We start from the raw sequence: 46,804 nt of genomic DNA, 5'->3' as shown, positions 1-46,804 counted from the left end.
TTGGTTACAGTTAAAGAGCCACTCTCAATTTCCACACCCCGAGAATTCCCCTTAGCTCCCGATGCCACTGTACTAAAAATACCACTGCCGAATCCTTGACTATCTTCGCCATCCAATAAAATGCTATCATTTGCCAGAATTACTATTTTACCTGCATCTCCTTCTCCAAATGTAGTGGCATCAATTACAGCACCGTTGGTTACACTTAAAGAACCACTTTCAATTTCCACTCCTCCAGAATTACCCTTGGCTCCCGATGCCACTGTACTAAAAACACCACTGAGTAATCCTTGACTATTTTCCCCATCCAATAAGACGTTATCGGTTGCCCGAATCACTACCTTACCTGCATCTCCTTCTCCCAAGGTAGAGGCATCAAGTCGAGCGCCATTGGTTACAGTTAAAGAGCCACTCTCAATTTCCACGCCCCCAGAATTCCCGTTGGCTCCCGATGCCACTGTACTAAAAACACCACTAGAGAATCCTTGACTATCTTCTCCATCCAATAAGACACTATCGGTTGCCCGAATTACTACCTTACCTGCATCCCCTTTTCCCGAAGTAGTTGTATCAATTTGAGCACCATTCGTCAGAGAAAGCGAGAAAGCTGTAATCCTGACATTTCCTCCGCTTCCTGTGGCTCCAGCTTCAACATTATTACTAATTACCCCTTCGGCTACAACCACGGTTCCAGTCGCATCAATAGTGATATCTCCAGCTTGAGCATCGACTGCACCCAAACCTGAAAATATTCCCGCCAAGAGTTGACTATTGCTAATAAACAAATCTCTAGGATAAATAACAATATCACCTCCACCCGCCGCTGTTACATTAATAATGCTATCAAAAATTGCGATATCGGTTCGCGCCAAATCCGCTGGAAAATCCAACCCTAAACTCCCCTTATCAACCACTAATCCCAACTCTCCCGGTGCGCCGACTCCTGCTAATTCCACTCTGCCACCGAAGGCTTCTAAAGTACCACCATCAATTAATAGTTCCCCCGTTGAAGTCGCATCTGGTGCTATATTTCCCCCCACAAGTAACAAGCTTTCTCCCAACGGGACAGATAGAGAACCTCTCACCTCAATCGAACTCACTCCTTGAGCCGCTAATTGATTAAAGAAAAGCGCATCTGGGTTAACGGTGAGTAAAGGCGGAGCCTCTGGTTCAGTTGCACTAAAAACGCCTTGATTGCCAAAACCAATGGCATTAGCTGTAGAGGCGACAAAGGAACCGCCAATATCTAACTGGGCATTCTCGCCAAAAATAATCCCATTGGGATTAATTAAAAACAGATTTGCCGTGCCATTTGCCAGAATTAAGCCATCAATATCCGAGAGAGTAGAACCCGTTACCCGACCCAAAATGTTCTGAATATCTAAAGCATTATTAAAGAATGCGGCTCCTCCTGTCGGCACAGAAAACTCTTCAAAACTGTGGAACAGATTTCCTCCTCGCACCGTTCCCCCTTCTATCAGGCAAATTGGACACCCGGTTACCTGAGAATTGACCGGAAGTGTATTATCCGCCTCAATTTGGCTTTTAGCTGGACTGATTGCTGCCAGAACGCTAAGGGCGATACTGCTGACACGGCAAAGGTAACGGATGATTGGTTTCATTTTTCTCCTATCCTTTGAGTGGGAAGACTGGTTAATTAATATAGCAGTATAGTGTTTACACTTGAGATGTAAAATCGAGGTCGAGCGTAAAAGGGAACAGGGAACAGGGAACAGGGAACAGGGAACAGTAGCAAGGCACTTCTAGCATTTTTCTCTCCCTTAAAAAGCTAGCATTGAGTTTTAACATTCATTTATTTGAAAACGCTATGGACACATCGATTAGGACTTTCGGCACCATTGTAGAGACGTTGCATGCAACGTCTCTACATAAATCTGGTTAATGGGACAGGTACAAGTTCTGAGTTTAACGTGAATTAATCGGCATTAGTCCTGGTTCCGAGACTTGACAACCTTAGACAGTGATAAAGTCAGCCGATGTCAATAAACCACTAGAATCCACATAAGCAATGATTTCAGAGCCTAAACCAATTCGCGTTCCGTTATTCATGGAAATACCACTGACTGTACCCGTGTATGAACTCAAACGGTAATTTGATAGTGAGCCATGAATCTGAAGCTTGTCGAACTCAGTTTCACCGGAGAAACTATATCGGTCGAAATTGTCAATGACAGCGTAGTCGAGTCCCGCACCGTTATAATAGATTGAGCTACTGGTGCCGAGAATAATCAGATCGCTAGCATCATAGTAACCTGGGTTGATGATGTCGATTTCACCCGCACCGTCTAAGATACTGTTGGTTCCGCTCAACGTATCAGAACCGCTGCCCCCAACTAGGGTATCGTTACCCCCTGCACCGGTGAGCGTATCGTTTCCAGTACCCCCAGAAAGATTATCATCACCAAAATTGCTAGAGGAATCATCTCCTGTCAGGCGATCGTTTCCACTACCACCGAGTAAAGTATCATTACCGGCTTCTCCTTGGAGGGTATCATTGCCTGAACCCCCATCCAAGCGATCGCCAATCGTATCAACGCCGCCCAAAGTATCGGAATCAAGGTAATCATTACCGCTACCGCCAATTAGGGTATCCGCACCTCCTTGACCCAATAATCGGTCATTCCCTGTACTACCATCTAAGGAATCGCTCCCAGCACCGCCATCAAGGGTGTCATTCCCCGCATAGCCATAGAGGGTATCGTTTCCAGTACCCCCAGAAAGACTATCGTTGCCAAAATTGATTGAGGAATCATCTCCTGTCAGGCGATCATTTCCACTACCACCGAGTAAAGTATCATTACCGGCTTCTCCTTGGAGGATATCATTGCCTGAACCCCCATCCAAGCGATCGCCAATCGTATCAACAGCACCCAAAGTATCGGAGTCAAGGTAATCATTGCCGCTACCGCCAATTAGGGTATCTGCACCCCCTTGACCATAGAGGCGATCATTACCACGCATTCCCGAAAGACTATTATTAGAAGCGTTGCCAAATAACGAATCATTACCATCGCCAGTGAACACGTTCTCAATTCCGGAAATGGTGATGCCAACATCATCAATCGAGCCTGTCCCTGTAGTCAGGTTAACGGTACTGTTCGAGTCTACTGCAGCCGCATTAATTGTGTCTGTGCCGATTCCACCATTGATCGATGTCCTGTGTCCGAACAGTCCATCATAGTTGGAATATTCCTCAGTAAAGATAAAGGTATCATTATTCGAGGCTGCCTGACCGTAGAACGTGATATCAATGTCGTTGACTGTAATCGGTGATATCGTGTTACTGTCTGTGTCAAAGAACTGAACCGTCCAAGTTCCCAGGGTGTCTTCGCCACGAAACTGGTTGGAGAAGAACTCCCAGCGCCCAGAACCGAATCCACCAGTAGAACTGCCGTTGTTCTCACCGCTATTGTCAATCAGAATGCTCGAGGTTCCATCCGGTGAAAGGAGTCGAAGTTCTAAGTCGCCGAGGTCATGCCATTGGGTGAAGTTGACGTCAACTTCGACATGCTCAATCTCAATATTGCTGCTGATGAATTGGCTGAACGAGGTTCCGCCAATGCCACTGCTAATCGTTGTCGAAGTGTTCAGGAAATCCCTGAATACAGTAGTATCATTGGCACTGGTCTGGGAGTTACTTCCCCAAGTCTCGGCTAAACGCACCGCTGCCTTGGCATCAACTAGACCAAAGCCATAATCGTTGGAGAAGTGCAAACCACCACCATTCCAGTTGTTAGCCCCGTTAAACGACCAGGCATATTCCTCAGAACCCCTGGTGTCAGAACCGACATTGGAACCAACATGGCGTGCAGAATAGGCAAGAATCTCCTGCACATCGCGCCAGCCAAGATTCGGATTAGCCTCCAGCATCAGCGCCACCACACCAGACACCATCGGTGCTGCTGCTGAGGTACCATTAAAAGTCGATGTGTAGTCGCCAGATTTGTAGCCTGCACTGCCCACGCGATCTGTTGTCACAACCTCACCCGCTTTCCCTCCTGGCGAACCAAAGGCTGAGACGAGAACAGACGCACCATGGGTACTGTAAGATGAGACAAATCCGTTCTGATTGACAGCAGCGACGGAAATCGTATGGGGGTTCGCATTCCAGGATGAGGCGTTGGTGTCTTGGTTGACGCTACGCGAGTTGCCTGCTGACTTAACTAAGATTGTACCGAGTCCGTCACGTCCGGAAATGACAGCATTGTCGATTGCGGTGTTCAACGCAGTGTAATTTAAGCCTATGTCGAAGAAAAATTTAGACTTAGTGCCAATGCTTATATTGACGACATCAGCCTCACGATTGCCTCCTGCTGTCTGTAGTAACCCAGAAGCATTGTTGATCGCGTCGGTCATATTCTGATTTGAAATACCTCGGAAGCCGAAAATGGTAGCGTCATGAGCTACACCAACGCCGCCGATGCCGTTGCCTTCATTTGCACCAATGATGCCAGCCACCGCAGTACCGTGGCGATCACTACTAAGACCACTGGGATCAGTATCATTGTCCCGGAAATCCCAGTCTTTGGCGACTGAATAGTTGCCATCAAGATCAGGATGGGTGCGCTGAACCGCATCATCGATCACAGCGACTTGAACACCAGCGCCAGTATAGTCGTCCCAGACATCGACTACATTGAGATCGAGAAGACCAGGTGTTGTGTTTCGGAGGTGCCACTGGTTGGAAAACAGTGGATCTGAAGGTATAGTTGCCATTGTACTTTTCCTTTACGTAAATTACTTTGTGTGTCTGCCGTATCTCGGCGGACATTCTCTCCAAATCTGAATTAGAGGGGTGAAATAGAGATAAAATTCAAGTTTGTAGATTGTTGTGATGTGTGTTTTGGAAACATCTGAATATTTCCTAGCTATTGTGATGGAGGTTTCATGTTTAATTCCTCCTTGACTTCACTTCCAATTGCCATTGTGCTGGTAAAATCAACGGCAGAGTTGAGGAAAAATAGGTAGTATGAAAATTCAGGATAATTCAGGATAATTCAGGATAATTCAGGTTTCAGTCATATATATAGGGTTTACCGGTGTGGTGAGGTACATGATCAGGGCTGGGGATGAGGGCGCAATGATGGTGTCCCTACAGGGTGTACCTCACGCAATTGGGAACTGCGATAAACCTCCCACGGCTAGGTTGTGATAGCTTTTGATATCTTCTGATAGTAATAACCCGACTAAAGTTGATACCTAACGGGGGGTTCTGCACCAAGAATTCCCTTTTTAATAGACATAGATGAGACACGAAAAGGTAGGGGCACCATCCTTGCGCCCCCACAGCAGAAACCCTATAACCCCTAACCGTTAAGGATGCTCGACCATGAAATTTAACCGAGAACAGGCAGTACAAATAGCCAAGCAAGTTGTATCCGATCAAACCCACCGCAGCTTAACCGATGTTGAAGTAGTTGTTCTCAAAGGAGCTTGGGATAGACAAGACTACGATCAAATTGCGGCACAAAATCAATATTCGACCAGTTATCTTGGTCAAGATGTCGCCCCAAAACTATGGAAAACATTAAGTGAAGCCTTAGGTGAACGAGTCAAAAAAAGTAACTTTAAACAAGTTTTAGAGGAATATTGGCAACAGAAAATGGCGGCTACTGACTCAACCAATCCCCTCAGCCAAAATCATAATTCTCCTTCGCCTTTAGCCCCCCCAAAACAGCAGAGTACAGAGTTATGCCAAACCACTCCCGAACCAGCAGCCGCATTGACCCCTGATCGCTATGTGGAGCGCTCTCCCCTAGAAACCATCTGTGCGAAAACCCTATCCCAACCGGGGGCGCTAATACGGATTAAAGCACCTAGCCTCATGGGTAAAACATTTCTCGTGACTCGAGTATTGGCTCAACTCGCTACTCAAGGCTACCGCACCGCTAGTGTAAGCTTGAACCTAGCTGATAGCAGCAAACATTTCACCAATTTGGATAAATTCTTACGCTGGTTGTGTATTAATTTGACTCACGAACTCCATTTACCCAATGAGTTAGACGAATATTGGGATGAGGAAGATATGGGATCTAAGGTGAGCTGCACTACCTACTTTGAAGACTATCTCCTAGCCAACGCCGATACCCCCTTAGTTCTGTGTTTCGATGATGTTGATTTGCTCTTCCCCCATCCCGAAGTTTATGAAGACTTTTTTGGACTCCTGCGTTCCTGGTATGAAAAAGCCAGGAGTCGTCAGCGCTGGAAAAAATTACGATTAATTATTGTCCATTCAACGGATGTGTATATTCGCTTAAATATTAATCAATCTCCCTTTAATGTCGGCTTACCTATAGAACTATCCGATTTTACCCCAGAACAGGCACAAACCTTTGCCCAATATCATGAATTAGAACCAGATATGAGTCTAATCCAACCCCTAATGCAGATGGTGGGGGGACATCCCTATCTCTTGGAGCAAGCCTTTACTCACCTGAAAAGTAATCCAGAAATCACTCTAGAGCAGCTATTAGCAGAAGCCCCCACGGAATCCGGAATCTACAAGAGCCATTTGCGGGAAAACTGGTTACATCTGCGATCGCATCCTGAACTCGCTACAGCATTTAAACAGGTGGTAACAGCAATCACCCCGATCCAACTGGAACCTATATCAGCCTATCAACTCCAAAGCCTGGGATTGATCAAACTATCGGGGAATCAAATAGAGCCGCATTGTAATTTATATCGTTTGTATTTTCGTCAGTATTTAGGAGACATTGAATGAATACTGAACTTCAGCCAACGTACAGGTATCAAATTGGTGGCAGTTTACCCCCAGATTCTTCAACCTACGTAGTGCGACAGGCAGATTCAGACTTATTTAACGCCTTATTAGCCGGGGAATATTGCTATGTTCTCAATTCCCGACAAATGGGTAAATCCTCCCTGCGAATCCGTACCATGGACAAACTACAAGCCCAAGGAATTATCTGTGCCGAGATTGAACTGACTGGAATTGGGAGCCAACAAATTACGGCACAGCAATGGTATGGTGGGATTATTCAAGAACTGATCAGTGGTTTCGACTTGCCGATCAATCGACGCCATTGGTTACGCGATCGCGAGGATCTTTCCCCGGTACAACGGTTGAGTGAATTTATCGAAACTGTGTTGCTCACCCAAATACCCCAAAACATCGTCATTTTTATCGATGAAATTGATAGTATTCTCAGCTTAAACTTCCTCACCGATGAATTTTTTGCCCTAATCCGCAACTGCTATAATCAGCGAGCCTCTAAACCTGACTATAAACGCCTCACTTTTGCTCTATTAGGCGTCGCTACGCCATCGGATTTAATCCAAGATAAAAATGCTACTCCTTTTAACATTGGTCGCGCCATCGAACTCAGAGGCTTCCAATTCCATGAAAGTGGCGCTTTAGTCGCCGGATTGCTTGGTCGGTCTAATCATCCTCAAGCCCTGTTAAAAGAAATATTATATTGGACAGGAGGACAACCATTTCTGACCCAGAAACTCTGTTGGCTTATCGCTCAGTCTGGTTTCGTTCAAAGTCAGGAAGTTGACAGTATTCCCCCTGCTGAAGAATCCAAATGGGTAGAACAGTTTGTACAAAAGCAGATTGTCGAACATTGGGAAGCTCATGATGATCCAGAGCATCTAAAAACTATTCGCGATCGGATTTTACGGAATGCTCGTGACAGTGAACGATTGCTATTATTATACCAACAAATTCTCCAATATGGAAAAATTGCCGCCATAAATTCTGATGAACAGATGGAATTACGGCTATCGGGAATAGTCACTAAACAAGAGAGTTATTTACGAGTTTATAATCCAATCTACGAATTTGTCTTTAATTGCAATTGGGTGAGGACTAAGCTGATCAGGTTGAGAACATCGCCAATCCGGGTAGACAAGGCAACCGAAAAAAAGACAAAAATTCCCGAAGATATCAAGGAGATTCAACCGGAATCATGGAACAATCCTCCAGAAGCAATTCCAACGCGGAAAGAACCGTGGTGGTGGGTTGGGTTAAGGGTACTAATCGCCAGTGCGATCGCGACAAGTCTGGTTTTGGGAGTGCGATCGCGCGGTGGGTTGGAGTCTTGGGAACTTCAAGTCTTTGATCACCTGATGCGGTTACAACCCCAGGAAGAACCCGATGAACGACTTTTAATTGTGGAGATTACCGAAAAAGACGTTCAGGCTCAACCCGCTGAAGAACGAGTGGGTGCGTCTCTCTCAGATCGCGCCTTTGCTCAACTCCTTGCCAAATTAGAGTCGTATCAACCCCAAACCATTGGCTTAGACATTTATCGCGATCGCCCTGTAGACGCTAATTATCCCCAATTAGCCCAAGCCATGAAAACGAGCGATCGCTTGTTTACCATTTGCCATTACGGTAATCCTGGCGTTGTACCGCCACCGGAAGTGTCAGGCGAACGCCAAGGCTTTAATAATGTTGTCCTCGATACCGATGATATTCTGCGTCGTCATCTTCTCGCGGTTTCTGACGCCTCACCCTGCCAAAATCAATATGCTTTTAGTATACAGGTTGCTAGTCATTACCTAGCCGCCCAAGGAATTGAGCCGCACCTGAATTCCGACGGGTATCTTCAGCTTGGCTCAACTGTATTTAAAACCTTAGATACAAACCCTGGCGGCTATTCGACGATCAAGTCCAGTGGTCACCAAATCTTACTCAATTACCGCGCCACGAATCAGATTGCTGAGAAAATTACGCTCATAGACGTTCTCAATGGTCAACTCAATCCTGAACAGGTGAAAAATCGTATTGTTCTAATTGGTACCACGGCTCCCAGTTTTAACGATCATCGTTGGCTGACTCCCTACAGTAAAGGACAAGGAACCGTTCAAACCATGACGGGGATTGAAATTCAAGCCCAGATGGTCAGTCAAATTCTCAGTGCTGTTTTAGATCAGCAACCCCTAATCTGGTGGTGGTCAGAACCCATTGAGATCCTGTGGATTTGCGGCTGGTCTTTAATTGGCGGACTACTTGCCCAAACTTCTCGTTCACCACGAGGGTTTCTGGTTCGAGGCGGAGTCGCGATCGCTATTTTATACGGAAGCGGCTGGGTGCTTTTCCTGCAAGGGGGTTGGATACCCCTAGTTCCCGCCGCTTTAGCCTTGGTTATGACTGGAGGTATGCTGATTGTTTTATCTCGATTTAAGATTAATCCGTAGTGTGAGCATCTTGCTCACGTACACTGCAAGAACGTTGATTTAGTAACCCCAGTTAGCAGTCAAAATAATCCAAAATTCTGCCTAATCCTCCATTTTATGACTGATTACTTTTTTTGGATAGTGGGGAAGAACCCGCCGGACATTGAATAGTATTCTCCACCACTTCCGGTTGACTGGGAGGCGTTTGTGACGGTTGATTCGTTTGGCAGATTTGATCACTCGTCGATTCCCCAGTGACAAACACTGCTCCGGTATAACTCCTTAAATCCGGTTTTTTGGCTTGCGCCGTAACCAGCGCCTCCTGTTGATTCGCGGAGACGATCTGATACTCGTAAGATTCAGGTTGTGATTGCAAGGGAATTGCCAACTCCTCGAAGCTAGAGGCAAATTGTCCATGTTGTAAATAGAAAATTTGTTGGCTTTTATTCACCGAATTAATAAACGATTTTGCCTCTAATTCCCCCGCTAAATCAATCGGCGGCAATGGTGAGGGTGTCAGGACAGTGTGGGTGGGTAAGATTGGTTGAGGTTCATTGGGAGATAGAGTAGATTTTGCGGTGTTTTGATTCTCTGAGACAGTTGACTCGCTATCGTTGGCGGTGTCTGTGGATGGAGAAGAAACCTGATTAGAAAACGGACGCTGTTGCCAATACACATAGAAAGGAGTCACCGCTACTCCAACAATCAGCAAGCCAACGGCTGCTATCCATTTGGTTTTTTTCCCTTTCAGCAGATAGAGCCAATTCGACTGAATCGGTTTTTTGGCTGGAGAGAAGGATTTAGAGGGATTGGACTTGGACGCAACCGCTCTCTGGGGACTCGCCTCCGATTCATCCTTGATAATCTGCGTTGGTGCGTCCGGAGCATAATCCCATTGCGCCGTAGCATCTTGGTTATCAAGATTTGCCTCTGATGTGGGATTGTTGACGGCTGAGTTTCGAGGATGTTTGCGCGATGTCGCTGCCGAATTTTCTCCTGTTCCGGTCAATGATTGGGCAGAATTTCTCATGCCCGACTGACCCGTTGCTCCGCTAGTTTTCCTTAACATCCGAGTGGGCATATTGGTCAATTTTGACTCTTGGGTTTTTCCCCGTTGCCCAAGGGTTCCTTTGCCTGAAGGGAATGTAATGATACCCGAATTGTAATGACTTAAATTATTCAGATCAGCCAGAACTGCTGTGACGGAAGGGTAACGCTGACGGAAGTCATAGCGCACCATTTTATCAATGACATAACCAAGTCCTGGGCTAATATTGAGTTGATTGCGCCAGCTAAATTCACTGGTTTCGGGGTCTTGGGGCAAGTGTTTGGGATGTAGTCCAGTCAATGCTTGGAGACCAATCATCCCCACCGCATAGATATCACTGCTAAAGCGAGGTTTTCCGGCTAATTGTTCATTGGGCATATACCCGGCTGAACCAATGGCAATCGTCAGCGCCGTTGGTTCATGGGTTTCCACGGGTTGAGTACTGATTTGTTTAACCGCACCAAAATCAATTAAAACAATTTTATTATCAGATTGGCGTTTGATGATATTGGCGGGTTTGAGATCCCGGTGAATCACTTGATGCTGGTGAACAAATTCCAGAATCCTTAAAATCTCTTGTAATAGCCGAATAACAAGTGCTTCTTTTAGTGGCTTACCCTGGGGTAAAAGTTTAGATAGACTATCACCTTCGATAAATTCTTGGACTAAATAAAATTCTTGATTTTCTTCAAAGTGAGCAAACAGTCGTGGAATTTGCTCATGGTTTCCTAATTTGTACAGAACCTCGGCTTCGGTATTAAATAAACGTCTTGCTGTCTGCAACATCGCCGAATCAGTGGTTTTTGGCTTCAGTTGCTTGACAACACACCAAGGATGACCTGGTAATTGTTGATCTGCTGCGAGAAAGGTGGTTCCAAACCCACCCGCTCCAAGCTGACGAATAACGCGGTAGCGCCCACTAAGTATAATATCGGTCATGAGAGTTGTATCTAGGTTGTCAGCAAAAGCCATCTGATCAAACGAAACTGCAATTTGCACATTAGTCTAACTTCATTGTCGCTGCTAATCCGGCAAGGTAACAATCAATCGGTGTTGAATGCATCACGAATTCCCTCCATGTTTGCTGTTCGCGCCTTTATTCACTGTATGGCATCCTAGTGCAAGAAGACGGAAATAACTGTGAACAGCTACTATCTCCCCCAGCTCCCAGACGCGCCATGGCGCGTCTCTACATTGCTCCCTCAGCTTCATCGTATCTACGAAGCTGCTCAAGTATTTCCAAGGGCGCTGCACTAGCACCCAGCATCGGTCAAAGCGCTTCGTGAGCCAAGTGATCAGCTTTTCCTTTCTGAAGTTGGATTCGATAGACTTTTGCACCCCTTATTTTTTAGGATAATCGCAATCGGGCGATCATTGAAAGGCTTACTCTATCACAAGGTCTATCACAAGTACCTAATCGAGTATTCCCAGTGTGACCGATCGCGGTAGCGATTGGTTTGAGTTCAGCCCTTTGCTGGCAATGATCTGGATCACTGCTTTTTAGTTTATCCAGAGTAACGGCTAGAATCAGTTGAAGATTGCTGCTGATAGGCTAGATACACCGCCTCAAGAAAGACATTTGCCGTCACCTTTTGAGGCACATTTTCCAGGTCAATGATGTCTTTCACCTGACTCGCCAGTTGTCGGCTTAACGCTGTGCGAGATTGTGGTGTCATCCCTCCACGTCGTTGTAAATACTCTCGAATGACGGCAAAATCATCGGGTAATAAGCGAGATAAATCAGCTTGAGTCTGGAGTTGATTTGCCAGAGTTGTGGCTGATTCCGATACCGAAAACTTGGTGGCGGTAAGGGGTTGTTCTTCCTGAATTACTAAGGTTCCAGCAACCCAATCTCCAATCCGCTTTTCGCGTTTTCCTAAGGCGATAAAAAATACTCCCAGAAAAAATAAATCATCAACGGGTCGTAGTAAAGCCCGTAACGTGGCTTGTTGAAGTCTCACGGGTCTGCCATCATCGCGAATGACGCGAATTTTCACATAGCGCTTTCCTGGCGTTTGCCCTTGCCATAAGGTTTCAAAGAAAACAAAGTAACCGACATAGATAAAAAAGTAAAGTAAAAGTTGGATGGAAATCAACCAAAGCTCTAACTGGGTTTCACTGCCGATTAAATCTTCAATAACACCAATAAATTGAATCGATAAAAATGCCCAAGTAAGTAGGGAAACAATTAGAATTAAGCCCCAAACAATATAGTCAATTAACAGGGCATAGGCTCGATTGCCGATTCCGGCGAGCGTGAATTCTAGTTCAACACTTTCTGGAGTTTGCAGCGTGACTCGGTTAAAAAATCGCATGGCAGATAGAATTCATAAGTTTAGCGTAGCTGCATTCCCAAACCTTCTAGACGACTGCGGAGGTCATAGTAAACCACAGCTTTAATGGCTTGCCAGAAGGGTAAGAGCAATGCACCACTTACTAATCCCAAAACATATCCCACAATCAATGAAAGTATCTGAAACCCCACTGATGTTGGATCTGCCGCTAAAACCCTCAATAAAACCCCCTGAAGTATACTGACAATGATTTGAACAATAATATAGATAGGAATTGAAATTAAAAAGGCAACAGTTAACGTCAAGAAAACTCTCCCCACATGATTTTTAGTCAAACTCCAACTCCGTTGTATAGTTTGACTAGCCGTTATATCTTCTTCTATAGCCAAGGGAACTTCATACATAAATAACCTTGTAAAAATTCGGATAATTACACTTAATGCCATACCGAATACTATAATAGCTATCAATCCTAAAACGACTAAGATTGCCATATTATCCTGTACGGAAACTGCCAGAAATCCACCCAGGATACCCAGAACTAACGCAATGAGATAGAACCCAATCCATATCCCAAAACTTAAAAGTAAAAACAGGAGATAAGCCCGCAAAAAAATCCAGAGTTTCGGGCTGACTTGACGGCGAGCATCTCTAGCGCTTTCGGGTTGATTGGTTAATTCACAAAAGGCTAATCGGGAAATAAGCGCAGAATTGACCATATATTTAGCCATGCCATAAAAAAACAGGATGAAACCCGCCGGGATCAGTAATCCTAAAATGGCTGGATTTGCTTGATCATAAATCAACACCAGCGGAATAGGAATTAGGATGACAAATGGCAATAACGCCCACAACGTTGCTCGGCAAGCAATACCAAAATAGACTTTCAGGTGATCGCGATACAGCCGCAAGCCAGCGCTAACTACATTACCTACACTCAAGGGTCCCATGGATTGGCGGGGGTCGGGATTCTGGGACATTGGCTAAACATCTCCTGATCGGTGAAAGGCTGAATTTAAAGCTATCTTAAGCTAAGTTAGGCAGAATCTTCAGTGAAATTTCATGAATATTCAACGTTGGATTGCGCGGCGGGAACCCAATTGGAAGCGGTTAGATACTCTGTTGCGGCAAGTGGAAAAAAAAGGGTTGAAGTCGTTACAGGCGGGGGAAATTCGGGAACTGGCGAGTTTATATCGTTCGGTATCGGCGGATTTAGCCCGGGCGAGAACCAATCAGGTGGGAACTCTCCTGGTGCAAGATTTACAACGGTTGACCTCTCGCGGCTATAACCAAATATATCAAGGATCTCGACGTCAGGAATGGCAAGCCGTGTGGCAGTTTTGTCGCTGGGGGTTTCCAGAGGTGGTGCAGCGCACCTGGGGTTACACCGCCATAGCTACAGGGATTTTTTTAGGGGCGGCGCTGGTGGCGTGGTGGTTGGCTTGGACTGATCCGGTGTTTATGTCGCTGGTGGTTCCGGATCATTTGATCGAGAAGGTGCGCGATCGCGGAGAATTATGGATGGGTTCGATTGTGGGCATTGAACCGTTAGCCTCTAGCAATATTATGATTAACAATATTCGCGTCTCCTTTGGCGCGGTTGCGGGTGGCATTACAGCAGGTGCCTATACGATCTTCCTGATGGCATTCAACGGCTTGCATATCGGCGCTGTCGCCACATTAGTCGGTCAAAATAATTTGGCGTATCCCTTCTGGGCGTTTGTATTCCCCCATGGTTCCCTGGAACTTCCCGCCATTTTCCTCGCTGGGGGTGCAGGTTTGTTAATTGGTCGCGGAATTCTGTTTCCTGGACACTATCGTCGGGTGGATGCGATTAAAGTGTATGGGTCTCAAGCCGCCCAGTTAGTTTTTGGAATTGTGCCAATGCTGATTATTGCTGGGATCATTGAAGGTTTTTTCTCACCGAGTCCTCTGGTTCCCGATTTAATTAAATATGTGGCTGGTGTGGGACTGTTTACCCTTTTAGTCCTTTACTGCACTCGTCCCTTAAGCCGTAATCCATCTTAAAATAAGGAATTGGCAATTGTAACGGGATAATTTATGGCTTACTTCTGGTATAAGGCATTTCACTTAATTGGCATTGTTGTCTGGTTTGCGGGGTTATTCTACCTGGTGCGTCTTTTTGTCTATCATGCAGAAGCCTCTCAGGAAGCAGAACCCGCGCAAACGATTCTGAAAAATCAATACCAAATCATGGAGAAGCGTCTCTACAACATCATTACCACACCGGGAATGGTGGTGACGGTTGCCATGGCAATTGGTCTACTCACGACTGAACCAGAGGTTTTAAAATCGGGTTGGATGCACGCGAAGCTGGGGTTCGTTGTGGTGTTGCTGGCTTATCATTTTTACTGTGGTCGGTTGATGCGACGGTTAGCCTCTGGAGACTGTCAATGGACGGGTCAACAGTTCCGCGCCCTCAATGAAGCCCCCACTGTCTTACTCGTGGCGATCGTTTTACTGGCTGTATTTAAGAATAGTTTACCCACGGATATTACCGCTTGGGGCATCTTTGCTCTGGTTATTGCGATGGCAGCATCGATTCAACTCTACGCGAAAAAACGGAAGCGGGATAAGGAAAAACGTCTGGCAGAAGCCTCCTCAGCAACCAGTGACGAGATGACTGAACAGGTATCGGCTTAACGGATCATTTCAGTAACACTCTTCTATAGCAGGATACATATCGCTAAGGACAAACCAACTGTGGTAGAGACGTTCTGCCGGAACGTCTCTTCTGGTTAAGAAGAGTAAACATTGGGATTAACAGTTCCTTATCTTTTGTGGAAAACTAACGAGTTTCTGTGGAAAAGTGGCAATATCTGTGGAAAAGTCAGGCTTTTTCCAGGGGAACTTCAGGTTAAAAGGTAATCCGATCTGACTCATAAGCTGGAGGTTCGACATGAATCAACACGCGCACTGGATTAAAGCGTTCTTCTAATCGATCCTCCACCGCTTCGGTAATTTGGTGGGCGGTTTCCACGTCTTTAGCATCAACAATCAGATGCATTTCAATGAAGACTTGACGCCCCAAGACGCCACGAGAGGCGATATCGTGGCAGTTGATGACTCCAGGAACTTGGATAACAATGGCTTGAATCGCTTCGGGTGCGATCGCGACTTCATCGACTAACCAGGGTAGGTTATCCGTTAATACTTCCCAGCCACTACGAAAGACTAACAGGGCGACAGGAAAGGCGAGAATCACATCCAACCACTGAAGTTGGGGCAGATTCCATAGTCGTCCTTGCCAAATCCCAATCAATCCCACCAAAACCGTAATCGTTACCCAGACATCACTCATCGTGTGTTGAGCATCCGCTATCAAAATGGCACTTCCCACCCGCTTCCCCACATTTCTTTCATAGAAGGTAACGAAAATATTCACGCCTAAGACAATCAGCAGTAACCATAACTCTGGCGCTGCGATCGTGATCGGCGTCAAACCGTTGACAATCCTCTCGATGGTGCCTTTGAGAATTTCAAAACAAGCAATGCCTAAAAACGCCGCAATCCCCAAAGCGCCTACGCCTTCAAACTTCTGATGACCATAGGGATGTTCGCGATCGGGATGAGGAGACGAAAATCGATTCGCCACTAAACCCAAAACATTATTGGCACTATCGGTGACACTGTGCAACGCATCAGCTTGTAAACTCAAAGACCCGGTTAAAATGCCGATAATGGCTTTCAATGCCATTACGAATACATTCAACAGCAGGGTAATCAGTAAAACCTTGCGAACTTCAGCACGTTTGTCGGCTGGCATTATGGTTGCCCCTCGATAAGGAATTTTCCCTATCCTTAGTTTAGTCAGGAAAATGACTGAAACCCTTGTCCTTTAATGCTTTTAATTCTCTAAGCTCCCTAAGTTTTTGTCGGCTTCTTGCGAGTTTTTCTAGGAATTGTGTGCCAAAACGTCTCATTCTTTGGTAGATTTTCGGAGGGACTCAATTACCATCTTCTATCAGTAAGCGCTCATTATTAAGATTTATTGCTCATGGTTCCAGCTCAACTTACCCTCAATCTGGCTCAAGGGTCTGTATCATTCAAATTTACACCGGAAGCTGCCCAAAATTTGCAAAAGGCACTCGCCCAACTTGTACAAACTTTAAAAGCTACGGCTCAAGCCCCAGGCAGTACCAGTAAGCCTAGTCCGCAAAAACCAATAGAGTACCAATATACTGGGGATGTTTTCTTGGAAATTTTCTGCAATCCCAATATTTACCCCAGTCCCTTTGCGGCTAAAGTTCTAATCACACTGCGGGATGAACGCATCCGTTTGAGTACGGAAGCTGAACTAACTCGGGTGATTGAGGATGTCAATCAGTATCTAGAACAAGTGGGTTGATGAGTGACCAAAAGCAAGAGATCTCAGGCTCCTCGTCCTTGCCTTTCGGCTGGATAGTGTAAAGTATTGTAAAATAAGCAACGGGTCAACTTTATTGACGCTATGAGTTCTAACAATATCCAAGACACTTTACAAACTGGCTTTCGTGTATCGTTGGGGGCGACCACTTCCCTCATCGAAAGTCTCCAAGATGAGCAAAAGCGGGAAGAAAACCTGTCCCTGCTCAACTTAGACTTCAACCAACAGGTTGCTGAGTTGTCGAAAAAAGGCGAAAAAACCGAGCAAGAGGCTCAACGCTTGATTGGACAGATGTTCAGCCAAATGAACCAACCGACAGACTCAGCTACACCATCAACACCTAGCGATAGCGGTTCAACACCACCAACGGGAACCACGTCTAGAAGTACCCAACAAGAACTTGAAGAACTGACGGTGCAAATTGCTCTGATCCGTACTGAGTTGGAGCAGATGCGTAATCCTGACTCGAATCAATAATAAGTGGTCGGACAAAAATTTACCGGACTGGATATTAGGGGATCAGTTTTCCGGCATTGGTAAGGGCGCATGTCTATGCGCCCCTACTATTTCAGGTTATTCAGGTTATTCAAATTTTAATATGCAATTACACGGGTGCTTTGTTAAGCGATCTCCTTTTTTAAGGGTTGTATCAGGAGCAATACCTAGGGCTGAAGCCTAATGATGAAAGGGTTTGCCGAACTAAATCCGTACTTGTCCTTGACTCGGCAATTCATCAATGACACAACCAATGACAACGAACCGATAACGAACGTTTACGGAGCAAATTTTGTCCAACTCCCTATATATAAGCGCCGAGCCAAAACTCCTCTCAACTGAGGCTATCTAATCATTTTCCCATTCTTCGGAACCAATTAAATCACCAATGCGGTCTCTCAGCAAGAAATCGCACAGCTCTAGTTCGCATTCCACACACACCCATTCGCGAGCGGGAATGTATTGACAGAGAACGTAGATGGGTTGCTGACGGCTGACTACTCCTTTCTCCACGAGTTGACGTGCTTCTTCTTGAATCACATCAATGGAATATCGAATCGAGGGAGTAGAGGGAGTAGAGGGAGTAGAGGGAACGGTTTGAAGGCTCATCGGACTCATAGATATCATCCTGACTAAAGATCAAGCTACGTTCTAACTATAAACGAATTTGGCTAGCCTGAAAAGGTATCTCGTTCCGTATAGGAAGTTACAAAGTTATTCAATTTATGAATAAAAATTACCAAAGATAAAAATTATATCCCCGTCGGCTAGCTACCGATTGCAGGCTGAAACCCTAGTCAGGCGGTTAATTTAGGGAATTGACACTCATACCGTTTCTGAGAAAGGGATCGGGATCGCGGCAACCTAATTAATAAAACTTAAATAAATTCTGTTAACCCATAACCAGATTCAATCTGATCAAATAATACCTCAAGTGCGATCGCCTGCGCTTCTAGCATCTGTCCGTAGGAGTAGATGTAAGGCGTTTGGGCGGGGAGGTGGGGTCGGAACTGTTCTAAGGTGTAGGGGCTACCGTAAATTACCAATGCCTCTAAGATTTGATTTTTTAATAACCCCTGTAGCCAATTCATCGCTACGGTGGTTAACCCAGCCGTATTCCGGAATGGATTACCGCGAATAAAAAGCTGTAGCAGCGTGGGAATCAGCCGATCATTCTCCTCCCTGGATATCCCTGGCGTATGGCGATCCACCCATTGCAGTTGGTAGCCAAACTGTTGGGGGATAGTAACGGCTGGAGCATTTCGCCCCAAAACATCACAGGTGAGAATATCATCCACAATGATTAGGTTACGTCCCTGAGAGCTATTGGGGAGCGGTTTTGAGCGCAGGGGAAGGGAACCGCCTACTTGTTGAGAATCGCGGAGTATATGAGCAACTGTCTGAATCGCCGTCGGTTGAGCGAGATGATCTAGAAACGATAACCGTTGAGAGGGATCACTCTGGCGTACTGGTACTTCTGCACCTGCATTAATTTTTGTCTTCGCCTGCCAAATCCGTTCCACAGATGCCAGAATGCGATCGCGCGAAATTCGTCCCGCCGTTACCGCCTCACAGATGGCTTGAATCGTGGTTTCTGGGTTAACGGGCATCAGTAAAATATCCGCCCCCGCTTCCACCGCTTTTACCGGGGCTTCCGTTGCACCATAACGATTCGCGATCGCACCCATAATTAAAGCATCGGTGACAATCAACCCTTCAAACCCCAACTCTTGGCGCAGCACTTGGGTTAAAACTTTTTCCGATAACGTCGCTGGAAATTGCTCATCCAAGCTAGGGATCAACAGATGAGCCGTCATCACTGCATCCACACCCGCCGCTATCGCCGCTTGAAACGGGGGAAACTCGATCTGGGCTAGTCGCGATCGCGAATGAGATAATATCGGTAAATTTAAATGAGAATCGATCGCCGTATCCCCATGACCCGGGAAATGTTTCGCCGTGGTTAACACCGGATAGTCTTGTGTCCCCCGGATAAACTGACCAGCCAATTGACTCACCGTTTCCGGCGTATCCGCAAACGCCCGCACATTAATCACTGGGTTTTGCGGGTTATTATTCACATCAACGACGGGTGCAAGAATCCAGTTAATCCCAATTGCTAAGGCTTCTTGAGCGGTAATTGCCCCCTTTTGTCGAGCATAGTATTGAGCTTTATCCAGATTCTCACAGGCAATCGCCCCCATTGCCATCGGTGGCGGAAACCAAGTCGCCCCCGCAAACCGTTGACCGACTCCTTCTTCAATATCAGCGGCAATCAATAAGGGGATTGGGGCATACTCTTGTAATTGTTGCGATCGCAGCGCCAATTCTCCAGCACTCGCACCCAATAAAATCACACCGCCCACGCCCCAATCCTGTATCCAATGCTGCAATTTAGCGACTGGAGGCTCCCAAGCCGGATACTGAATTTGATGGTCAAACAGGTAGCCAGACGCCCGCACCACAATCATCTGCGCCACCTGTTGTGCCAAGGAGAGAGACTGAATATCGGGTAAGGGATTCATTCTTCTGTCTCAGGAACCTGATCATCAAGTCCCTTACGGCGACGTTCTTGTGAGAGTTGATTCAATAGTGTCAACATACGAGCGCCACGTTCTAAGCCTCGGTCTTCAATAAAGATGACCTCTGGGGTACGACGCAAGCGCACCCGCCGACCTAATTCGCGGCGGACAAAACCCGTAGCTGATTGCAAACCCGCCATCGTTTCCGATTTTGCCTCTTCGGTGCCATAGATAGAGACATAAATTTTGGCATGTTGCAAGTCACCCGAAACATCGACATCGGTAACACTGACCATTCCAGCACCAACACGGTCATCTTTGATATCGTGCAATAACATTTGACTGACTTCCTGCTGAATCAGCGAGGAAACCCTAGACACACGGCGATTTGTAGCCATAACGCCCCCTTTACTAAGTAGTCATTCGTCATTCGTCATTCGTCATTTGTCATTTGTTAGGGAACAGGGAACAGGGAACAGGGAACAGGTAAGCGTTTTGAGTTAACTTCCCCATCTCCCTCATCTTCCCCATCTTCCCTATCTCCCTCATCTTCCCCATCTCCCTCATCTTCCCCATCTTCCCCATCTTCCCCATCTCCCTCATCTTCCCCATCTCCCTCACTCCCTAATCTCCTAAACTGGATTCAGTCCTAGCATGGCACGCAGGGTGAAAACTAGGAACAGAAACGTCCCCACAACCAGACCCACGAGTGCGATCGCACTCACCGGATTACTCAGGACTGGCTTAAAGCGTTCAAATAAGGCAAAGAAGATGCCCAAGGATATACTAATCAGGTAACGAGGATATCGGCTAATGTTTTGCAAAAAGTCTTTCATTTTCCCTTTGTAACTGTATCTTGGAGTTCTCAGACATACCATGGCATGTCTGAAACATGGCTGCCGTTAGCACAGAGGCAGAAACATCTGCCATTATGCACTATATCTTATTTCTCTGATTCTCTAGCTTGAGGCGGTTATTGATTTATAGAAGTAAACTTTTTGATAGAAGCCGCCGCCTCTTCAGGTTTCCCCGATGAAGGGAACACTAAAATGCTCTTAATTTTGCTGTTATTCACCAGTTCTTTTAAACGATACAACTGCTGATCAGAAATAGCCACTCCTGCATAATTTTCGGCATAGTCTAGCTCTTGCTGAAAATTGTCGTCGTTATAGATTTGAATAAAAGCTCGATCGACATTCCAGTTTTTCCAATCTGCCGCAAAATAGCGTTTACTCCAATAAGGATTATGATGGCAAAGGTCAAAACTAACGGCTGGGTTAGCTTTCTTCATGTCAGCGATCATTTGCTGGACAAAATTCGTCAAATGGGTCGTGCGATCGACTTTTCCGGGTAAGTCAGCATGATATCCTAGGTAATCATCCCACTGCACGGCATCAATCGTCGGATACTTTTGCACAAACTCAACTAATATCTTTTTGAAAAAAGTCGCTACCTCTGGCAGTTCTACATCCAGTAAGTAGTGATCAATACCCGCATAAGTTTTATCTACCCCAGGCACAATCCATCGTTGAGCGATCGCCCTGTCAAATATCGGGCTATTTTTATCAATTTTAATTCCCTTCTCAAAATAGGCGTGAACTTCCATTCCCTGCTTGTGTGCTTCATCAATCAACCACTCTAACCATTGGTCTTGAAATTCGTTAGGACAACTGTTGTATCCGAAAGTTTGCTGCATCACCTGACTGGGATACATGGTGCAACCATTACCCCAAACTCCATGAATAATTGTATTGATTCCTTGAGCGCGATAATAACGGACTCGTTCACGAATCATTTTTTCAGTAGCATTATTCGTGGCTTGATACCGACTTAAATAAATTCCTCGGATTTCCTTTTTCTGCCAAGGTGTTTGAGGGGATGGAGATGGTTTGGGGGTGGTGGGTAATGGTGAAGCTTGGGGATTAGGTGTGGGTGTCTCAGTCGGAGTAACAGGTTCTACGGGAGAAGTAGCAACCGATGCGCTTGGACTAGGCGTAGGAGTTAAATCAGTTGGAGTTGGGGGTTGAGGATTCGATGGAGTCGGTTGTTGATGACTTTGTTGATTATTCGGCAAAAATTGGCGGATATTGAGATGAGCAAGTAGAGTGTCTCGCTGCATAAATCCCCAATAACCAACACCTAACAAAACAAGGATTAATGAAATGGGAATAGAAGCACATCCACATCCCTTCTTTTCTTTTTTCGCTGGCATGACAACAAAGCGTAATGGTTTAATGATGACACAGCTTGGAGAAAGAGATTCTGGTTGCAGTTGCTTTAGAGGGTGAGGAGCAACCTGGCTAGAAACCCAGATCCACTTACTCCTAGCTTAACCCATTGCTTCATTTGCTCATTCTCGGTTGCGATCGCGTTCTTCACCCCATTGGGATCATGTCAGGGAACGTTGAGGAGAGGGCGATCCCACCCAATTGAGTAGAAAGCAAGTCTTAATTGATGCAAGGGGGTTGTCCCTACAGTATGACAAAGGACATAAGACGAATGACAAAGGACAAAATTTTAGCATTTTGGTTTGGAGAGCCAGATCACCCAGAGTATGGGAAACCGCGTCAGGCTTGGTTTACCAAAAATTCAGCCTTTGACGAAGAAGTGCGATCGCGCTTTTTGGACGAGTATCAACAAGCGGCGACGGGTCAACTCAACCACTGGCAGGAATCGCCTCATAGCTGTCTGGCACTGATTCTACTGTTAGATCAATTTCCCCGCAATATGTTTCGGGGTCAACCTCAAGCCTTTGCTACTGACTCTCAAGCTTTAGCCATCGCCCAACATGCGGTGTCACAGGGTTTTGACCAACAATTGCTCCCGGTACAGCGTTGGTTTATTTATATGCCCTATGAACATAGTGAGAACTTAGCCCACCAGCGTCGGTGTGTTGAGTTATTTTCCACACTGAAAAATGATCCAGACAGCGCCAGTACAATTGATTACGCCTATCGCCATCTCAAGGTAATTGAACGTTTTGGGCGATTTCCCCATCGTAACCCAATTCTGGGTCGAGAAAGTACACCGGAAGAAGTGGCATTTCTTAAACAACCAGGTTCCTCATTTTGATCTGCTTTTTAATTGCTGATTGGGGAAGAGGTAATTAGAAATTCAGGATTGGTTACGTTAATGTGTAGGGGCGGGTTTAGGGATTAACTTTGATAGTTCAGATTAACTGAAATACAAAAGCCGCCCTGCCTATAAATGTCATGAATAAGATTATATTGATTGACCAACGCACGGATTAGAGGACGGATTTAGTTTAATTGCTGATTGGGGAAGAGGTAATTAGACAGGCAAGATTGGGTTACGTTAATGTGTAGGGGCGGGTTTAGGGATTAACTTTGATAGTTCATACTAACTGGAATACAAAACCCGCCCTGCCTATAAATGTTATGAATAAGATTATATTTATTGACCGACGAACGGATTAGAGGGCGGGTTTTGGCAAGTGAACGGCTAAACCCTCCCCTACAGCGGATTTGTAGGAGCAGACATCCACAGTTTGAGATTTGCCGATCGCCTATTTTTTGGGTAACACTGGATGAGACAATGGCAGAGAAGGATTAAACTATGCTCGTATTTTTTATTCACGGTGTTGCCACGTCCAACGTCAGATATGCCGATCCACTACAACGTCTCATTCAGGAAGAGTTTGATCAACTAGGAGAATCTCGTCCCCATTTTTATTCTTGTTTTTGGGCAAATGTTCTAAACGATGTTGGCAAGATATGGAACTGTATTCATCAAGACTTGCAGGAACTTAAGAGAGAATATCCCCAAACTAGCCCAGATGATATTTTCCGTTATCGAGAATTTCGCGAAGGATTCCTATCAGAGTTCGGTGGAGATTTTTTAAGTTACCTAAATCCTGAACGAGGTGCTGCTATCAGAAATCTGATTGCCCAACAGCTAGCCGATTTTCTGACCAAAAATCCTACAGAAACAGAACTCCATATCATTACCCACTCGCTGGGAAGTGTTATCCTATGGGATATCTTATTTTCCGAGAGATTCAGCCCCGAAGATCCAGCTCATGATATTCGAGCCATGATTCATGGCTTGAGCGAGTCTGGAAACATCAGAAAAGTGTATCTCAAGAGCATAACAACAATGGGATCACCCATTTTATTCCTGAATATGATGTTAGAGGTTAATCCCGACAAACTTAAACAATTTGCCAATCGTTATCAAAACCAACCGCTAAGATGGCGCAATATCATTCATTCCTCAGATTTGATTGCTTATCCGCTGCGGTCAAGCTTAAATCTCCAACCCTCTGATAACCTTTATTTTCGAGATGAATATATCTCGACTGATGCCAATCTAGCCGAAAAAGCTGCCCGTGCTGTTGGTCAATTTGAAGCAGCACTTGCATTAGGTGTAGCTGATGCTCATGGTTCTTATTGGCATTGTTCCCAAACTGCTAATATAGTTACGTCTAATATTCTGGGGAGTCAAGGAATTATCCGAGATGTGATTAATCGTTTATATAAAGTTCGCGGCATGACCAAGAAAATGTTGGATTTTACCAAAGATAGTCCGATCGATAGAAGTTTACAGCCGCTCATTTTCACAGATAGTAGTGGAATCCTATACCTCGTTGTCAATCCTCTTCAAGTGCATCATGTTTATGTTTATGATAATAAAAATGACTGTAGATTTGCTGGATATGTTGGTTGGATGGATACTGGGGGATTAAAAGAAGAAGTTGAATGGATTAAAATGAATTTGTGCCAAGTCACGGAATAATCCTTATCCTAAGTATAAAAAGGAGCGCTAAATGACACAACGCCATTTTCCAGGGAGCAAGTTAGCCACAAGATCCAATGATGACGATGATGACGAAGATTTATTTGAGTATTTCTATGATGAGCCGGGGAGTTTACCGGGAACCTTAAGCATTGATGAAGATGCTTGTCCGTCATTCATCGTTTTGATTGACTACGATGAAAGTCACGCCAATCGTGTAACCAATTTAACCGCAGATGCTTGTACTCCTTACCTGACAAGTGAATCCGTATCTTGGCTGGATATTCAGGGGTTAGGTAGTGAAGATATTTTATTAGGCTTGGGGCGAATTGTGGGGTTACATCCCTTGTTATTGGAGGATGTGGTTAATGTTCCGCAGCGCCCTAAAGTGGAAGATTATACCGATCAGTTACTAATTATATCCCAGATGGTCATGCCTAAACCCACAGAAGATGGATTTTGGATTGAGCAAGTGAGTTTTGTCTTAGGAAAATCCTATTTACTGACCTTTCAGGAGGAACCAGAACGGGATTGTTTTGAACCAGTACGCGCTCGAATTCGGGGACATAAAGGTAAAATACGGCAAGCGGGTGCGGATTATCTGGCGTATACGCTCTTGGATGCGATCATTGATGGGTTTTTTCCAGTGCTGGAAGACTATGGGGAACGCATCGAAGCGTTAGAGGATGAAGTGATTCTCAACCCTAATCACCAAACCCTGGAGAAAATTTACCAGGTTCGGCGGGAATTACTGGCATTACGCCGTTCAATTTGGCCCCAACGCAGTGCGATTAATGCATTAATTCGCGACGGTAGCCATTTGATTAGTTCAGATGTTCGTATTTATCTCCGGGACTGTTATGACCACACGATTCAGGTACTTGATATGGTAGAAACCTATCGGGAATTGGCGTCAGGTTTAATGGATGTTTACTTGTCCTCTGTCAGCAATAAAATGAATGAAGTGATGAAAGTCTTGACCGTAATGTCAACGGTTTTCATTCCCATCACCTTTATCGCTGGGGTTTATGGGATGAACTTCCAATATATGCCAGAATTAACCTGGCGTTGGGGATACTTTGTCTGTTGGGGCGTGATGATCGCGATCGCGGCGTCTTTATGCTTCTTTTTCTGGCGTCGCGGCTGGTTCGAGGATTCTCGCTTTGCCAAACATGATTAAGGTTGAGTGCTGACCACTAATAACAGATCATGGGTTTGCTTGCTTTTGTGTATTAATTCGGAGTCTTGGGGTTTATGGATTTTGCGACAGAATTAGCCCGAAATATATTAGTTTTAACCGTTTATTTTATTGTTGTTGCCTTGGTTTTTAACCGAGCCTTTCAGTCCTTAGATAAGCTGGTGAAATTTGAAACCGATGCGGCTCATCTAAATCAAGAGTTGTCACAATATAAGCTACAGGACTTTCTAGTCGTAAAATTTTCCTTTGCCGATAAATACGAATTGGATGAACTGAAACGATTATCCATGAGTATTGAAAATAAATCCAAAGATGTTTTTGTAGAAATTGATTGGAAACAGTGTTTTATCAGTGATTTCGACAAGCGCATTCGGCGAGCCATCCGCGTGATTCCCGGCAAAAATGAGGCAGCCTCTCAATCACCAAGTACAATTCTTCCTGGTCAAACCTTAAAAGAAGAGATTAGCGATGAAAAGATAGGTTCTCCTCTTGTTTCCCCTAAAAACCTACAAGCAGCGGCTGACAAAAACGACTATTTTTACTTGCGTTTATTCTTAAAGATATCGGAAGCAAATACAAAAGGACGTACCTGCAACCTACGCTGTCAGTTCATCGCCAAAAATCTGTCCTGGCAAAAAGCACTGGTTCTCGCCTTACAACCCAAATAATTAAGGGTTGCTGAATGAGTGTTGTGGTGAGGGGGAGCTGGGGGAGCTGGGGGAGATGAGGGAGATGGGGGAGATGGGGGAGATGGGGGAGCTGGGGGAGCTGGGGGAGCTGGGGGAGATGGGGGAGATGAGGGAGATGGGGGAGATGGGGAAGAAGACTTCCCGATGGGAGTGATCGCACGCTTCTACCTTATCGGCGATTAAAATAGATCACTAAGGAGAGAGTCGGCGCAGGTGGTTGCGGATTCACCCAAGTGGTGAATCTGAGGAAAGTCCGGGCTCCCGAAAGACCAAACTTGCTGGGTAACGCCCAGTGCGGGCAACCGTGAGGATAGTGCCACAGAAACATACCGCCAATTCGTCATTAGTCACCAGTCTGATGTCTAGAATCAAGGACATAAGACAAAGGACATAAGATGAATTGGTAAGGGTGCAAAGGTGCGGTAAGAGCGCACCAGCAGCATCGAGAGGTGCTGGCTCGGTAAACCCCGGTTGGGTGCAAGGTCGTTAGGAACTACGGTTGGTCTTTTACCAGTTCCTGCTTAAAGAGCCGCTAGAGGCGTCTGGTAACAGGCGTCCCAGATAGATAACCACCCTCCTAGTGATATAGGAGAACAGAACCCGGCTTACGTCCGACTCTCTCCCTTCTAGTCATAAGTTTATTGTAGGGGCGGGTTTAGGGACTCAAGCTAGCTTGTCACTAATAACTGAACAACAAAACCCGCCCTTATTCATGGACTCCTCCCCATACATAAATGACAGGGGGTTCCGTCTATCCCCTTACCAATCCGTTTTTTCGATGACCATTGACCCCAGACGACAAAAACAACTGCAAAAATTAGTGCAAAAGCTCGGATTACTGGACAATACGCCGATTCAGTGGGATTTGCTTGACTTGGCGTTGACTCACCCCAGTATGTCCCGTGATGTGAACTATGATCAGTTGGAGTTTGTCGGGGATGCGGTGGTGCGAATGGCTGCCTCAGAGTTATTATTTGAAACCTATCCCAACGCTTCAGTCGGTGACTTTGCGGCAATTCGTTCCGTGTTGGTGAGCGATCGCGTTTTGGCTCAATTAGCTCAAGAGTATGGACTGGAGCGATACTTGCTCCTGGCTCCCAGCGCGGCGGCTGATCCTAGGGGTGAGATGTCACGGCTGGCTGACGCCTTTGAAGCGATAGTCGGCGCACTTTATCTGAGTACCCACACCTTAGAATTAATTCGTCCTTGGCTTGATCCTCATTTTCAGCGATTGACTGAAGACATTCTTAAAGATCCCGCCCGCCAAAACTATAAAGATGCTCTGCAAGAATGGACTCAAGCTCACTATAAATCTTTACCCGAATATCGCCTTACCGAAACCAATCCCATTGAGGCAGACGAGAATCGCTTTACTGCCCAAGTTTGGTTTCAAGGTCAACAATTGGGTGAAGGGCAAGGACGCTCTAAAAAAGCGGCAGAACAAGCCGCCGCTAAAGCAGCTTTGGCTCAAGTTATTGGTGATTAGTCCTTCGTCATTTGTCCTTCGTCATTTGTCCTACTCGCTCCCGAAAAGAAGCAAGCTACGTCATAGTGACATCAGGGTGACAAACAACGATAATAGTGAAACCCGCCCCTACAGATTCAAAATTTCATGAAGACTAAAATTGCCATATTGGGAGCAGGACGCTGGGGTACGCATTTGGTGCGGAATTTCGCGTCACATCCCGATGCTCAACTGGTAGCGGTCGTTGATTCCTCTATGGAGCGCCTAACTCAGCTTAAAGAACGATTGAACCTGAATGACAATGTGGTTCTAGCAGACAATTGGCAATCAATACAATCCCAGATAAAGTGCGATGCGGTTGTAATCGCGACTCCGGCGGTGACTCATTATTCCCTGATTCAAGACGCCCTACAGCAAGGGTTTCATGTGCTAGCAGAAAAGCCGTTGACACTCGATGCGGCTGAATGCCAACAGTTGTCTGATTTAGCCCGTCAACAGCAGCGTCAATTGATGGTAGATCACACCTATTTATTTCATCCGGCTGTTGAGCAGGGTAAAGCGGTGGTGCAATCGGGATGCTTAGGAGAATTGCGCTATGGCTACGCGGCTCGGACTAATCTAGGACCCGTGCGTCAGGATGTCGATGCGCTGTGGGATTTAGCAATTCATGATATCGCGATCTTCAATACCTGGTTAGGTGAGCAACCTGTGCAAGTTCAAGCCACGGGACGGGTGTGGTTACAACGGCAAGAGGGATCTGTAGGGGCGGGTTTGACCAATAACCTTTCACAAGAAACCGCTAATGTAACTAAACCCGCCCTTCTTGAGGAACATGATTTAGCCGATTTTGTTTACGTTATTTTGACATACCCAACGGGTTTTCAGGCATATATTCACTTATGTTGGCTCAACCCCGATAAACAACGGCGTCTAGGAGTAGTGGGGAGTCAAGGAACATTGATTTTTGATGAGATGCAAAATGATGCACCCCTAACGCTTCAGCATGGGTATTTCGAGCAAAGTGGAGATGTTTTTACGCCTGCGGGTTTGCGGCGGGAAGTCATCGAAATCGAGCGTCGTGAACCCTTGGCGCAAGTGTGCGATCGCTTTTTGCAGAGCATCCGCGATAATCAACCTGTATCAGTATCTTCGGGCTGGGTAGCGGCTCAACTGGTTAATATTCTCAGTTGTCTATCCCAGTCTCTCCAACAGGGAGGAACACCGATTAAGGTTCCTCAGTTAGCGGAATGACATTTCCCTGTCAATAAGAGTTTCTTTGGGATTTAACACTATATTGAAAAATTAATCCGTTATTAATTTGCCGTTAATCTCGCCAATTGAATCCTGATGTTTAGGCAAATCTGTTGATAGTTGTGAGGGTGGCTCACTGTCAAGTTGCTCATCCGTATCCTGTCCCTTTGTTTCGACAAGCGGTAAGCTAATGTTCACCGTCGTTCCCTGACCTTCTCCAGCACTAAAAAGGGTAATTGTCCCCCCCATCAATTCGATCAAGTTGCGGGAAATAGCCAGACCGAGACCTGTACCACCGTACTTGCGCGTGGTTGACCCATCTACCATGACAAAGGGACGAAATAGTTTAGCCTGTTGCACGGGATCGATGCCAATTCCCGTATCTTTAACCGTTACCACAACTTGTGCAGGAAGCAACTCTCTACTTCCCTGATTTTCAGTGACTTGTTTATTACTGGGAATCGTGGAGACGCTAGCAACAGATGTAGAATCATCAGCACTCACCACGGGTTCGGTCTTATCGCTGGCTGTTTCAATCTGTGTACTGACTGTAATGCTGCCCGAATCAGTAAATTTTGCCGAGTTACCAATGACATTAATTAGGACTTGCTTTAGTTTAGCGGGATCGGCAAGAACGGGAAGTTTTTCATGCAAGTTTTTCGTATTGAATTCGAGTCCCTTCGATTGAATAGAGACTGCCTGTAAGTGAATCACTTCATCAATCAGTTGACGCAGATCGATCAGTTCAACTTCAACGGAAAGTTTCCCTGATTCAAGTTTTGCCAGGTCTAAAACATCATTAATAATGTTCAACAAATGAATAGCCGCTTCATCGGCTCGTTGTAAAAAGTCAAGTTCTTCCTCGCGGTCATCACAGAAACCATCTTTGACCAGTCGCAGGCAACCAATAATACCATTCAGGGGAGTTCTCAATTCGTGAGATGTTGTAGCAAGAAACTCATTCTTAAGCTGGTTGGCGGCTTGAGCTTCTTTCCAGGCGGCTTCGAGTTCTTCTGCCCAATGTTTGAGGCGCTCAAACATGCCATCAAGGGCTTCGGCTAATTGGTTAATTTCTCGGATTTTGAAGGTATGAGGAATGCGATAATTCGAGTGAAGCTGGGATTCGTGCAGGGCGCAATCTCTGAGTTTTTCTAAGGGACGGGCGAGGTCACGGGCAATGTAAAGTGTGGCTAAAATACTGGCAGCAATTAAGCCACAGGTGAGGATAAACAGAACTTGGCGGATATCCTGAAGACCGATCAGCGCACTCTCTAAGGGGGTAACAGCAAGAATAATCCATTGCTGGTTAGATTGGTCGCTAATCGGACTTTCAATCGCTGTGTAGCCAGCGACATATTCCTGACCATCCAAGGCAAGATGGATAAAGGACTCACGACCTGCGATCGCGTCTTCGACCAGACTCTCAAGTCTTGAAGAATCCAGTTCTTGGTTGATATTGCGTCCCACTTGCTGGGCGATGGGATGCACCAGAATTTTACCCGCTTGGGTAATCACCACGGGTTCACCAGATAGGGAACCAGGCTTGATAGATTTGGATTGGAGTAAAGATGAGCATAAGCTCAAAGCATATTGGAGTTGACCCTCAGGGTTATAAACGGGCGCACTCAACAGAATCGGGAGTTGACTTTTGTCTGAGATGGCTTCAGCTTCGTTTGTAGCAGGGGTTGAGGGTGCTAGCTGAGGTAGCACTGTGACCTCAATTTGAGACGGATCGACAGAAACCTCACCTTGCTGGCTAGACCATTGCGATATCACTTGTTGGCTGACGAGTAAGGGTTGATTACAGGTACTGCTCACGATATCTTGAGTCTGGATATCACTCAACTGCATGCAATTGATCGGGGTTGGGAGTTGTTGAGCCAGTTGGTTGATAAATTGTTGATAGCCTGTCGATGACTGAGATTGAAGGACTATGGCTTGGCTAGCGGTCAGCAGGTTGGCTTGTAAGGCTGAGATCGACTCTTGAATGCTTTCTCCTTTCCTCACAGCACTTTCGGTTAAATTTTGACGCGCTGTATCTAGAAGCGTTGAGCGTGCTTTTCTGTAGGTCACATAAACTCCCAAGAGTAACACTGGCACGCTAAGTAACAACAGGCGTGACAGCAAAACACGACGAAAGGAGGATTGACCTGGCTTAGCCATAAGATACGCTGGTGTGATTACAGAAGAAAAGGTGGTAGAAAGAGTAATCGTTAATACAGTTTACGAGTCACCGAGTTTCCTTGAAAACCCCTTATCTCTATCCTAGAACGATTCAAAACCTCTTTCGATTGTTGTGATAGAGTGCCACACATGCAGATGATCCTTGGGTGAATTGCGCCAAAATAGTGATCATTCTTTTTCTTACCCCAGACAACTATGCCGGAAAAGTCTGCTATCAATCGACCCCATACCACGGTTGTTCTGGCAATGAGTGCCGATGGCAAGATTGCGGACGTGACGCGATCGCCTGCCCGATTCTCATCGTCTGCGGATCAAGCCCATCTGGAAAGCCAAGTGGCACTGGCGGATGGGGTTTTGTTCGGTGCAGGAACTCTCCGGGCTTATGGTACCACTCGCAGCGTCTCAAATTCCCAGTTACAGCAACAGCGTCAACAACGGGGCTTACCCATCCAACCGGTGCAGATTGTTTGCTCCCATCTAGCTCAATTCGATCCACAATTACGCTTTTTTCGCCAAAACGTACCCCGTTGGCTGTTGACGACAGAGGCGGGTGCTGAACCCTGGCGGGACAAGTCGGATTATTTTGAGCGGATTTTGGTGGTGAATGCCTCTAGCGATGGGATAAATTGGCATGACGCTTATCAACAGCTAAACCAATTGGGCATCCAACGGCTTGCTGTCTTAGGGGGGGGTAACTTAGTGGCATCTCTACTGGCGGCTGATTTAATCGATGAACTCTGGTTCACAGTTTGTCCCCTGATTTTAGGGGGTGCAGACGCCCCAACGCCTGTTGAGGGAACTGGCTTTTCTGAGCAATTGGCGAAACGTTTAGAACTTTTGGCGGTTGAGAGGATTGACCAAGAGTTATTTCTACACTATAGGCTGTCCAGGGAATGAGGAGATGGGGAAGTTGTAGAGACGTTGCATGCAACGTCTCTACAACTTAATTTTGACAATTCATCTCACATTAACGGTCAAAATAAACTCTGCTATGTTAACTTATGTAAATAACCCCTCAAGCCCTTACCAATGACAAAAGACTAATGACAAATAACGATCCTCACCGTTCATTTTAATCCATGCCAATCTAGACCTAATTATAGATTTTCCCAATGGTTCACCAACCGCAGACTGACTATTCCGTTAACTGGGTTAACCGGATGGCTGATATTCCCCAAGCCGCTTGGGATGCCCTTGCCCAACCCCTGAAAACACCGTTTCTAGAATGGGACTGGTTGAATAATTTAGAAACATCGGGAAGTGCGACGTCTAAAACCGGATGGTTGCCCCATCACCTAACTATATGGCGAAACCGAGAGCTTATTGCGGCTGCGCCCTTCTATATTAAAGGTCATAGCTATGGAGAATTTGTTTTTGACCACCAATGGGCAGATCTATCCCATCGTTTAGGCGTTCGCTACTATCCCAAACTGTTAGGGATGACGCCGTTTACCCCAGCAGGGGGTTACCGATTTTTAATCGCACCTGGAGAAGATGAAGATGAACTCACTGAGATTATGGTGAGTGCCATTGATCACTTTTGCGGGGATAACCGGATTAGTGGCTGTCATTTTCTCTTTGTTGACCCTGAATGGCGACAGGTGATGGAACGCCATGGTTTTACAAGCTGGTTGCATCACAGTTATATTTGGCAGGATAAAGGGTTTAGTAGCTTCGATGATTATCTGAGTATCTTTAACGCCAATCAGCGGCGTAATATTAAGCGCGAACGTAAAGCGGTGACTAAAGCCGGACTGCGTTTGGTTCCTTTAGTCGGGGATGATATTCCCAAATCCTTATTTCCCCTGATTTATAACTTCTATAGCAGCACCTGCGATAAGTTTTTTTGGGGCAGTAAGTATCTGACGCGCCAGTTTTTTGAACAGTTGTATCCCGACTATCGTCATCGTGTGGTATTGGTGGCGGCTTATCGAGACGATGATGACCGACATCCCGTGGGGATGTCGTTTTGTATTAATAAGGGTGATCAGTTGTATGGGCGCTATTGGGGCTGTTTTGAGGAATATGATTGCCTGCATTTCGATGCGTGCTATTACACCCCGATAGAATGGGCGATCGCGAATGGGGTTAAGATGTTTGATCCAGGTGCTGGGGGACGCCACAAGAGACGACGAGGATTTCCCGCGACACCGAATCACAGTCTGCACCGATTTTATAATCAACGCCTGATGCAAATTTTGCGCCACTATATAGGTGAAGTGAATGAAATGGAACAGGAAGAAATCGACGCGATCAATAATGATTTACCCTTTACAAAACGAGATATTCAATTTTTAGTTCAGGATTGATTGTCACGGGATGATGAATGATTAAAGTATCCCAGTTTTTAACCGAACCTCAGCACAATTGGCAGGGGTCTTAATTTTCCAATTGCCATAAGATGCTTCTGCGTCCTGCCCTCTGCCTGCTTTAAACGGTCTAAACACGATACTATTCAAGAAGGGACGCATTGAGCCAAGAAAAGATGAACCAAACAGTAGAAGACCTGCGTACAATTAATGACAAACTGTCTAAACGGGAAATTGAACTTGATCCCGGTGGATATTTTATTATTTACCTCGACCGGGATGCACGATTAATTTGTGCCAAACATTTCACCAATGTGATTGATGATCGCGGTTTAGCCGTTGACCCCGAAACCGGTAAACCGATTCCCGCACGAGGTAAGGTAGAACGCACGCATACTCAGGTGTTTACAGGTAGAACCGCCAAGGAAATTTGTGTGGTTATTTTTGAGCAAACCCAGCCCTGTCCAGTCACGATGTTGGATCATGCGGCTTATTTAGGACGGGAGTTTATGCGGGCTGAGTTTGCTTTAATTTCTGGACAGGAGTATGTTCAGGATTAGTGCTTTACAGTAAAAGCTTCTGATCATCTCTTAGAGAACAGGGAACACCCCGGCTTCGCTCGGTAACACGCTCGGTGTGTCACAGGGAATAGGGAACACTAACAAATGACATAAGACATAAGACAAATGACGAACTTAACCAGAGAAGCCCTGATAAAAGAAATAGGTTGCCATCGGTACCACTGTCGCGACAACCAATAAGACAACAACCCAGATGGTTGAGTTTTTGGTGTCAGTTTCTTCTGCGCTGGTAAATGTACCTTCAACCTGAACCGTTTCTTCGACAACTGGAGGACCGGGATCAGGTTGACCCGATAGCACAGCCACTAAGCGATCGCTAGCCTCTAAAAAAGACTTATTGTACTTGTTACCTTCCCGCAAGGGGACTGTCATTGTTTCCGAGGCGACACTCTCGGCAATTTCGTCGGGCATAATTGACTTGACGTCTTGCCCAGTGACAATGGCAGTATTATTGGTCAGGGTATCGATCAGCAGCAAGGTTTGGTTCGCTTGGGCTTCCGGTGTCGGATACCATTTTTTGAATAGGGCTTTAGCAAAGCTGTCTACGGTTTCACCGTAGTCTAAACGGCGAACCGTCACAAATCTGACTTCCTTGTCGGTTTTCTGGGCTAAGTCTTCCAAGCTTTTGCTCAACTTGCCTTCACTCAGGCGGCTGAGTACGTCGGCTTGATCAATCACCCACGTTGGTTCACCCGCGTTGACATTGGGCATTTGGTAGACGTTTACAGCGTTGGCAGGTGTAGCCACCAATCCGCCAACTAAAACGCCCAGTAATAGCGGTAGTATTAGACGTTTCAGGTTTTTGTATAGTTGATTGAAGATTTGTCTCATTTACTGACTCTTGAGATGACTGTTTTTTTCAAAATACTACACTCTAGTAAACGAACGACATCTAGCTCATGTCTTGACATATAACCATAGTTGTGCAGCTTGGATTCCTGATTTCTCTAAGAAGTCAGGGGTTTTGGTCGCTGGACGTAGACGATGATTCGCGCCGATTACCCCCTAGAGACACGGCGGTGTTATATCCTTAAGCTATAACTAATTTGATGAAGTTTTTTAAAGGTCTTCCCATATTGTGTCATGGGATTACCCCTCCCTGCTTACAATGTTAAGTCAGGTATTTTTGTAAACATTCAGAGTGAGAGGCAACATCTATATGGCAGATGCAAGAGATATGGAAATGGTAAAGCCCTACCATGGAGACCCCTTTGTGGGTCATTTATCGACTCCAATCAGCGATTCAGCGTTTACCCGGGCATTCATTGGCAACCTGCCAGCTTACCGCAAAGGGCTATCCCCATTCATACGCGGTTTGGAAATTGGCATGGCTCATGGTTACTTCCTACTCGGTCCCTGGGTTGTCTTTGGACCCTTACGGGATTATGAACCTGCCAAGTATCTAGGCGGCTTAGTCGGTGCCTTGGTGTTGGTTCTACTGGGAACCGCTGGAATGGCAGCTTGGGGATTAGTGTCGCTCAAAAGCGCCGCCGAAAGCGCTCCAAGTACAGAACGACTCAAAACGTCTGAAGGCTGGAGCGAATTTGCAGGTGGATTCTTTGTTGGAGGTATGGGAGGCGCTTTCGTGGCTTACTTCCTCCTGGAAAATTTTGAAACCGTGGATGCCATTTTCCGGGGTTTGGTGAATAACTAACCCCATTGGGTTCACAAATTGAGTAATATTTGTCTTGAACTCTTGTAAATTTAGATAGGACAATTTGACATGACTGGTTCTTATGCAGCTTCGTTCTTGCCTTGGATTCTGATTCCCGTCGTTTGTTGGCTGATGCCTGCTGTACTGATGGGACTTCTGTTTATCTACATCGAAAGTGACGCATAACAACTCCACACACCGACTCTCACGAGTACAGTGTGGGCTTCTAGAGGAGCCTTTGCGATTAAGTTAAGTGTGAGGCTTCTCGCCGAATAAGCTAAAAACCTAGATTAATGGGGAGAGCTGGAATTCCTACGCCTGAGTTCACAACTGGGTTGGGAATATACAGCCTCCCCCTTGTTGTTGAGAAATCTTGGGTAGGCACGAAGGGGGCGCTGGGGAAGCTGCTTACTTTTTACGGTAAGTAGTCGGCTTTCATTAAAGTTAACGGTTGAGATTAGGCAACAGTAAGGGTTTGAGGCTTGTTAACGTTTCTTAGTACAGGGTACAGAATTTATGTCTAGGTACTTATGTGACGCCACGATTTAACCTTTAACTTCTCCTTAAACACTTCGTTCAAGGACATGGTTCGAGAGCGTGGCGCATACGTGTGTAGGGGCGGGTTTCACTACTATCTTTTCGTTGGTACCCAGATGTAACTAAACCCGCCCAAACTTGCCCTAAAAATCTTTATTTTTCAAGGTTTATAATATTTTTTGAAAAGCTGATATAGCGGAGATTTTAATGGCTAGGGGTATAATTGTTGCCTGATTACATAAAAAATATATTATTAGCCATTCAATGCCTGAAATAAATATTGCAAAAAAACATAAAATAGAGTTTTATTAAAATTGAAATTTTAATCGTTTTTGTTGACATATTTCCCGCAAAAAACCCTATTACCTCCTTGATCAATAGTTGTAGCGTTATTCTAGAATAGAGTATAATACTAATGGAAGTAAACCTGCTTTCATTTGGGATTCATCTCACCGTCATAATCTTTGATTTGACGGGAGCATTCTTACCGGATCTCGTTAAATCATGACGTAAGTTACACAAGGAGTTTTCATGAGTAACACAAGTAACTTTCGCCAAGCCATGCGTAATGCACAGGGTCAAGCCCTAGTAGGACCCAATGTTATAGCCAATGCTCTGCCCTACGTCGGCGGTGGATTGGTTTTAACGGCTGTCGGGACTTATGGTGGTTTGAATGTCCTTACCACCAACCCAGGGTTATTCATGCCTACCTTCTGGGTTGCCCTGATTGCTGAATTAGTCCTATTCTTCGTCGCTCGTGGTGTGGCGGAGAAAGGCAATAACAGTGCAGCATTGCCTCTGTTGGCGACCTATAGCCTGCTCTCAGGCTACACCCTCAGTGGTATCGTATTTGTTGCCATTGGCACTTCAGGCGTAGGAATTCCAGGGATTGGAATCGCCGCCCTCGGTTGTGGTGTCACGTTTGTCGCTGCCCGTCAAATTGGCTCGAATCTTTCGGACCAAGATGGGATGGCGTTAACCCAAACTGTGCAACTGGGTATCATTGCCTTGTTGGTGGTGTTGGTGGGTCAGCTCGCCTTGAGCTTTTTTGGCGTTTATACCCCTAGCTGGCTAGAAATTGGCATCTCTGGGATTGGCGTTTTACTATTTGTTGGTGCGGCGGTGGTGGATTTCTATATCTTGCCCCGCACCTATCGCAATGATCAGTATCTGCCAGCCGCATTGTCGATGTACTTGACCTACATCAACCTGTTTATCTTTATTTTGCGGTTGCTGATTGCTTTTAATCGCGACTAATTGACTCACCTTATCCCACGCTTTAAAATGCGTGGGATATTTGTCATTGGTCTGATGTAATTAAATTTTCTGATTACAATTGATAAAGGGTAGTAAAGTACCAAAATCAAGAAATATGGAAGTTTTAGAGATTAAACGCGAAGTCGAAACCTTGTCCGATCGCCTGGGAAAAACCCAGGACTATCTTTGACGTACCTGCACTGACTGCTAAAATTAAAGACCTAGAGCAACAAGCGGCTCAACCGGATTTTTGGGATGACCAAACCTTCGCTCAGCGAACCCTGCAAAAGCTGAATGACCTGAAATTGAATCTCCAGCAGTACCAGCAGTGGACAAGTAATCTAGAGGATGCGAAAGCGGTTCTGGAATTGCTGGAATTGGAAACAGACGAAGGACTGCTGCAAGAAGCTCAAACTAATGTGGTCAAGCTGAATCGTGAACTTGACCGTTGGGAACTAGAACAGCTACTATCGGGTCCTTATGACGCCAATGGTGCGGTACTAGCGATTAATGCTGGGGCGGGCGGAACGGATGCCCAAGATTGGGCAGAAATGCTGTTGCGGATGTATACCCGTTGGGCAGAAAGTCAAGGGTATAAAGTGCAGTTGGCAGAACTCTCAGAAGGGGATGAAGCGGGAATTAAGTCAGCCACCCTAGAAATTCAGGGACTCCGCGCCTATGGCTATTTGAAAGCTGAGAAAGGAACTCACCGACTGGTGCGAATTTCTCCCTATAACGCCAACGGGAAACGGCAAACCAGTTTTGCTGGGGTTGAGGTTATGCCCATCCTGAACGAGGATGTAGACCTAGATATACCTGAAACGGATTTAGAGATTACCACCTCTCGTTCTGGGGGTAAGGGCGGTCAAAATGTCAACAAAGTGGAAACTGCTGTTCGGGTGAAGCATATTCCCACAGACATTGCCGTGCGCTGTACCCAAGAGCGATCGCAGCTCCAAAATAAGGAAAAAGCCCTCGCCCTGCTGAAAGCCAAGCTATTGGTGATTGCCCAAGAACAACGCGCTCAGGAAATTGCCGAAATCCGAGGCGATATGGTTGAAGCGGCTTGGGGGAATCAAATTCGCAATTATGTCTTCCACCCCTACCAGTTGGTGAAAGACTTGCGGACGAATGTGGAAACCACAGGCGTTGATGATGTCCTGAATGGGACGCTCGATCCCTTTATCGAAGCCTACCTGCGTCAGGAGAATCAATTGACCTGATCGGTTGAGAGAGGGGAGCAGGGGGAGCAGAGGGAGCAGGGGGAGCAGGGGGAGCAGGGGAAGCAGGGGAAGCAGGGGACGAAGGACAAATGACGAATGACAAATGACAAATGACAAATGACAATTTGTTACATTATGTAAACAAAGACGATATAATAGCTTTCAACAGCAAATTACTATTACTGATGAGTCAATCCTCAACACCCCCGGATACAGCGAAGCCGCCGTTTGCTGAACAGCCAACACCAGCCAACGCCGCTTTGAATGAACCGAAACCTAGTTACGTGAAATTAGCCATGCGTAACATGGTGCGTAAAGGAGGCAAATCCCTACAACACTTTTTTCTAACCACCGTGGGTCTATTAGCTGTGCTGATTGGTTTAGCTTACCTGACTCGTTAACGTTCCCATAGCTCATCTCACACCAGAGGCGGCACAAGTGAATATCGAACTAATAGTGCAGGATTGTTTCTTTGAAGCCTCCCAGTCAGCGACTCCGGAAGCGAATTCCCTGACGAACCCAATTTCCACCTCCACTTGGGAACATTGGTTCAGCCAATGGCTAGAAACACTGCACCCCGATAGTCCGCCAGCGCCGACGTATGAATTGACACTACGCCTGACTGATGACGCAGAAATTCAGGCATTTAATTCTCAGTTCCGCCACAAAAATCAACCCACTGATGTACTCTCCTTCGCCACATTAGAGGTAGACTCGCCTCAGATACCTCCAGATATGCAAGCGGCTGAATCCGTATACCTGGGAGATATCGTCATTTCAGTGGAAACCGCTTATCGCCAAGCTCAACACCAGGGTCATCCCTTAACAATAGAACTGGCTTGGTTAGCAACCCACGGGTTGCTACATCTTTTAGGGTGGGATCATCCGGATGAGGAAAGCCTACAGCGAATGCTAAACCAGCAGCAGGCTTTACTTGAGATTGTCAACTTGACGTTACCCGTATAATGACACTGGATTCGGTGTCAGTTCATTACTAGCAATGGAATTCAATCCCCATGGTTTATAACAATACTCACTCTCCCAATTCTCAATACTTAGTTCCAGGTTCCCGGTCGATAGTGCATGACTTGTCACTGCCAAATCCGCCAGAGTCTGACCCGAATCAGAGATTCAAACGCGACTTGGCTTGGTGTATTGCCCCAACCCTAATGGTTAGTTTTAAATATGCTTGGGCGGGAGTTCGCTATGCCTTTGCCACCCAAAGGAACTTTCGCATTCATACCCTGATTGGCACTGTAGCAATTAGCTTGGCTGTTTTATTAGAGTTGACCCCCGTAGAAATTGCCGTGATTGGCTTGACCAGTGGGCTAGTGATGACCCTGGAATTGCTGAATACAGCAGTTGAGGCGGTGGTTGACTTAACGGTTAAACAGTCCTATCATGAGCTGGCAAAAGTTGCCAAAGACTGTGCGGCGGGTGCTGTTCTCATCTCCGCGATCGCAGCCCTACTCGTTGCTGGTTCCCTACTTTTACCGCCCTTGGTGACTCGCATTCTGTTACTGATGCGCTAAGCTATTTTTTTAACCTAAATTAAAGTGTAATGGTTTGTCGTGGTTAGGGTAAGCTACCCAGGAGTGTAAATTTTGATTGTTGTCATTGATAACTACGACAGTTTTACCTATAATCTGGTGCAGTATCTAGGGGAACTTGGGTTCACATTGCCTGTTGCTGCTGATATTCAGGTATACCGCAATGACCAAATTGACCTAGATCAACTGCGCCAATTAAATCCTGATGGGATAGTGATTTCCCCAGGACCCGGACGCCCGGATGATGCAGGGATCTCTTGTGAGTTAATTCACCAACTTGGTGCAACTGTACCCATCTTAGGCGTTTGTCTGGGTCATCAAAGTATTGGTCAAGTCTTTGGCGGCAAAATTATCTCAGCCCCCCTGTTGATGCATGGCAAAACCTCGGAAATTTACCACACAGGCGTTGGTGTTTTCCAGAATTTGCCCAATCCTTTTATCGCCACTCGATATCACAGTCTGGTAATTGAACGAGACACCTGTCCAGACGCGCTGGAAATTACCGCTTGGGTAGAGGATGGCACAATTATGGGGGTGAGACACCGGAACTATCCCCACCTTGAAGGCGTCCAATTTCATCCAGAGAGTGTTTTGACCGATTGCGGTAAACAGTTATTGCAAAATTTCCTAGTTTCTCTTCCAGCATCGACTCAAAACCCGATGGTTCTAGCTTAAGTTTGAGGAGTATTGATTAACTAACGATGAAACGGCGACAGTTGATGCGCTACGTGGGTGCAGGGGTGCTTGGCACTTTGGGAACAACATTGGCTTCACAATTTCAGTCGGCTGAGGCGCAGTCGGCGAGTGGAACACTGACAGTTAAGTGGTTAGGACATACCTGCTTTTTGTTTACAGGTGGAGGGATGCGGATTTTGGTGAATCCGTTTCGGGCAGTTGGGTGTACCGCAGGTTATCGTCCACCAAAAGTGGAGTCGGATTTGGTTTTAATTAGTTCTCAGTTGTTGGATGAAGGGGCGGCTGAGGGATTGCCAGGAAATCCGCGTATCCTGTTTCAACCGGGAGTTTATCAGATTGGGGGGATTCGATTCCAAGGGATTAGTATTCCTCATGATCGCCACGGGGGACGCCGATTGGGGAATAATGTGGCATGGCAATGGGAGCAAAGTGGGATTAAACTTCTCCATTTAGGTGGCGCAGCCGCACCGATTGAAATTGAGCAGAAAATCCTCATGGGGCGTCCGGATGTGGCATTTGTGCCTGTGGGCGGCAGTATTAAAGCCTATAATCCGAGGGAGGCGAAAGACGCGATCGCAGTGTTGAATCCGAAGTTGGTAGTCCCAACTCATTTCCGTACCCAAGCAGCGGATGAAACCTGTCAGGGGGACTATGGGATTGAACCCGTGGATGAGTTTTTAACGGTGATGGAGGAAATGCCTGTCAGTCGGGTGAACAGTGATATGCTGACGTTGAAACCCTCAGATTTGCCCCAGGATGGTGCGATGATTAAACTGTTGAGTTATCGATTTTAGAGTTTGTAGTAAGCGCTTAAGCGCTTCTGGCACTAAAGTGCCTACTACGAACTGTTCCCCTCGCAGAAGTAACGACTCCCACCCTTGTTTCAAACTCCCGATACGCTGACAGCACCATAACTCCCAAAAAATATTCCCACCAAGGTAATAGGTTATGCTGTCCTTCATGCCAATCTTGGGAAGACTGGTAAAGCGTATCATAGTAACTTTCCTTCGTTCTCTCGACAATCCGCTCTAAGCTAATAAATCGCCCCACCTCATAACCCGCTTTATCCTTCCTGTCCTGAGAAGACCCTCGCTTGAGCGCGATGGGATGAATCAGGACATTCTTGCTCTTGGATGTAGACCTTAAGCCTTTCTATTGTAACGCCACCGCAGCTAGAGACAAAATAAGAACCTGTCCACAAAACCCTTTTCTTGTAAACAGAAGTTAATACTGCTTCAAACTCTCGCCACATCGTCTTAGATGATGTGGCTTTCAAATTGGCAATCAGGCTGCTCAATAACTTGTGGGGCGGATAAGAAAGAAGGAGATGTACATGGTCTTCTTCTCCATTAAATTGAAGAACTTCTGACTCCCAACTACTCGCTACAGACTCGAACACCTCTGACAACCTTACTAACATCTCTTTCGTGAACACACTTTTGCGGTATTTGGACACAAATACGATATGTACAGTGAGGTTGTATACAGCTCTGCGAGTCCTTTTGTATGTTGTTTCTGGATGCATTGACAATAGACGACTAAAATGATACTGTTAAAATAACACATCGGCTGGTCGAGACGATGCTAGTTTACGAATTTAAGGTAAAAGCCTCTAAAGCTCAACTTAGAGCTATAGATGAAGGAATAAGGATATGTCAGTTCATTCGCAACAAATGCTTGCGATACTGGCTAGACGCTCCTAGAGAGGAAAAGGTTGATCGGTATACTTTAAACAAGTACACCAAGGTTTTAGCCGAAGATCCAGAGTATCCTTTTACTGCTGCTTTAAATTCAATGGCACGTCAAGCTTCTGCTGAACGTGCTTGGGCTAGTATCAGTCGATTCTACGACAATTGCAAAAAGAAGGTTAAAGGTAAGAAGGGCTTTCCAAGGTTTAAGAAAAACTGTCGCTCAGTCGAATATAAGACAAGTGGCTGGAAGCTCTCTGATGACAGAAAGTATCTAACCATCACTGACAAAACTGGCATTGGTCGCTTAAAACTGGTTGGAACGCGAGACTTGCATTTCTACCAGCAATCCCAGATCAAGCGGATTCGCTTGGTTAGACGGGCTGATGGTTACTATGCTCAGTTTGGCATTGACGTAGAACGTCGTGAAAACGTTAAGCAGACAAATAGGCAAATTGGCTTAGATGTTGGGCTCAACCATTTCTACACCGACTCAGATGGAGACCAGGTGGACAACCCTCGTTTTCTCAGGAAGTCTGAGAGGAAGTTAAAACGGTTGCAGCGCCGACTTTCTAAATGCGAAAAAGGTAGCCAGAATCGGAAAAAAGCCCAGCAAAGGCTGGGCAGGCAGCATTTAAAAGTCAGTCGCCAGCGTAAAGATTTTGCGGTTAAGCTAGCAAGATGCGTAATGAAATCTAACGATTTCGTGGCGATTGAGGACTTAAATGTTCGAGGACTGGTTAAGAACCACAGATTAGCCAAGTCAATATCAGATGCTGGTTGGACAATATTCCGCAAATGGCTGGAATACTTTGCCAACCTATTTGGTAGAGAATTGGTAGCAATAAACCCTAGCTTCACTTCGCAAGATTGCTCTTGCTGCGGTGCTAGGGTTAAAAAGTCTTTGAGTACCCGTACTCATGTTTGTAGCTGCGGTACTGTCCTCGATAGGGACTGGAATGCAGCCATAAATATTTTGATCAAGGCTTTAGATAGCGTAGGGCATACGCGAATCTCCTAGGAATACTGGGTAAACGCTTCCGGACAGTTAGCCCTCTGGTGTATTGATGAAAATCAATACTCTAAGGCTTCTGGATGAGAGAAGAATCCCTCGTCTCAGGCGAGGGAGTGTCAAAAAGCAGCAATAGGGTAATCAACCTTGCCATTCGCCCATTCTCATCTAAAAACGGGTGAATGCACAAAAAATCTAGGATATAAGTAGGAATGAGTAATAACGGTTCGATCGCACCCGAGTGCCAACAGCGATTAAACTGCTCATGCAAATGTTCCATGGCTTCAGGTGTGGCATAAGCTGGAATGGGTCGAAACCGCACCACTTTAGTTCCATCTGGATAGGTAGCACTAATTTTGTTATCTACCGTTTTCCAGCGCCCACCTGTATTGACCGCAAACTGGTAAAGGTCACGATGAAGTTGTAAAACAATATTAGGCGTAAAAGGGATATGGGCATAGCTTGTGTGAATCGTCGTTAGGACATCCCGATACCCCGCAATTTTCTGTTCCGAGCGATCTCGTGGCGTTGTTTTTTCCGTTACCAGTTTCTTAATCCGCTCCAAGGGTACCGTAATCCCTTCAATCCGGTTAGAAGACTCCGTACTCTGAATAACCGCCGCTTGGCGCAGCGTTTCCAAAACTTGGGGCGCTTGTTCTTTGAATAACTCTTGCTTTCCCTTATACTCTCCAATCAAGCGAATCGTTTGCAGCAGTCCTTGGTTAATGGGTTGCTGCTCAATCAACCCCTGTTCAAATGATTTCATTGCCAGTCTTTATTGCCTGTTTCATTAGAACACAATTAATGAGTATTTACACTAATAAATATTTACAAAAAATAATAAAATAAAGATTCAATACAACTTATTCTTTAGATGCTCATTTTCTGTGAATTCGGTGTATAAGAGTCGTGACAGGAGTGTGAAACTAAAACGATGAAAATTACCGCAATAGCCACAGGATTTTCTTTTTTATCTTTATTGTACCCGCTAAGTGCTGAGGCAATCCAATTCAATCAGATTTATGTGTTTAGCGATAGCTCCGCTGATTCAGGCAATGTCTTCAATGTGACGTCAGCCGCAAACTCCTTAGGTTTCCCCGTACCGATTACCCCCAGTTCACCTTACTTTGAAGGACGCTTTTCTAATGGCTATAACTGGATAGACATTCTTACATCGGAATTGGGAGTTAATTTGAGTCTATCGACTGAATTAACAGTGGGAGAACCAATCATTCCATCAACCCCACCAGGGGTAAGTTTTAATTTCGGTGGTGCTACCGCAACGAATAGTGTTAACTTTGCCTTTGGTGGCGCTCAGACAGGATTGGGTAATGTCTTTCCTGAGTTAGGCGTAGGAGTCCTCACCGAGATTAATGGTTTTATTAATGACCTGAATGTTGCTCAAACATCAGCTAATCCTGACGCACTTTATATTGTATGGGCAGGTAATAATGATTATAGTAAGGGTGGGCTTCGCGATAGTACTGAACCCATTAACAACTTATTCACTGGGGTGACGGCTTTAGCGGAATCTGGCGCTCGTAATTTCTTTATTCCTAACTTGCCCGATTTGGGCAAAACGCCCCGAGCGATTATACAGGGAGAAGCAGCGGAACTCACCCAAGTGAGTGCGGAACATAACGCGGGTTTAACGGCAATGTTCGATGATTTGCGTCTCACCTATGATGATATAAACATCATACCGTTTGATCTGGCGTCTCTGTTTCAAGAGGTTATCACCGAGCCTGATGAATTTGGTTTTACCAATGTGACTGAGCCTTGCTTCACTGAATTGGGTGTATGTTCTAACCCCGACGAGTACTTATTCTGGGATGACATCCATCCAACGGCTCAAGGTCATGCTTTATGGGGAGACTATGCATACGCTGCACTCCAAGATGCTGGTGTAGAACCTAAATCCGTTCCAGAACCCGCGTTTTCTATCCCACTACTACTAATGGGAATGGGTTTGTTGCTACAGTCAACTATTCGTCATCGCAATTCTTTATGAAGTGATCCCTCCGGGTGATAACCTGGAGAGCGCTGACTTAAGCCTAGAACTAAAGTTCTGGCTCAAAGCTTAAACCCGTTAAAACGGGTTGAAAGAGTTACCCAGTAAGTTCCATTCTTACTTGAACCTAAAGATAAGATATTTATTTACTGGTCTGCGAATTGGCAATATTTCGCTTAAGTCAGCGCTATTCCAGTTAGGATAATTAGCTTAACTACTGATGGAAGCAGAATCGGAAATTAGACCCTATAGGTCGGCACATTTTTCCATTATGAAGTAAGCCTAAGGGAAAACCACCGCCTCTGTCAATCCCTCCAATAGGATTATTTTCCTCCAACCTGCTTTTGAGACAATATATATAGTGCGCTGTTGCCTTAATTCTACGTTCCCCGAATCGGCTCATAAAAAGTGCGATCGCGTCCGTCTCTTGAGTTGGTTGAGGCTTATTTTCACCAATACAATACTTTCGCTCAAAAAAGTTCAGACAATTAACCTGATTCCTGATGAGATCAGAATCGGAAATTAGACCCTATAGGTCGGCACATTTTTCCATTATGAAATAAGTCTAAGGGAAAACCACCGCCTCTGTCAATCCCTCCAATAGGATTCTTTTCCCCAACCCGCTTTTGAGACAATATGTATAGTTTGCTGTCGCCTCAATTCTACGTTCCCCGAATCGGCTCATAAAAAGCGCGATCGCGTCCGTCTCTTGAGTTGGTTGAGGCTTATTTTCACCAATACAATACTTTCGCTCAAAAAAGTTCAGACAATTAACCTGATTCCTGATGAGATCAGAATCGGAAATTAGACCCTATAGGTCGGCACATTTT

General features: G+C 45.7%; 43 protein-coding genes, 1 other RNA gene and 1 pseudogene. 28 read left to right on the top strand and 17 right to left on the bottom strand.

All coding sequences use genetic code 11. The features are described from left to right. Both RIG66_RS10490 and RIG66_RS10485 read right to left on the bottom strand, forming a co-directional pair. Positions 1-1,622 (bottom strand): two-partner secretion domain-containing protein (locus RIG66_RS10490; RefSeq protein WP_446377753.1); only part of this gene is annotated, 1,622 nt, incomplete at its 3' end. A gap of 352 nt (positions 1,623-1,974) precedes the next feature. Beyond that, positions 1,975-4,737 carry a S8 family serine peptidase gene (locus tag RIG66_RS10485; RefSeq protein WP_446377751.1) on the bottom strand — a complete coding sequence of 921 codons (2,763 nt, stop codon included), beginning with the start codon at positions 4,735-4,737 and terminating at the stop codon, positions 1,975-1,977. 613 nt (positions 4,738-5,350) lie between these two features. On the opposite strand from RIG66_RS10485, the gene RIG66_RS10480 reads away from it, so the two are divergent. Beyond that, a complete protein-coding gene (locus RIG66_RS10480; RefSeq protein WP_446377749.1) occupies positions 5,351-6,745 on the top strand; it encodes an AAA-like domain-containing protein in 1,395 nt (464 codons plus the stop codon). After that, positions 6,742-9,189, top strand: a complete 2,448-nt coding sequence (locus RIG66_RS10475; RefSeq protein ID WP_446377747.1) for a CHASE2 domain-containing protein — start codon at positions 6,742-6,744, stop codon at positions 9,187-9,189. Before RIG66_RS10480 ends, RIG66_RS10475 begins: the two co-directional genes overlap by 4 nt. A 94-nt stretch (positions 9,190-9,283) precedes the next feature. On the opposite strand, the gene RIG66_RS10470 is transcribed toward RIG66_RS10475, so the two are convergent. The 3 genes from RIG66_RS10470 to RIG66_RS10460 all read right to left on the bottom strand — a co-directional run bounded on the left by RIG66_RS10470 (position 9,284) and on the right by RIG66_RS10460 (position 13,490). Further along, positions 9,284-11,155: a protein kinase domain-containing protein gene (locus tag RIG66_RS10470; protein WP_446377745.1), complete on the bottom strand. Its 1,872-nt coding sequence runs from the start codon at positions 11,153-11,155 to the stop codon at positions 9,284-9,286. Between the two features lie 566 nt (positions 11,156-11,721). Beyond that, positions 11,722-12,531, bottom strand: a complete 810-nt coding sequence (locus RIG66_RS10465; RefSeq protein WP_446377743.1) for an RDD family protein — start codon at positions 12,529-12,531, stop codon at positions 11,722-11,724. 20 nt (positions 12,532-12,551) lie between these two features. Continuing rightward, positions 12,552-13,490 carry a DUF975 domain-containing protein gene (locus tag RIG66_RS10460; protein ID WP_446377741.1) on the bottom strand — a complete coding sequence of 313 codons (939 nt, stop codon included), beginning with the start codon at positions 13,488-13,490 and terminating at the stop codon, positions 12,552-12,554. Between the two features lie 82 nt (positions 13,491-13,572). On the opposite strand from RIG66_RS10460, the gene RIG66_RS10455 reads away from it, so the two are divergent. Then, positions 13,573-14,538, top strand: a complete 966-nt coding sequence (locus RIG66_RS10455; RefSeq protein ID WP_446377739.1) for a stage II sporulation protein M — start codon at positions 13,573-13,575, stop codon at positions 14,536-14,538. Between the two features lie 33 nt (positions 14,539-14,571). Further along, positions 14,572-15,174 (top strand): protoporphyrinogen oxidase HemJ, encoded by a 603-nt coding sequence (gene hemJ / locus RIG66_RS10450; RefSeq protein ID WP_446347945.1) that lies wholly within the window; start codon positions 14,572-14,574, stop codon positions 15,172-15,174. Between the two features lie 214 nt (positions 15,175-15,388). Here hemJ and RIG66_RS10445 read toward each other — a convergent pair whose 3' ends face one another. After that, complete coding sequence (locus RIG66_RS10445; RefSeq protein WP_446377736.1) at positions 15,389-16,297, bottom strand: cation diffusion facilitator family transporter; 909 nt, start codon at positions 16,295-16,297, stop codon at positions 15,389-15,391. Positions 16,298-16,528: 231 nt separating this feature from the next. Here RIG66_RS10445 and RIG66_RS10440 point away from each other — a divergent pair, with 231 nt between their 5' ends. Further along, positions 16,529-16,879 (top strand): hypothetical protein, encoded by a 351-nt coding sequence (locus RIG66_RS10440; protein ID WP_006100292.1) that lies wholly within the window; start codon positions 16,529-16,531, stop codon positions 16,877-16,879. A gap of 102 nt (positions 16,880-16,981) precedes the next feature. Then, positions 16,982-17,374: a hypothetical protein gene (locus RIG66_RS10435; protein WP_446377734.1), complete on the top strand. Its 393-nt coding sequence runs from the start codon at positions 16,982-16,984 to the stop codon at positions 17,372-17,374. A gap of 366 nt (positions 17,375-17,740) precedes the next feature. Here the strand turns inward: RIG66_RS10435 and RIG66_RS10430 are convergent, their stop codons facing one another. From RIG66_RS10430 to RIG66_RS10405, 6 genes are all read right to left on the bottom strand, one after another. Beyond that, a complete protein-coding gene (locus RIG66_RS10430; RefSeq protein WP_446377732.1) occupies positions 17,741-18,010 on the bottom strand; it encodes a DUF4327 family protein in 270 nt (89 codons plus the stop codon). Positions 18,011-18,270: 260 nt separating this feature from the next. Beyond that, complete coding sequence (locus RIG66_RS10425; protein ID WP_446377730.1) at positions 18,271-19,917, bottom strand: glycoside hydrolase family 3 N-terminal domain-containing protein; 1,647 nt, start codon at positions 19,915-19,917, stop codon at positions 18,271-18,273. Further along, positions 19,914-20,312 carry a 30S ribosome-binding factor RbfA gene (gene rbfA, locus RIG66_RS10420; protein ID WP_446377728.1) on the bottom strand — a complete coding sequence of 133 codons (399 nt, stop codon included), beginning with the start codon at positions 20,310-20,312 and terminating at the stop codon, positions 19,914-19,916. Before rbfA ends, RIG66_RS10425 begins: the two co-directional genes overlap by 4 nt. Before the next feature lie 49 nt (positions 20,313-20,361). Next, the gene (locus RIG66_RS10415; RefSeq protein ID WP_446377726.1) at positions 20,362-20,535 is read right to left on the bottom strand and encodes a hypothetical protein; all 174 of its coding nucleotides are present in this window, start codon (positions 20,533-20,535) and stop codon (positions 20,362-20,364) included. An 11-nt stretch (positions 20,536-20,546) separates the two neighbouring features. Continuing rightward, complete coding sequence (locus RIG66_RS10410; protein WP_446351858.1) at positions 20,547-20,750, bottom strand: DUF751 domain-containing protein; 204 nt, start codon at positions 20,748-20,750, stop codon at positions 20,547-20,549. A 137-nt stretch (positions 20,751-20,887) separates the two neighbouring features. Continuing rightward, positions 20,888-22,126, bottom strand: coding sequence for a family 10 glycosylhydrolase (locus tag RIG66_RS10405; RefSeq protein WP_446377724.1), 1,239 nt, complete (start codon positions 22,124-22,126; stop codon positions 20,888-20,890). A gap of 287 nt (positions 22,127-22,413) precedes the next feature. Between RIG66_RS10405 and RIG66_RS10400 the strand changes: the two genes are divergently transcribed. The 8 genes from RIG66_RS10400 to RIG66_RS10365 all read left to right on the top strand — a co-directional run bounded on the left by RIG66_RS10400 (position 22,414) and on the right by RIG66_RS10365 (position 29,272). Continuing rightward, a complete protein-coding gene (locus RIG66_RS10400) occupies positions 22,414-22,986 on the top strand; it encodes a DUF924 family protein (RefSeq protein ID WP_446377722.1) in 573 nt (190 codons plus the stop codon). A gap of 504 nt (positions 22,987-23,490) precedes the next feature. Beyond that, on the top strand, positions 23,491-24,669 hold the full coding sequence (locus tag RIG66_RS10395; RefSeq protein ID WP_446377720.1) for a hypothetical protein: 1,179 nt from the start codon (positions 23,491-23,493) through the stop codon (positions 24,667-24,669). A 31-nt stretch (positions 24,670-24,700) separates the two neighbouring features. Then, the gene (gene corA / locus RIG66_RS10390) at positions 24,701-25,849 is read left to right on the top strand and encodes a magnesium/cobalt transporter CorA (RefSeq protein ID WP_446366517.1); all 1,149 of its coding nucleotides are present in this window, start codon (positions 24,701-24,703) and stop codon (positions 25,847-25,849) included. 74 nt (positions 25,850-25,923) lie between these two features. Next, positions 25,924-26,535 carry a hypothetical protein gene (locus RIG66_RS10385; RefSeq protein WP_446377717.1) on the top strand — a complete coding sequence of 204 codons (612 nt, stop codon included), beginning with the start codon at positions 25,924-25,926 and terminating at the stop codon, positions 26,533-26,535. Positions 26,536-26,542: 7 nt separating this feature from the next. Beyond that, positions 26,543-26,710, top strand: a complete 168-nt coding sequence (locus RIG66_RS10380; RefSeq protein WP_446377715.1) for a hypothetical protein — start codon at positions 26,543-26,545, stop codon at positions 26,708-26,710. A gap of 45 nt (positions 26,711-26,755) precedes the next feature. Next, positions 26,756-27,180, top strand: an RNA gene (gene rnpB / locus RIG66_RS10375) — RNase P RNA component class A. Between the two features lie 154 nt (positions 27,181-27,334). Further along, on the top strand, positions 27,335-28,042 hold the full coding sequence (gene rnc, locus RIG66_RS10370; protein WP_446377713.1) for a ribonuclease III: 708 nt from the start codon (positions 27,335-27,337) through the stop codon (positions 28,040-28,042). A 126-nt stretch (positions 28,043-28,168) separates the two neighbouring features. Beyond that, positions 28,169-29,272 (top strand): Gfo/Idh/MocA family protein, encoded by a 1,104-nt coding sequence (locus RIG66_RS10365; protein ID WP_446377711.1) that lies wholly within the window; start codon positions 28,169-28,171, stop codon positions 29,270-29,272. A 51-nt stretch (positions 29,273-29,323) separates the two neighbouring features. Here the strand turns inward: RIG66_RS10365 and RIG66_RS10360 are convergent, their stop codons facing one another. Beyond that, a complete protein-coding gene (locus RIG66_RS10360) occupies positions 29,324-31,435 on the bottom strand; it encodes a sensor histidine kinase (protein ID WP_446377709.1) in 2,112 nt (703 codons plus the stop codon). A 216-nt stretch (positions 31,436-31,651) separates the two neighbouring features. Between RIG66_RS10360 and RIG66_RS10355 the strand changes: the two genes are divergently transcribed. From RIG66_RS10355 to RIG66_RS10345, 3 genes are all read left to right on the top strand, one after another. Next, complete coding sequence (locus RIG66_RS10355) at positions 31,652-32,353, top strand: RibD family protein (RefSeq protein WP_446377707.1); 702 nt, start codon at positions 31,652-31,654, stop codon at positions 32,351-32,353. Between the two features lie 215 nt (positions 32,354-32,568). Continuing rightward, on the top strand, positions 32,569-33,765 hold the full coding sequence (locus tag RIG66_RS10350) for a GNAT family N-acetyltransferase (protein ID WP_446377705.1): 1,197 nt from the start codon (positions 32,569-32,571) through the stop codon (positions 33,763-33,765). A gap of 176 nt (positions 33,766-33,941) precedes the next feature. Then, a complete protein-coding gene (locus RIG66_RS10345; protein WP_446377703.1) occupies positions 33,942-34,325 on the top strand; it encodes a DUF4346 domain-containing protein in 384 nt (127 codons plus the stop codon). A gap of 135 nt (positions 34,326-34,460) precedes the next feature. Here the strand turns inward: RIG66_RS10345 and psb32 are convergent, their stop codons facing one another. Continuing rightward, complete coding sequence (gene psb32 / locus RIG66_RS10340) at positions 34,461-35,177, bottom strand: photosystem II repair protein Psb32 (RefSeq protein ID WP_446377701.1); 717 nt, start codon at positions 35,175-35,177, stop codon at positions 34,461-34,463. A 328-nt stretch (positions 35,178-35,505) separates the two neighbouring features. On the opposite strand from psb32, the gene RIG66_RS10335 reads away from it, so the two are divergent. The 9 genes from RIG66_RS10335 to RIG66_RS10295 all read left to right on the top strand — a co-directional run bounded on the left by RIG66_RS10335 (position 35,506) and on the right by RIG66_RS10295 (position 42,057). Further along, positions 35,506-36,000, top strand: a complete 495-nt coding sequence (locus tag RIG66_RS10335) for a photosystem I reaction center protein subunit XI (protein ID WP_446377699.1) — start codon at positions 35,506-35,508, stop codon at positions 35,998-36,000. 69 nt (positions 36,001-36,069) lie between these two features. Next, on the top strand, positions 36,070-36,186 hold the full coding sequence (locus tag RIG66_RS10330) for a photosystem I reaction center subunit VIII (protein ID WP_446372983.1): 117 nt from the start codon (positions 36,070-36,072) through the stop codon (positions 36,184-36,186). Positions 36,187-37,068: 882 nt separating this feature from the next. Continuing rightward, a complete protein-coding gene (locus RIG66_RS10325; protein ID WP_446377697.1) occupies positions 37,069-37,794 on the top strand; it encodes a Bax inhibitor-1/YccA family protein in 726 nt (241 codons plus the stop codon). Between the two features lie 115 nt (positions 37,795-37,909). Further along, positions 37,910-39,017 (top strand): peptide chain release factor 2 gene (gene prfB / locus RIG66_RS10320; protein ID WP_446377695.1). Its coding sequence is split into 2 segments (ribosomal slippage): positions 37,910-37,981 and positions 37,983-39,017, totalling 1,107 coding nucleotides; the frame shifts between segments, so codons are not numbered across the junction. 185 nt (positions 39,018-39,202) lie between these two features. Next, complete coding sequence (locus tag RIG66_RS10315) at positions 39,203-39,418, top strand: DUF3285 domain-containing protein (protein ID WP_446369622.1); 216 nt, start codon at positions 39,203-39,205, stop codon at positions 39,416-39,418. A gap of 37 nt (positions 39,419-39,455) precedes the next feature. Continuing rightward, positions 39,456-39,983 (top strand): rRNA maturation RNase YbeY, encoded by a 528-nt coding sequence (ybeY, locus tag RIG66_RS10310; RefSeq protein WP_446377693.1) that lies wholly within the window; start codon positions 39,456-39,458, stop codon positions 39,981-39,983. Positions 39,984-40,033: 50 nt separating this feature from the next. Continuing rightward, a complete protein-coding gene (locus RIG66_RS10305) occupies positions 40,034-40,549 on the top strand; it encodes a diacylglycerol kinase (protein ID WP_446377691.1) in 516 nt (171 codons plus the stop codon). Between the two features lie 72 nt (positions 40,550-40,621). Then, positions 40,622-41,242, top strand: a complete 621-nt coding sequence (locus tag RIG66_RS10300) for an anthranilate synthase component II (protein ID WP_446377689.1) — start codon at positions 40,622-40,624, stop codon at positions 41,240-41,242. A gap of 26 nt (positions 41,243-41,268) precedes the next feature. Beyond that, entirely contained in the window at positions 41,269-42,057 is a 789-nt protein-coding gene (locus tag RIG66_RS10295) for an MBL fold metallo-hydrolase (RefSeq protein ID WP_446377687.1), read from the top strand. Positions 42,058-42,109: 52 nt separating this feature from the next. On the opposite strand, the pseudogene RIG66_RS10290 reads toward RIG66_RS10295, so the two are convergent. Together RIG66_RS10290 and tnpA are read right to left on the bottom strand one after the other, a co-directional pair. Beyond that, positions 42,110-42,328 (bottom strand): annotated as a pseudogene (locus tag RIG66_RS10290) (Fic family protein); the annotation flags it as partial. Further along, complete coding sequence (gene tnpA, locus RIG66_RS10285; RefSeq protein ID WP_446377685.1) at positions 42,327-42,788, bottom strand: IS200/IS605 family transposase; 462 nt, start codon at positions 42,786-42,788, stop codon at positions 42,327-42,329. The pseudogene RIG66_RS10290 and the gene tnpA, both read right to left, overlap by 2 nt. 56 nt (positions 42,789-42,844) lie before the next feature. Here tnpA and RIG66_RS10280 point away from each other — a divergent pair, with 56 nt between their 5' ends. Then, positions 42,845-43,972, top strand: coding sequence for an RNA-guided endonuclease InsQ/TnpB family protein (locus RIG66_RS10280; protein WP_446377683.1), 1,128 nt, complete (start codon positions 42,845-42,847; stop codon positions 43,970-43,972). 61 nt (positions 43,973-44,033) lie between these two features. Here the strand turns inward: RIG66_RS10280 and RIG66_RS10275 are convergent, their stop codons facing one another. After that, positions 44,034-44,729, bottom strand: a complete 696-nt coding sequence (locus tag RIG66_RS10275) for a Fic family protein (RefSeq protein WP_446377681.1) — start codon at positions 44,727-44,729, stop codon at positions 44,034-44,036. 168 nt (positions 44,730-44,897) lie between these two features. On the opposite strand from RIG66_RS10275, the gene RIG66_RS10270 reads away from it, so the two are divergent. Continuing rightward, on the top strand, positions 44,898-45,974 hold the full coding sequence (locus RIG66_RS10270) for an SGNH/GDSL hydrolase family protein (RefSeq protein WP_446377679.1): 1,077 nt from the start codon (positions 44,898-44,900) through the stop codon (positions 45,972-45,974). The last annotated feature ends 830 nt before the right edge of the window (positions 45,975-46,804 follow it).

This window comes from Coleofasciculus sp. E2-BRE-01 (assembly GCF_040221695.1).
GTDB lineage: Bacteria > Cyanobacteriota > Cyanobacteriia > Cyanobacteriales > Coleofasciculaceae > Coleofasciculus.
Note: the sequence above shows the minus strand (reverse complement) of the source record. Positions and strands in the feature narration are given on the sequence as shown.

Bases quoted from the DNA above. Each gene is read 5' to 3' on its own strand.
- RIG66_RS10280 (WP_446377683.1), top strand. From the start codon at position 42,845: ATGCTAGTTTACGAATTTAAGGTAAAAGCCTCTAAAGCTCAACTTAGA.
- RIG66_RS10405 (WP_446377724.1), bottom strand. From the start codon at position 22,126: ATGCCAGCGAAAAAAGAAAAGAAGGGATGTGGATGTGCTTCTATTCCC.
- RIG66_RS10350 (WP_446377705.1), top strand. From the start codon at position 32,569: ATGGTTCACCAACCGCAGACTGACTATTCCGTTAACTGGGTTAACCGG.
- RIG66_RS10355 (WP_446377707.1), top strand. From the start codon at position 31,652: ATGCCGGAAAAGTCTGCTATCAATCGACCCCATACCACGGTTGTTCTG.
- RIG66_RS10360 (WP_446377709.1), bottom strand. From the start codon at position 31,435: ATGGCTAAGCCAGGTCAATCCTCCTTTCGTCGTGTTTTGCTGTCACGC.
- tnpA (WP_446377685.1), bottom strand. From the start codon at position 42,788: ATGCATCCAGAAACAACATACAAAAGGACTCGCAGAGCTGTATACAAC.
- RIG66_RS10275 (WP_446377681.1), bottom strand. From the start codon at position 44,729: ATGAAATCATTTGAACAGGGGTTGATTGAGCAGCAACCCATTAACCAA.
- hemJ (WP_446347945.1), top strand. From the start codon at position 14,572: ATGGCTTACTTCTGGTATAAGGCATTTCACTTAATTGGCATTGTTGTC.
- RIG66_RS10455 (WP_446377739.1), top strand. From the start codon at position 13,573: ATGAATATTCAACGTTGGATTGCGCGGCGGGAACCCAATTGGAAGCGG.
- RIG66_RS10460 (WP_446377741.1), bottom strand. From the start codon at position 13,490: ATGTCCCAGAATCCCGACCCCCGCCAATCCATGGGACCCTTGAGTGTA.
- RIG66_RS10305 (WP_446377691.1), top strand. From the start codon at position 40,034: ATGGTTTATAACAATACTCACTCTCCCAATTCTCAATACTTAGTTCCA.
- RIG66_RS10345 (WP_446377703.1), top strand. From the start codon at position 33,942: ATGAACCAAACAGTAGAAGACCTGCGTACAATTAATGACAAACTGTCT.
- RIG66_RS10270 (WP_446377679.1), top strand. From the start codon at position 44,898: ATGAAAATTACCGCAATAGCCACAGGATTTTCTTTTTTATCTTTATTG.
- RIG66_RS10315 (WP_446369622.1), top strand. From the start codon at position 39,203: ATGAGTCAATCCTCAACACCCCCGGATACAGCGAAGCCGCCGTTTGCT.
- RIG66_RS10410 (WP_446351858.1), bottom strand. From the start codon at position 20,750: ATGAAAGACTTTTTGCAAAACATTAGCCGATATCCTCGTTACCTGATT.
- psb32 (WP_446377701.1), bottom strand. From the start codon at position 35,177: ATGAGACAAATCTTCAATCAACTATACAAAAACCTGAAACGTCTAATA.
- RIG66_RS10485 (WP_446377751.1), bottom strand. From the start codon at position 4,737: ATGGCAACTATACCTTCAGATCCACTGTTTTCCAACCAGTGGCACCTC.
- RIG66_RS10470 (WP_446377745.1), bottom strand. From the start codon at position 11,155: ATGACCGATATTATACTTAGTGGGCGCTACCGCGTTATTCGTCAGCTT.
- RIG66_RS10440 (WP_006100292.1), top strand. From the start codon at position 16,529: ATGGTTCCAGCTCAACTTACCCTCAATCTGGCTCAAGGGTCTGTATCA.
- rnc (WP_446377713.1), top strand. From the start codon at position 27,335: ATGACCATTGACCCCAGACGACAAAAACAACTGCAAAAATTAGTGCAA.
- RIG66_RS10335 (WP_446377699.1), top strand. From the start codon at position 35,506: ATGGCAGATGCAAGAGATATGGAAATGGTAAAGCCCTACCATGGAGAC.
- RIG66_RS10480 (WP_446377749.1), top strand. From the start codon at position 5,351: ATGAAATTTAACCGAGAACAGGCAGTACAAATAGCCAAGCAAGTTGTA.
- corA (WP_446366517.1), top strand. From the start codon at position 24,701: ATGACACAACGCCATTTTCCAGGGAGCAAGTTAGCCACAAGATCCAAT.
- RIG66_RS10365 (WP_446377711.1), top strand. From the start codon at position 28,169: ATGAAGACTAAAATTGCCATATTGGGAGCAGGACGCTGGGGTACGCAT.
- RIG66_RS10445 (WP_446377736.1), bottom strand. From the start codon at position 16,297: ATGCCAGCCGACAAACGTGCTGAAGTTCGCAAGGTTTTACTGATTACC.
- RIG66_RS10400 (WP_446377722.1), top strand. From the start codon at position 22,414: ATGACAAAGGACAAAATTTTAGCATTTTGGTTTGGAGAGCCAGATCAC.
- RIG66_RS10325 (WP_446377697.1), top strand. From the start codon at position 37,069: ATGAGTAACACAAGTAACTTTCGCCAAGCCATGCGTAATGCACAGGGT.
- RIG66_RS10475 (WP_446377747.1), top strand. From the start codon at position 6,742: ATGAATACTGAACTTCAGCCAACGTACAGGTATCAAATTGGTGGCAGT.
- RIG66_RS10295 (WP_446377687.1), top strand. From the start codon at position 41,269: ATGAAACGGCGACAGTTGATGCGCTACGTGGGTGCAGGGGTGCTTGGC.
- RIG66_RS10435 (WP_446377734.1), top strand. From the start codon at position 16,982: ATGAGTTCTAACAATATCCAAGACACTTTACAAACTGGCTTTCGTGTA.
- RIG66_RS10395 (WP_446377720.1), top strand. From the start codon at position 23,491: ATGCTCGTATTTTTTATTCACGGTGTTGCCACGTCCAACGTCAGATAT.
- RIG66_RS10330 (WP_446372983.1), top strand. From the start codon at position 36,070: ATGACTGGTTCTTATGCAGCTTCGTTCTTGCCTTGGATTCTGATTCCC.
- RIG66_RS10385 (WP_446377717.1), top strand. From the start codon at position 25,924: ATGGATTTTGCGACAGAATTAGCCCGAAATATATTAGTTTTAACCGTT.
- RIG66_RS10430 (WP_446377732.1), bottom strand. From the start codon at position 18,010: ATGAGTCCGATGAGCCTTCAAACCGTTCCCTCTACTCCCTCTACTCCC.
- RIG66_RS10465 (WP_446377743.1), bottom strand. From the start codon at position 12,531: ATGCGATTTTTTAACCGAGTCACGCTGCAAACTCCAGAAAGTGTTGAA.
- rbfA (WP_446377728.1), bottom strand. From the start codon at position 20,312: ATGGCTACAAATCGCCGTGTGTCTAGGGTTTCCTCGCTGATTCAGCAG.
- RIG66_RS10425 (WP_446377730.1), bottom strand. From the start codon at position 19,917: ATGAATCCCTTACCCGATATTCAGTCTCTCTCCTTGGCACAACAGGTG.